The 55,352-nt window shown below is 69.0% G+C and carries 51 protein-coding genes (1 of these 51 only partly in view); 21 read left to right on the forward strand and 30 right to left on the reverse strand.

Translation table 11 applies throughout. The features are described 5' to 3' along the window. Positions 1-120: 120 nt before the first annotated feature. On the forward strand, positions 121-861 hold the full coding sequence (locus ACN6PJ_RS02360; protein WP_427994288.1) for an IclR family transcriptional regulator: 741 nt from the start codon (positions 121-123) through the stop codon (positions 859-861). A 27-nt stretch (positions 862-888) separates the two neighbouring features. Here ACN6PJ_RS02360 and rocF read toward each other — a convergent pair whose 3' ends face one another. Next, complete coding sequence (gene rocF / locus ACN6PJ_RS02365) at positions 889-1,827, reverse strand: arginase (protein WP_427994289.1); 939 nt, start codon at positions 1,825-1,827, stop codon at positions 889-891. A 27-nt stretch (positions 1,828-1,854) separates the two neighbouring features. After that, positions 1,855-3,078 carry an ornithine--oxo-acid transaminase gene (gene rocD, locus ACN6PJ_RS02370; protein ID WP_427994290.1) on the reverse strand — a complete coding sequence of 408 codons (1,224 nt, stop codon included), beginning with the start codon at positions 3,076-3,078 and terminating at the stop codon, positions 1,855-1,857. A gap of 160 nt (positions 3,079-3,238) precedes the next feature. Here rocD and ACN6PJ_RS02375 point away from each other — a divergent pair, with 160 nt between their 5' ends. Both ACN6PJ_RS02375 and ACN6PJ_RS02380 read left to right on the forward strand, forming a co-directional pair. Beyond that, entirely contained in the window at positions 3,239-4,060 is an 822-nt protein-coding gene (locus ACN6PJ_RS02375; protein WP_427994291.1) for a MetQ/NlpA family ABC transporter substrate-binding protein, read from the forward strand. A 149-nt stretch (positions 4,061-4,209) separates the two neighbouring features. After that, a complete protein-coding gene (locus tag ACN6PJ_RS02380) occupies positions 4,210-5,613 on the forward strand; it encodes a diguanylate cyclase (RefSeq protein WP_427994292.1) in 1,404 nt (467 codons plus the stop codon). A gap of 18 nt (positions 5,614-5,631) precedes the next feature. On the opposite strand, the gene ACN6PJ_RS02385 is transcribed toward ACN6PJ_RS02380, so the two are convergent. Further along, positions 5,632-6,828, reverse strand: coding sequence for an MFS transporter (locus ACN6PJ_RS02385; protein ID WP_427994293.1), 1,197 nt, complete (start codon positions 6,826-6,828; stop codon positions 5,632-5,634). Between the two features lie 91 nt (positions 6,829-6,919). Between ACN6PJ_RS02385 and ACN6PJ_RS02390 the strand changes: the two genes are divergently transcribed. Next, a complete protein-coding gene (locus ACN6PJ_RS02390; protein WP_427994294.1) occupies positions 6,920-7,375 on the forward strand; it encodes an Lrp/AsnC family transcriptional regulator in 456 nt (151 codons plus the stop codon). Between the two features lie 17 nt (positions 7,376-7,392). On the opposite strand, the gene ACN6PJ_RS02395 is transcribed toward ACN6PJ_RS02390, so the two are convergent. The 4 genes from ACN6PJ_RS02395 to ACN6PJ_RS02410 all read right to left on the reverse strand — a co-directional run bounded on the left by ACN6PJ_RS02395 (position 7,393) and on the right by ACN6PJ_RS02410 (position 13,439). Next, positions 7,393-8,562 carry a metallophosphoesterase gene (locus tag ACN6PJ_RS02395; RefSeq protein WP_427994295.1) on the reverse strand — a complete coding sequence of 390 codons (1,170 nt, stop codon included), beginning with the start codon at positions 8,560-8,562 and terminating at the stop codon, positions 7,393-7,395. A 90-nt stretch (positions 8,563-8,652) separates the two neighbouring features. Beyond that, positions 8,653-9,879, reverse strand: coding sequence for an alpha-hydroxy acid oxidase (locus ACN6PJ_RS02400; RefSeq protein WP_427994296.1), 1,227 nt, complete (start codon positions 9,877-9,879; stop codon positions 8,653-8,655). A gap of 110 nt (positions 9,880-9,989) precedes the next feature. Then, positions 9,990-10,853 carry an archaetidylserine decarboxylase gene (gene asd, locus ACN6PJ_RS02405; protein ID WP_427994297.1) on the reverse strand — a complete coding sequence of 288 codons (864 nt, stop codon included), beginning with the start codon at positions 10,851-10,853 and terminating at the stop codon, positions 9,990-9,992. Between the two features lie 231 nt (positions 10,854-11,084). Continuing rightward, on the reverse strand, positions 11,085-13,439 hold the full coding sequence (locus ACN6PJ_RS02410) for a cytochrome P450/oxidoreductase (RefSeq protein WP_427994298.1): 2,355 nt from the start codon (positions 13,437-13,439) through the stop codon (positions 11,085-11,087). A 57-nt stretch (positions 13,440-13,496) separates the two neighbouring features. Between ACN6PJ_RS02410 and ACN6PJ_RS02415 the strand changes: the two genes are divergently transcribed. Continuing rightward, a complete protein-coding gene (locus ACN6PJ_RS02415; protein WP_427994299.1) occupies positions 13,497-14,333 on the forward strand; it encodes an IclR family transcriptional regulator in 837 nt (278 codons plus the stop codon). Between the two features lie 18 nt (positions 14,334-14,351). Here ACN6PJ_RS02415 and ACN6PJ_RS02420 read toward each other — a convergent pair whose 3' ends face one another. The 6 genes from ACN6PJ_RS02420 to ACN6PJ_RS02445 all read right to left on the reverse strand — a co-directional run bounded on the left by ACN6PJ_RS02420 (position 14,352) and on the right by ACN6PJ_RS02445 (position 20,325). Continuing rightward, positions 14,352-15,983 (reverse strand): ATP-binding cassette domain-containing protein, encoded by a 1,632-nt coding sequence (locus tag ACN6PJ_RS02420; protein WP_427994300.1) that lies wholly within the window; start codon positions 15,981-15,983, stop codon positions 14,352-14,354. 169 nt (positions 15,984-16,152) lie between these two features. Beyond that, positions 16,153-17,145: a serine hydrolase gene (locus ACN6PJ_RS02425; RefSeq protein ID WP_427994301.1), complete on the reverse strand. Its 993-nt coding sequence runs from the start codon at positions 17,143-17,145 to the stop codon at positions 16,153-16,155. 69 nt (positions 17,146-17,214) lie between these two features. Beyond that, complete coding sequence (locus ACN6PJ_RS02430) at positions 17,215-18,099, reverse strand: HpcH/HpaI aldolase/citrate lyase family protein (protein WP_427994302.1); 885 nt, start codon at positions 18,097-18,099, stop codon at positions 17,215-17,217. Between the two features lie 10 nt (positions 18,100-18,109). After that, positions 18,110-18,835, reverse strand: a complete 726-nt coding sequence (locus tag ACN6PJ_RS02435; protein WP_427994303.1) for a response regulator transcription factor — start codon at positions 18,833-18,835, stop codon at positions 18,110-18,112. Positions 18,836-19,169: 334 nt separating this feature from the next. After that, positions 19,170-19,649: a hypothetical protein gene (locus tag ACN6PJ_RS02440; protein WP_427994304.1), complete on the reverse strand. Its 480-nt coding sequence runs from the start codon at positions 19,647-19,649 to the stop codon at positions 19,170-19,172. 67 nt (positions 19,650-19,716) lie between these two features. After that, on the reverse strand, positions 19,717-20,325 hold the full coding sequence (locus ACN6PJ_RS02445) for a GNAT family N-acetyltransferase (protein WP_427994305.1): 609 nt from the start codon (positions 20,323-20,325) through the stop codon (positions 19,717-19,719). A 109-nt stretch (positions 20,326-20,434) separates the two neighbouring features. Between ACN6PJ_RS02445 and ACN6PJ_RS02450 the strand changes: the two genes are divergently transcribed. Next, positions 20,435-21,676, forward strand: a complete 1,242-nt coding sequence (locus ACN6PJ_RS02450; protein WP_427994306.1) for an NAD(P)/FAD-dependent oxidoreductase — start codon at positions 20,435-20,437, stop codon at positions 21,674-21,676. On the opposite strand, the gene ACN6PJ_RS02455 is transcribed toward ACN6PJ_RS02450, so the two are convergent. Further along, complete coding sequence (locus tag ACN6PJ_RS02455; protein ID WP_427994307.1) at positions 21,667-22,806, reverse strand: 3-deoxy-7-phosphoheptulonate synthase; 1,140 nt, start codon at positions 22,804-22,806, stop codon at positions 21,667-21,669. The two genes, ACN6PJ_RS02450 and ACN6PJ_RS02455, sit on opposite strands and share 10 nt — an antisense overlap. 237 nt (positions 22,807-23,043) lie before the next feature. Between ACN6PJ_RS02455 and ACN6PJ_RS02460 the strand changes: the two genes are divergently transcribed. Together ACN6PJ_RS02460 and ACN6PJ_RS02465 are read left to right on the forward strand one after the other, a co-directional pair. Beyond that, complete coding sequence (locus tag ACN6PJ_RS02460; protein ID WP_427994308.1) at positions 23,044-24,270, forward strand: EAL domain-containing response regulator; 1,227 nt, start codon at positions 23,044-23,046, stop codon at positions 24,268-24,270. A gap of 196 nt (positions 24,271-24,466) precedes the next feature. Next, on the forward strand, positions 24,467-25,777 hold the full coding sequence (locus tag ACN6PJ_RS02465; RefSeq protein ID WP_427994309.1) for a ferredoxin reductase family protein: 1,311 nt from the start codon (positions 24,467-24,469) through the stop codon (positions 25,775-25,777). 24 nt (positions 25,778-25,801) lie between these two features. Here the strand turns inward: ACN6PJ_RS02465 and ACN6PJ_RS02470 are convergent, their stop codons facing one another. Together ACN6PJ_RS02470 and ACN6PJ_RS02475 are read right to left on the reverse strand one after the other, a co-directional pair. Then, positions 25,802-27,457: a mucoidy inhibitor MuiA family protein gene (locus ACN6PJ_RS02470; RefSeq protein WP_427994310.1), complete on the reverse strand. Its 1,656-nt coding sequence runs from the start codon at positions 27,455-27,457 to the stop codon at positions 25,802-25,804. Positions 27,458-27,611: 154 nt separating this feature from the next. Next, positions 27,612-28,508, reverse strand: coding sequence for a LysR family transcriptional regulator (locus ACN6PJ_RS02475; protein WP_427994311.1), 897 nt, complete (start codon positions 28,506-28,508; stop codon positions 27,612-27,614). A 157-nt stretch (positions 28,509-28,665) separates the two neighbouring features. Here ACN6PJ_RS02475 and ACN6PJ_RS02480 point away from each other — a divergent pair, with 157 nt between their 5' ends. Next, entirely contained in the window at positions 28,666-29,976 is a 1,311-nt protein-coding gene (locus ACN6PJ_RS02480; RefSeq protein ID WP_427994312.1) for an MFS transporter, read from the forward strand. Here ACN6PJ_RS02480 and ACN6PJ_RS02485 read toward each other — a convergent pair. Beyond that, positions 29,971-30,294, reverse strand: coding sequence for a flagellar transcriptional regulator FlhD (locus ACN6PJ_RS02485; RefSeq protein WP_427994313.1), 324 nt, complete (start codon positions 30,292-30,294; stop codon positions 29,971-29,973). The two genes, ACN6PJ_RS02480 and ACN6PJ_RS02485, sit on opposite strands and share 6 nt — an antisense overlap. Before the next feature lie 191 nt (positions 30,295-30,485). Between ACN6PJ_RS02485 and ACN6PJ_RS02490 the strand changes: the two genes are divergently transcribed. Continuing rightward, the gene (locus ACN6PJ_RS02490) at positions 30,486-31,169 is read left to right on the forward strand and encodes a DUF2325 domain-containing protein (protein ID WP_427994314.1); all 684 of its coding nucleotides are present in this window, start codon (positions 30,486-30,488) and stop codon (positions 31,167-31,169) included. Positions 31,170-31,238: 69 nt separating this feature from the next. Beyond that, a complete protein-coding gene (locus ACN6PJ_RS02495) occupies positions 31,239-34,229 on the forward strand; it encodes a PAS domain-containing protein (RefSeq protein ID WP_427994315.1) in 2,991 nt (996 codons plus the stop codon). Positions 34,230-34,262: 33 nt separating this feature from the next. Here ACN6PJ_RS02495 and ACN6PJ_RS02500 read toward each other — a convergent pair whose 3' ends face one another. Together ACN6PJ_RS02500 and ACN6PJ_RS02505 are read right to left on the reverse strand one after the other, a co-directional pair. Continuing rightward, positions 34,263-35,669, reverse strand: a complete 1,407-nt coding sequence (locus ACN6PJ_RS02500; protein WP_427994460.1) for an RNA polymerase factor sigma-54 — start codon at positions 35,667-35,669, stop codon at positions 34,263-34,265. Positions 35,670-35,849: 180 nt separating this feature from the next. Next, positions 35,850-36,773, reverse strand: coding sequence for a sigma-54 interaction domain-containing protein (locus ACN6PJ_RS02505; RefSeq protein WP_427994461.1), 924 nt, complete (start codon positions 36,771-36,773; stop codon positions 35,850-35,852). A gap of 262 nt (positions 36,774-37,035) precedes the next feature. On the opposite strand from ACN6PJ_RS02505, the gene ACN6PJ_RS02510 reads away from it, so the two are divergent. Beyond that, the gene (locus tag ACN6PJ_RS02510) at positions 37,036-38,439 is read left to right on the forward strand and encodes a sigma-54-dependent transcriptional regulator (protein ID WP_427994316.1); all 1,404 of its coding nucleotides are present in this window, start codon (positions 37,036-37,038) and stop codon (positions 38,437-38,439) included. Here the strand turns inward: ACN6PJ_RS02510 and ACN6PJ_RS02515 are convergent. Then, the gene (locus ACN6PJ_RS02515; protein WP_427994317.1) at positions 38,427-38,810 is read right to left on the reverse strand and encodes a hypothetical protein; all 384 of its coding nucleotides are present in this window, start codon (positions 38,808-38,810) and stop codon (positions 38,427-38,429) included. The two genes, ACN6PJ_RS02510 and ACN6PJ_RS02515, sit on opposite strands and share 13 nt — an antisense overlap. 146 nt (positions 38,811-38,956) lie before the next feature. On the opposite strand from ACN6PJ_RS02515, the gene ACN6PJ_RS02520 reads away from it, so the two are divergent. Beyond that, positions 38,957-39,205 carry a hypothetical protein gene (locus tag ACN6PJ_RS02520; protein ID WP_427994318.1) on the forward strand — a complete coding sequence of 83 codons (249 nt, stop codon included), beginning with the start codon at positions 38,957-38,959 and terminating at the stop codon, positions 39,203-39,205. A gap of 19 nt (positions 39,206-39,224) precedes the next feature. Here the strand turns inward: ACN6PJ_RS02520 and ACN6PJ_RS02525 are convergent, their stop codons facing one another. Next, positions 39,225-39,506 (reverse strand): DUF378 domain-containing protein, encoded by a 282-nt coding sequence (locus ACN6PJ_RS02525; RefSeq protein ID WP_427994319.1) that lies wholly within the window; start codon positions 39,504-39,506, stop codon positions 39,225-39,227. 108 nt (positions 39,507-39,614) lie between these two features. Between ACN6PJ_RS02525 and ACN6PJ_RS02530 the strand changes: the two genes are divergently transcribed. Together ACN6PJ_RS02530 and ACN6PJ_RS02535 are read left to right on the forward strand one after the other, a co-directional pair. Beyond that, positions 39,615-40,205, forward strand: coding sequence for a phage holin family protein (locus tag ACN6PJ_RS02530; protein WP_427994320.1), 591 nt, complete (start codon positions 39,615-39,617; stop codon positions 40,203-40,205). Positions 40,206-40,241: 36 nt separating this feature from the next. Further along, a complete protein-coding gene (locus tag ACN6PJ_RS02535; protein ID WP_427994321.1) occupies positions 40,242-40,862 on the forward strand; it encodes a DUF4142 domain-containing protein in 621 nt (206 codons plus the stop codon). 24 nt (positions 40,863-40,886) lie between these two features. On the opposite strand, the gene ACN6PJ_RS02540 is transcribed toward ACN6PJ_RS02535, so the two are convergent. The 5 genes from ACN6PJ_RS02540 to ACN6PJ_RS02560 form a co-directional block, all read right to left on the reverse strand. After that, the gene (locus ACN6PJ_RS02540; RefSeq protein ID WP_427994322.1) at positions 40,887-41,774 is read right to left on the reverse strand and encodes an SDR family oxidoreductase; all 888 of its coding nucleotides are present in this window, start codon (positions 41,772-41,774) and stop codon (positions 40,887-40,889) included. Positions 41,775-41,849: 75 nt separating this feature from the next. Beyond that, positions 41,850-44,357: a DNA ligase D gene (ligD, locus tag ACN6PJ_RS02545; RefSeq protein WP_427994323.1), complete on the reverse strand. Its 2,508-nt coding sequence runs from the start codon at positions 44,355-44,357 to the stop codon at positions 41,850-41,852. A 9-nt stretch (positions 44,358-44,366) separates the two neighbouring features. Beyond that, positions 44,367-45,254 carry a Ku protein gene (locus ACN6PJ_RS02550; RefSeq protein ID WP_427994324.1) on the reverse strand — a complete coding sequence of 296 codons (888 nt, stop codon included), beginning with the start codon at positions 45,252-45,254 and terminating at the stop codon, positions 44,367-44,369. Positions 45,255-45,355: 101 nt separating this feature from the next. After that, complete coding sequence (locus tag ACN6PJ_RS02555) at positions 45,356-45,697, reverse strand: DUF883 family protein (RefSeq protein WP_427994325.1); 342 nt, start codon at positions 45,695-45,697, stop codon at positions 45,356-45,358. Positions 45,698-45,771: 74 nt separating this feature from the next. Then, positions 45,772-46,101, reverse strand: a complete 330-nt coding sequence (locus ACN6PJ_RS02560; RefSeq protein ID WP_427994326.1) for a four-helix bundle copper-binding protein — start codon at positions 46,099-46,101, stop codon at positions 45,772-45,774. Positions 46,102-46,248: 147 nt separating this feature from the next. On the opposite strand from ACN6PJ_RS02560, the gene ACN6PJ_RS02565 reads away from it, so the two are divergent. Next, complete coding sequence (locus ACN6PJ_RS02565) at positions 46,249-46,500, forward strand: hypothetical protein (RefSeq protein ID WP_427994327.1); 252 nt, start codon at positions 46,249-46,251, stop codon at positions 46,498-46,500. Here ACN6PJ_RS02565 and ACN6PJ_RS02570 read toward each other — a convergent pair. After that, on the reverse strand, positions 46,486-47,565 hold the full coding sequence (locus tag ACN6PJ_RS02570; protein WP_427994328.1) for a DNA topoisomerase IB: 1,080 nt from the start codon (positions 47,563-47,565) through the stop codon (positions 46,486-46,488). The two genes, ACN6PJ_RS02565 and ACN6PJ_RS02570, sit on opposite strands and share 15 nt — an antisense overlap. Positions 47,566-47,673: 108 nt before the next feature. Between ACN6PJ_RS02570 and ACN6PJ_RS02575 the strand changes: the two genes are divergently transcribed. From ACN6PJ_RS02575 to ACN6PJ_RS02585, 3 genes are all read left to right on the forward strand, one after another. Continuing rightward, positions 47,674-47,835: a hypothetical protein gene (locus tag ACN6PJ_RS02575; protein WP_427994329.1), complete on the forward strand. Its 162-nt coding sequence runs from the start codon at positions 47,674-47,676 to the stop codon at positions 47,833-47,835. A 49-nt stretch (positions 47,836-47,884) separates the two neighbouring features. Next, positions 47,885-48,037, forward strand: coding sequence for a DUF3309 family protein (locus tag ACN6PJ_RS02580; protein ID WP_043548603.1), 153 nt, complete (start codon positions 47,885-47,887; stop codon positions 48,035-48,037). 134 nt (positions 48,038-48,171) lie between these two features. Continuing rightward, a complete protein-coding gene (locus ACN6PJ_RS02585; protein WP_427994462.1) occupies positions 48,172-49,110 on the forward strand; it encodes a 2-hydroxyacid dehydrogenase in 939 nt (312 codons plus the stop codon). 12 nt (positions 49,111-49,122) lie between these two features. Here the strand turns inward: ACN6PJ_RS02585 and ACN6PJ_RS02590 are convergent, their stop codons facing one another. Both ACN6PJ_RS02590 and ACN6PJ_RS02595 read right to left on the reverse strand, forming a co-directional pair. Continuing rightward, positions 49,123-49,956, reverse strand: a complete 834-nt coding sequence (locus ACN6PJ_RS02590; RefSeq protein WP_427994464.1) for a universal stress protein — start codon at positions 49,954-49,956, stop codon at positions 49,123-49,125. 115 nt (positions 49,957-50,071) lie between these two features. After that, positions 50,072-52,258 carry an FUSC family protein gene (locus ACN6PJ_RS02595; protein ID WP_427994330.1) on the reverse strand — a complete coding sequence of 729 codons (2,187 nt, stop codon included), beginning with the start codon at positions 52,256-52,258 and terminating at the stop codon, positions 50,072-50,074. Positions 52,259-52,475: 217 nt separating this feature from the next. Between ACN6PJ_RS02595 and ACN6PJ_RS02600 the strand changes: the two genes are divergently transcribed. Further along, positions 52,476-53,390 (forward strand): EAL domain-containing protein, encoded by a 915-nt coding sequence (locus tag ACN6PJ_RS02600; RefSeq protein WP_427994331.1) that lies wholly within the window; start codon positions 52,476-52,478, stop codon positions 53,388-53,390. A 170-nt stretch (positions 53,391-53,560) separates the two neighbouring features. Further along, positions 53,561-53,737: a hypothetical protein gene (locus ACN6PJ_RS02605; RefSeq protein WP_427994332.1), complete on the forward strand. Its 177-nt coding sequence runs from the start codon at positions 53,561-53,563 to the stop codon at positions 53,735-53,737. Positions 53,738-53,751: 14 nt separating this feature from the next. On the opposite strand, the gene treY is transcribed toward ACN6PJ_RS02605, so the two are convergent. Beyond that, a protein-coding gene (treY, locus tag ACN6PJ_RS02610; protein WP_427994333.1) for a malto-oligosyltrehalose synthase crosses the window boundary here: on the reverse strand, positions 53,752-55,352 show its 3' portion. 1,069 nt of this gene lie beyond the right edge of the window; 1,601 of the gene's 2,670 nt are visible here — the last part of the coding sequence; its start codon lies off the right edge, out of view; its stop codon occupies positions 53,752-53,754.

Genomic DNA, 55,352 nt, shown 5'->3' on the forward strand with positions numbered 1-55,352 from the left:
CAAGAATTTATGTTTCCATACAGGGAAAGTCAACATAGTGGAATACCCAGGGCATGTTGGCGCGGCAGGGCGAGGCCCGATCGCTGGGCCTGCGCGGGAACCAGGAGACAGGTGGCCGTCATGGAAGTGAAGCTCGTCGCACGCACGCTGGAACTGATCGAACTGTATGCACAGGTGCGGCGCCCATTGCCGCTTACCGAGCTGGCGCAGGGGTTGGGCGCGCCGATGTCGAGCTGCCTGGCGCTGGTGCGCACACTGGTGGCGCGCGGCTATCTGTACGAGGTGCGCCGTCGCGGCGGCTATTACCCGACCGCCAAGCTGCATGCGCTGAGCGCGCAGATCCTCACGGGCGATCCCTGGCTGGAGCAGGTCCGCCCGCAGCTCGTCGCCTTGCGCGACGCGGCCGACGAGACGGTCATGCTGGCCAAGATCCAGGACGGCGACGTACTGTATGTCGACGTGGTGGAGGCCATGCAGCCGGTGCACTACACCGCAAGGCCGGGCACCCGCCGGCCCCTGCATACCAGCTCCGTGGCCAAGGCCATCCTGGCGCGCCTGCCGCCGGCCGAGCGCGAGACCGTGCTGGCGGCGGTGGAATACACGCGCTACACGGAGCGCACGCTGGTCACGCGCCAGGCGCTGCTGGCCGAGGTCGAGCGCGCGGCGGAAAGAGGCTGGGCCGAGAACGTGGGCGAAAGCGTGGCGGACCTGACCGGGCTGGCCGTGGCGCTGGACCTGGGCGGCGAATGGTATGCGCTTTGCATGGCGGGCCCGACCTCGCGCATGGGCGAAAGGCGCGAGGAGCGCCTGCGCCAGCTGAGCGCCGCGGCCGAAGGAATCCGGCAGGGGCGGGAAGGTTAGGGCCCGCTCCCTGAACGGAGCGCTGCCTCAGGCGCCGCGCCGCATCAGGGTGGATTTGCCGAACAGGCTTTCGATGAGGTCCACGGCCAGTTCCGCGGTCTTGTTGCGCACGTCGAACGCGGGGTTAAGCTCCACCACGTCGAGCGACCGCATGAGGCCCGTGTCGGCGATCATCTCCATGCAGAGCTGGGCTTCGCGGTAGGTGGGGCCGCCGGGCACCGTGGTGCCCACGCCAGGCGCGATCTCGGGATCGAGGAAGTCCACGTCGAAGCTCACGTGCAGGTGCGTGTCGGCGTCCAGGCCCGAGAGCGCCGCCTCCATGGTGGCGCGCATGCCCATTTCGTCGAGGTAGCGCATGTCGAAGACTTCAAGGCCCGCTTCGTGGACCAGCCGCTTCTCGCCCTGGTCCACGCTGCGGATACCGATCTGGCGCACCCAGCCCGGCTCGATGTCCGGAGTCTGGCCGGACAGGCCGGTGATCTGTTGCGGCCCGTAGCCGCACAGGCAGGCGACGGGCATGCCATGGATGTTGCCGGTGGGGGTCAAGGCATGGGTGTTGAAGTCGGCGTGGGCGTCCAGCCACAGCACCCGGAGTTTCTTGCCGGCCTCGCGGCAGTGGCGGGCCACGGCGCTGATCGACCCGATGCCCAGGCAGTGGTCGCCGCCCAGCAGGATCGGCAGATGCCCCAGGCGCAGCTCTTCGTAGACGGCGTTGTGCACCACGCGGTTCCAGGCCGCCACCTCTTCAAGATGGCGGTAGCCGTCCACGGGCGGCAGCCAGGGATTGGCGGGGCCGTACAGGTTGCCGCGGTCGGTGACCTGGAAGCCCTGGGCTTCGATGACGGGCCCCAGGTCGGCCACGCGCAAGGCCTCGGGCCCCATGGATGCGCCGCGGGCGCCCGCGCCGATGTCGGTGGGCGCGCCGATGAGGGTGATGAGCTTGGGCTGGGGGGACGTGTTCTGCAAGTTGCGGGCTCCGGACAAGGTGCGTCTTCAAGGGGCGGATAGTACCGCGGCGAGCTGGTCGCAAGCCCAATCGATCTGCTCGCGCGTCACGATCAGGGGCGGGGAGAGGCGCAGGGTGTGGCCGTGGGTATCCTTGACCAGCATGCCGCGCTCCTGCAGGCGTTCGCACCACAGGCGGGCGCCGCCCGCGGCGGGCTCCAGCTCGACGGCCAGCATCAGGCCGCGGCCGCGCACTTCGCGCACGGGGCCGGGCAGCGCGCGCAGGCGATCGAGGAAATACTGCCCCATGGCCGCGGCGTTTTCTATCATGCCTTCTTCCGTAAGCACGCGCAGCGCGGCGCGCGCAATCGCGCAGGCCAGCGGATTGCCTCCGAAGGTGCTGCCGTGCTGGCCCGGCTGGAAAACGCCGAGCACATCGGCGTTGGACAGCACCGCCGACACGGGATAGAAGCCGCCGGAGAGCGCCTTGCCGATCAGGGTGACGTCGGCTTCGATGCCTTCGTGCTCCTCGGCGAGCAGCTTGCCGGTGCGCCCCAGCCCGGTCTGGATTTCGTCCAGGATCAAGGTGATGCCCCGTTCCGTGCAGCGCCGCCGCACCCGGGCGAAGTAGCCGGCGGGCGGCAGCACGACGCCGGCCTCGCCCTGGATGGGTTCGACCAGGAAGGCGACGGTGTTCGGCGTGATGGCGGCATCGAAGGCTTCGTAGTCGCCGAAAGGGACGATCTTGAAGCCCGGGGCGAAGGGGCCGTAATGGCCGTAGGCGTCCGGGTCGGTGGAGAAGCCGACGATGCCCAGGGTGCGGCCGTGGAAGTTGTTGGCGCAGACGATGATTTCCGCCTCGCCTTCAGGCACGCCGCGCACTTCGTAGCCCCATTTGCGCACGGCCTTGATGGCGGTTTCCACGGCTTCCGCGCCGCTATTCATGGGCAGGATCTTGTGCGCGCCTGTCAGGCGGGCCAGGTCTTCGTAGAACGGCGCCATCTGGTCGTGCCGAAACGCGCGCGAAGTCAGCGTGAGCGTCTGCGCCTGTTCGGTCATGGCGGCCAGGATGGCGGGGTGGCAGTGCCCCTGATTGACGGCCGAATACGCGGACAGGCAATCCAGGTATCGGCGGCCATCGACGTCGTAGAGCCAGACGCCGCTGCCGCGGGCGATCACCACGTCCAGCGGATGGTAGTTGTGGGCGCCCAGCTGGTCTTCGACCTGGTCGCGGCGGCTGGCCGCGGACGGGGATGTCAATACGGCGCTCATGAGCGTCTCCCGAGGACGTATTGATGCCATCTTAGCGCCGCTTGCCGGGCGCGGGGATTGCCATTGCGTGACAAAGGCCTTTGCCGGCGGCGGCCCCGCGCTGCTGCACAATAGCGGCTATGCCGGGCGACGCCCCGTTTTCCCTACCAGGATGGTGTTCATGTTCATGCGACGACTGTTTTCGACACTGACCCGCGGCGCCGCCATTGCGGCGCTGGGCCTGGCCTGCGGAACCAGCGCGCTGGCGCAGGACAAGCCCTTGCGGATCGGCGTGATCGCCAGCGTGGCGAACGCGGCCACGGAGCTGGCGATCGCCCAGGCCAGGAAGGAAGGGCTGGACGTGCAACTGGTGGAGTTCAATGACTGGGTGTTGCCGAACATCGCGGTGGCGGACGGCTCGGTGGATGCGAACTTCTTCCAGCACGAACCTTTCCTGCAATTGTTCAACCAGCGCCGCGGCGCCGACCTGGTGCCGATCGCCTATGGCTATTCCACCACGATCGGGCTGTTCTCCAAGAAACTCAGGAAGGGCGATCCCGTGCCCGACGGCGCAACGATCGCGGTGCCCAACGATCCGGTGAACACCGGCCGGGCCCTGTTGCTGCTGGAGTCCATCGGGCTCATCAAGCTGAAGCCCGGCGTGGCCCATCGGGCGGCGCTGGAGGACGTGGTGTCGAATCCGAAGAAGCTGAAGTTCGTGCAGATCGAAGGCTCGCAGTCGGCGCGCACGTTCGACGACGTGACCGCGTCCGTGACCTACACGACCTTCGCCAAGCAGGCCGGCATCAACGAGAAGGACGGCCTGGCGTTCGACAACACGGATCCGGTCAACGTGCGCCGTTACGCGATCCGGTGGGTGGCCACGCCGAAGGGCGCCCAGGACCCCCGTTTGCTGAAATTCATCGCGATCTACCAGCAATCGCCCGAGGTCAAGGCCAAGCTGCGCAGCCTGTACGGCGACCTGATCGACTTCCCCTGGTAGGGCGCCGGCCCGCCGGGCAGGCGTTGACGATTCTTGGCAATCCCCCGCGGACGGAGCCCGTATACTGGCGCCGACTCCCGGCCCGGCATTCCGGCGTTGCCGGTCCCGCTCCGGCCCGCGTGGTTCGACGCCTCTACACCGATTGCAGCATGCGAAGTTCATCGTCCACCCACGCGGTCAGCGTTCCGGCGCCGGTCCCGGAAGACGCCCGCATCCTCGCCGCCGCCAGCGGCATCCTGGAGGCGGAGCCGAACGCGCGGTTCTTCCAGGAGCTGGTCCGCCGCGCGGTCGAGGACATGGGGGTGGACTATGCCTGGGTGCGGCTGGACGGTCCGGCCTGTGGGGCGGAGTTCACCGCCAGCCAGAGCGGCGGCGCCGGCCTGTCCGCGAACGCGGCAGGCGCCGCCGCCGAACTGGGGGCACGGCTGGCGCCGGCGGCCTCGTACGTGTGCCTGGACGGCATTCCCGCAAGTCATCCCTGGTTCAGGCAGGCGGCCGCGCGCGCCTGCGTCGCGCATACGCTCCTCGACGCGGACGGAACCGCTTGCGGCCACATCGCCTTCCTCTTCAGGCGCGGCCTGGCCGACGCCTCAGGCTACTCGGCCGCGCAGGCCATGCTGGCCGCCTTCGCCCGGCATGCCGTGCTGGGGGCGGCAGCGCGCGAACGCGAGCTTGCGCGCCTGCGCGACGTGGTGCGGCAGCATGAAGCCCTGTTCCAGACGGCGCCGGTCCTGATCAACGCGTTCGGGCCCGATGGACGCTGCACGCTCTGGAACGAAGCCTGCGAACAGCGTTTTGGATGGACGGAGGCCGAGGTCAAGGCCTGCCGGAACCCGCTGGAGTTGTTCTATCCCGATCCGCAAACCCGGCAGCAGGTCATCGACACCGTCGGACTGCGGCCGAACCGCGCGTTCCGCGAATGGCATCCGCGCGCGCGTAGCGGGGAACGGTTGGCGGTGCTGTGGTCGAACGTCCGCTTGCCCGACGGCAAGGTGGTCAATATCGGAATGGACATGACGGACAACCGGCGCACGGAAGCGGCCCTGGCGCGCCTGGCGCGGATCGACGACCTGACTGGCTGCTGGAATCGCGCGGAGATCCTCAAACGCGTGGAGGACAGGCTGGCCGCCGCCGCGCGCGGAGAAGGCGGCCCGAATACGGCGCTGATGCTGGACCTGGACTACTTCAAGCAGGTCAACGACCGCTACGGGCACCTGGGAGGCGATACGGCCCTGCGGCATTTCTGCGACCAGTTGAGAGCCTGCCTGCGCGAAGACGACTCGATCGGCCGCCTGGGGGGCGAGGAGTTCCTCGTGCTTCTGGCCGATTCGGACGTGGACGTGGCGCACGCGGTCTGCGCCCGCCTGCGCGCGAGCCTGCGGCAGCATCCCGTGGATATCGACGGGGAAGCGGTGGCGCTGTCGGTAAGCGGCGGCATTGCGCGTTTCGCCGAAGGGGACGCGAGCGCGTCGGACGTGCTGCGCCGCGCCGATTTCGCGCTCTACCAGGCCAAGCGGGCCGGACGCGACTGCGCGGTGGAATACCGGGTCTGAGCGCGGCGCCCGGACCGCTCAGGCGGCCGCTTCGCCGCGGGCGGCGCGCCGTCCGTTCAGGCGCCAGTGCAGGCCGATGGCGGCGGCCGCAAGCGCGGCGGCGGCCGCGAGACCCAGCGTTTCGAAGCCGGCGCGCGCGTAGATGGTGCCCGCGACCGCGGTGCCGACGCTGGCTCCCAGGTACGTCGTGCAGGTATTCAGGCCCAGCACCGCGCCGCGTTCGTCGGGACGGGCGCGGGAAAGCAGCAGCACCAGCAGATTCAGGCTGAGCTGCGAGGCGGCTCCCCACAGGGTGGCGATGGCCAGCACGGCCGCCAGCGAATGCGCGGCCGGCAGCAGGCCCGCGTAGACCAGCGCGATGGCGCCCAGGGCCAACGGCAGGGCGCGGCGCGGACCCGCGCGCTCGATCAGCGGCGCGCCCATCATGCCAGCCAGCAGGAAGCCCGCGCCGTAGGCGAAGGCGATGAAGCCCACTTGTCCGGCGGATAGCGCCAGCAGGGAGCGCACGTGGTCGGCCAGGAATGCGTACACGCCATAGAATGCCGACGAGAAGGCCAGGCAGCCCAGCAGCAGCGCCGGCACGTCGCGATACGAAAGCGGCGCCAGCAGGCGGGACAGGCGCAGCGGGGCGGGATGGGCCGCCCGCCGCTCCGGCAGGCGGCGCAGGCCGAGCACTGCGACCGCGGCGCACAAGGCCAGCGTCGCATAGGTGGCGCGCCAGCCCACGGCGTCCGAGATCAGGGCGGACAGCGGCACGCCGGCCACGAGAGAGACGGACCAGCCCGAGATGACCCGGCCCAGCGTGCGCGCCTCCTGGCCGGGCGGTGCGACCAGCGAGGCCGAGCCGTAGGCGGCCGGCAGGATCACGCCGGCCGCCGCGCCCGCCAGCGCCTGGGCCAGCGTCAGCACGATCCAGTGCGGCGCGGCGGCGGACAGCAGCAGGGCCGCGATCAGGACGGCCATGGCCGCCAGCAGGGCGCGCCGGATGCCGATGCGGTCGATGCGCGCGGCAAGAAAGAAAGCGCTGGCGGCGGTCGCCGCGCCGTAGGCCGAAATGGCCGTGCTGATCGTCAGCGCGGACGTGGAGAACGAGCGGGCGACGTCGCTGAGGATGGGGCTGAGCGCCAGGCCGTTGGAGCCGACGACGCTAACGGCGAACATCAGGGCGGGAACGGAAGAAGCGGGGCGGGTGCTGCGGGTGCTACGGCTATGCATCCCGGAATTTTATTGGAATAAAATAAGGGTTAACGCTTATATTCCCTTATTCCATAAAAGTTCGAATGCCGTTCGGCAGAATGCAATTCCAATGTCAGACCTAGACGACCGCGACCGAAAACTGTTAACGCTGCTGGCGGGCGATGCCACGCCCAGCTATGCGGAATTGGGCAAGATGCTGAGTCTTTCCGCTCCGGCCGTGCACGAACGCGTCAAGCGGCTCAAGCGCGACGGATTGATCAAGGGCATCGCCGCCAGGCTGGACGGTGCCAGGATCGGCCGGCCGCTGCTGGCCTTCATCCATGTGGACACCAACAACTGGAGCATCACCCAGCAGGTGCTGGGACTGGCGGAGCTGAACGAGGTCGAAGAGATCCACACCATCACCGGCAAGAGCGCGATGCTCCTGAAGGTGCGGGTGCGCGACACCCAGGCGCTGGAACAGCTGCTGGCGCGCATCCACCAGATCGAAGGCATCACCAACACCACGAGCGACATCGCGCTGACCAGTTACCTGGAGCGCGGTCCGCTGCCGGACAACGCCTGAACCGGGGCGCGGCCGCCTCAGCGCGCCGGGGCCGCGCGCAGGCGCAGCCGCGTGATCTCCGACGGCGCGCCCAGCCGTTTGGGCGGCCCCCAATAGCCGGTGCCGCGGCTGGTGTACACCCACATTCTGCCCATCCGATGCAGCCCGGCCGTATAGGGCTGCTGGAAGCGCACGAAGAACCCCCAGGGGAAGAACTGCCCGCCATGCGTATGGCCGGAGAGCTGCAGGGTATAGCCCAGCGGTTCGGCTGCGGCCGCGCTGCGGGGCTGGTGAGCCAGAAGGATTTTGGGCAGGGCGTCGGCGGGCGCGCCGGACAGCGCGGCGGCGGGGCTGCTGCGCTGCTGGGGATCGAAGGCGCCCGCGCCGTAGTCGGTCACGCCCGCCACGACGACCGGCAGGCCGGCGGGATGGATGACGGCATGCTCGTTCATCAGCACGCGCAGGCCCATGCGGCGGAACTCGGCCACCCAGGGCGCGGCGCCTGAATAGTATTCGTGGTTGCCGGTGACCAGGTAGGCGCCAAAGGGCGCCCGCAACTGGCCAAGCGGGCTGGCCTGGGCGGCCAGGTGCTCGACGCTGCCGTCGACCACGTCGCCGGTGATAGCGATCATGTCCGGCAACAGGTCGTTGACGGCATCCACGATGGCCTGCACATAGCGCTTCTTGATGGTGGGCCCGACATGGATGTCGCTGATCTGGACGATGGTGAAGCCGTCCAGGTCCGGAGCGAGCCCCTCGATCGGGACGTCCACGTCGACGACGCGCGCGCGCCGCCGCGCGTTGTACAAGCCGATCAGCGTGCCGGCCAGCGCGAGGCCGACGACTGCCCAGGCGCTGGCCTGGCGCAGCAGCGCCCAGGGCAGCGCGCCATCCATGGGCAACGTGGCCAGCCAGCCGGCCAGCAGCAGCGCGTCGCGCAGCACCGTCAGCACGAAGAGGGAAGAGAACAGGCCCATCGCGAACAAGCCGACCCAGGCGATGCGGTCGCCCCAGGGCGGATGCAGGGACGAGCGGGCCAGCATGCCCAGCGGGATCAGGACGCAGGACAGCACCAGGACGAGAGCGGCGGCGGCGGACTCCTTGCCGCCTAGCATGGCGTCGGGAATCAGGCGGGCGCCCACGTAGACGTGGGCCAACGCGCCCAGGGTCAGGAAACGCAGGAAAAACGAGGATTGGCGTAAGGACACAGGCGGCTCGGGAGGCGCGCCCGCGGGTGGGCCCCGGGCGCGCGTGTCAGGAGAAACGCCATTCTATGCCGGGCCAGGCAGGGGGCCGATTCAGTCCGTTTCCAGCGCTTCGCGCGCGAGCAGGTCCGCGTTCATTTCCCGGATGTCGTTGATGCCCAGCATGGCCATGTTGCGGTCGACCTCGGCGCGCAGCAGGCCGATGGCGTGCGAGACGCCGGCCTCGCCGCCGACCGCCGCCGCATAATTGAACGGACGCCCGACGAAGACATAGCGGGCGCCCAGCGCCAGCGCTTTCAGCACGTCGCCGCCGCGCCGGATGCCGCTGTCCATCATCACCGTCATGCCTCCGGCCGCCGACACGACCGCGGGCAGCGCGCGCAAGGGCGAGATGGCGCCGTCCAGCTGGCGCCCGCCATGGTTGGACACGATGACGCCGTCGGCGCCGTGCTGCCGGGCCAGGGCCGCGTCTCGCGGATGCAGGATGCCCTTGATGATGAGCGTGCCGGGCCACTGCCTGCGGATGCGGGCCACGTGTTCCCAGCTGAGATGGTCGCGCGCGGTGAAATCGCGCAGCACCGATGCCGATACGATGGGCGCGCCGCGCGTGGCGAACGAGTTCTCGAAATGCGGCATGCCATGGGCCAGCAGGGTGCGCAGGAACGTGCCCGCCAGCCACCGGGGCCGCGTAATCCCGTCCCAGGCCAGCCTCAGGCTGGGCTTGAGCGGGGTGGAGAATCCCGTGCGCACATTGTTTTCACGGTTGGCCGACACGGGGATGTCCACGGTCAGCACCAGGGTTTCGTAGCCCGCGCGGCGGGCGCGCTCCACCAGCGCGTCGATGCGCTGCGGATCGCCAGGCAGATAGGCCTGGAACCAGGTGCCGGGCGCCTCTCGGATGACCTCTTCGAGCGGAATCAGAGACGTGCCGCTGAGTATGGCGGGAATGCCTTGCGCGCGGGCGGCGCGCGCCAGCACGATGTCTCCGCGATACGCCGAGAGCGCGCTGATCCCCATGGGCGCGATGCCGAAGGGGGATTCGTAGCGGCGTCCGAAGAGTTCGGTGCGCTGGGTGCGGCGCGATACGTCCACCAGCACGCGCGGCGCGAATGCATAGCGGGCAAAGGCCTGGCGGTTGCTCCGCAGGGACTGGTTGTCTTCCGCCGCCCCGGCGATGTAGCCGAAGATGGGGCGCGGCAGGCGCCGGCGGGCGGCCGCCTCGAAATCGTCCAGCGAGAGCAGGCGCGCCAGCGCGCGCGGCAGCGCCGGAGCGGCGGGGGCCGCGCTGGGAACGGCGGCGGAGGGAAGGGGGGAGGTCATGGCGGGCCGGCAAAAGCCCGTAATCTAGCAAGGCCGCTTTCTCGCATAAAGCGAATAAATCACGACATCCAATTTCGCTTTTTGTGAATAAGCACCCAGAGGAACCGCCGTCAGGCCGGCAGCGCCATCAGTTCGCCCATGCGCACCGGGCCCAGCACCGAAGGCGTGTCGGCCCAGCGGATCTTGCCCGGCCCGAACAGCACGATCGCGGTCGAGCCCAGCTTGAACCGGCCCATTTCGGCGCCTTTCGCAAGGTGGATGGGCGCGCGGGCGGCATCGTCGTAGCGCGTTGACCTGACCCGCCGCTTGTGCGGCGTGACCAGGCCCGCCCACACGGTTTCGATGGACGCCACGATCATCGCGCCGACGAGCACCAGCGCCATCGGCCCGTGCTCGGTGTCGAAAATGCACACGACGCGTTCGTTGCGCGCGAACAGGCGCGGCACGTTGCGCGCGGTCAGCGGATTGACGGAGAACAGGCGGCCCGGCACGTGGACCATTTCGCGCAGAGTGCCGGCGACGGGCATATGGACGCGGTGGTAATCCTTGGGCGACAGATAGACCGTCGCGAACTCGCCGCCCTGGAAGGGCGCCGCGCGCTCGGCGTCCCCGCCCAGCAGGTCCGCCAGGCCATAGGAATGGCCCTTGGCCTGGAAGATGCGGCCGTGTTCGATGGCGCCCATCTGGCTGATGGCGCCGTCCGCGGGGCAGACCACCGAGCCGGGCTCGTCATCCAGCGGGCGCGCGCCGTCCTTCAATGCACGGGTAAAGAAATCATTGAAGCACTCGTAGGCCAACGGGTCTTCCTGCAGGGCCTCGCGCATGTCCACGCCGTAGCGGCGCACGAAGCGCGAGATCATCCAGTTCTTGACCGCGGGTTCCCGGCAGTCGGAGGCGTATCCGAAGAGGCGCGACACCAGGTGGTGGGGCGCAAGATACTGGCTGGCGAGAAATAGTTGGTCTTTGATCGGCATCTAGGAGCGCTAGGAAATTGGGCGGGCCCGGCGGCAAAAAAAGCCCCCGCGCGGCGCGGGCTACGCCCGCTTGCTGCCCCCAGGGGCGTTGTTGTCTTGGGGCGGCCCGGCAACAAAAAAAACGCGCCCCGCCTTTGCGGGACGTCGTGATGAATAAAGGGGGATGAATTGTAACGCGTTCAGCCCCACTTCAGGCTTGCGGGCAGCCGGTATCCAGGGCCGCCCTGCGCGCTACAGCTCCAGCACGATGCGGCCGCCCTGCGCGCGGGAACAGCAGGCCATCATGCGATCGCCGGCTTCGCGTTCGGCGCGCGTGAGGACCACGTCGCGGTGATCGACGGCGCCGCCCAGCACGCGCACTTCACAGGACCCGCAAAGCCCTTCTTCGCAATCGCTCTGCACGTCGATGTTGGCGCCGCGCAGCGCGGCAAGCAAGGTCTGGCCGGCCGGCACCTGCACGACGATGCCGGAATCCTTCAGCTCCGCCTCGAACGCGTGCTCCTTGGACGGATCCAGCGTGGCGAGCGTGGAATGGAAATGCTCCACGCGCAGGGAGTCTTCGGGCCAGCCCGCGCAGGCCTGCTGCAACGCGGCCAGCATGCGTTCGGGGCCGCAGGCGTAGACCTGGGCGCCTGCCGTGGGCCGTGCCAGCAAGCCCGCGAAGTCGTTGCGGCCGCCTTCGTCGCTGATGTGCAGGTGCAGGCGCTCGCCGTGCAATTCCGCCAGTTCGTCCAGCAGGGCCATGCACCGGCGCGTGCGGCCGCTGTAGTGCAATTGGTAGTCCATGCCGAGGTCGCGCGCGCGGCGCGCCATGGCGCTGATGGGCGTGATGCCGATGCCGCCCGCGATGAAGACGAGGCTGGCCGCGTTTTCGTCCATCCTGAAGTGGTTGCGCGGCCCGCGCGCGCGCAGGATGCTGCCGGGCCGCAGATGCTCGTGGATCCAGGCCGAGCCGCCGCGGCCGGATGCCTCGCGGAGCACCGCGATTTCCAGCGCGCCCGGCGCCGCGGGGTCTCCGCAAAGCGAGTACTGGCGCGACAGGCCGGTGTCTCCGCATTCGATGTCTATATGGGAGCCGGGCGTCCAGCGCGGCAAGGGCTTGCCGTCGGGCGATTCGAGCCTGATCCGCACGATGCCGTCGGCCGCGGGCGTCACGGAGGCGACGCGCAGCCTGCGGCTGATGGCGTGCGTGGAGGGCTCGCCGATGCGCACGGGCTGGCGTTGGGCGAGCAGCCCGGGGTCGCGGCGTTCGGGATTGGCGGACGGATCCCATTCCACCCACAGGTGCTCGGGGCCGCGGAACGAGGTATTGGGCACGTAGGTGAAACGCTGCTCGGCCAGGCGCAGGTGCGGCAGACGCCGGGTCAGCTCTTCCAGGAAGATCTGCATTTCCATGCGCGCCAGGTTCTTGCCCATGCATTGGTGCGCGCCGTAGCCGAAGGTGAGCTGGTCGCTGGCATTCTCGCGGCGGATATCGAAGAAATCGGCGTCCGCGAAATGGCGTTCGTCATGATTGGCCGATGACGATACGATCAGCAGCCTGGCGCCCGCCGGAATCGCCACGCCGGCGATTTCGGTGTCGCGCGTGGCGAGCCGCCGCCACGCGGCGACCGAGCCGTTATGGCGCAGGCATTCCTCCACGGCGTTGGGCAGCAGGCCCGGGTCTTCGCACAGCTCGCGCCAGGCGTCGGGATGTTGCAGCAGCAGCTTGATGGCGTTGGCCGAGGCGTTGGCCGTGGTCTCGTGCGCGGCAACGATGCCGGCCATCATCATCGAATGCAGATAGGAGTCGGTAACGACCTCGGGATATTCCTTCTGCTTGCGGATGCCGTACTGCATCCACCCGGGGGCGTCGGGTTCCTGGCGCATCTTGTCCAGGATCTTGCCGGCAAGCTGCCAGAAGTTCCCCACGGCGTGCGCCACCGCCACCTGTTCCTCGGGCCTGGGCCGGCCCCAGGTGTTGACCGTATGCGCGATGGAGTACTCGCGCAGGCGGTCCATGTCTTCCTCGGGCACGCCCAGGAAATGCAGGGCCACCGTCAGCGGCACTTCCCACAGCATCTGGTCGACCAGGTCGGCCCGCCCGTCATCGATGAACCGGTCCACGTACTCGCGGGTGAGGCGGCGCACCATGGGCTCGTGATGCTTGAGCGCTTCCGGCGTGAACGGGTCCATCAGCGCGCGCCGGCGCGGCATGTGGGCCGGCTCGTCTTCATTGACGAGCGTGCGGTTCATGGCGTAGCCGTAGCTTTCCAGCACGGCATTGGCCTCGGGGCCGGTGGGGGTGATTTTCTCCAGGGCGATCGAGGGGCTGAACGTGTGGTTGTCGCGGAAGACCGCCTTGATGTCGTCGTAGCGGGTAACGACCCAGTAGCCCAGCTTGGGGCTGTAGAAAACCGGTTCCTGTTCGCGCGCCCAGCGCACGTATTCGGGCGGATCCTGCTGATAGCCGTCGCCGAAGGGATCGAACTCCGCCGCCCGCGGACTGACGGGACAGCCCTGGGCCCGCGCCAGGGCGGCGTGGTCGATGGGGCAGCCGCCGGCGTTGCCAGTGGCCGCTTGCGGGGTCGGGGAGGGGTGGGCCATGTCGATCGCTCCGTATTACACTTGCGTAAATCATATACGCATAGCGTAATTTATCAAATGAGCCCGACCTCCGATCCGTCCTCCATTCCCGATCCGTCCATCGCGTCTTCCCGCCCGCGCGAGCGCCGCCAGCGGGTGCAGGCCGCGGAAACCGGGATGGCGGTGCTGAAGGGGCTGGGCCGGCTGGGCGGCCGCGCCAGCCTGACGCTGCTGGCTTCCCAGGTGGGAGAGAGCCCCGCCAAGGTGCACCGCTATCTGGCCAGCCTGATGGAAGAAGGGCTTGTGTCGCAGGATGCCGCCAGCCAGCAGTATTTCCTGGGGCTGGAAGCCATGCTGCTGGGCCTGGCCGCGCTGCGCCAGGCCGATCCCATCCGGCTGTCCGAGCCCGGATTGATCCGGCTGCGCGAAGCGCTCGAGGTGACCTGCTTCGTCGCCGTCATGGGCAACAAGGGGCCGACCATCGTGCGTTTCGAGGAACCGGGCCTGCCCGTGACGGTGAACGTGCGCATGGGTTCGGTCCTGTCGATGCTCTGGTCGGCGACGGGCCGCGTGTTCCTGGCCTTGCAGGACGACGCGCGGGTGCGCGCCATGGCCGAGGCCGAACTGGCCGGCGCGCCGGACGACCTGCGCGCGCAGCTGCATGCTGCCGATCCCATCGGCCGCCTGCGCCGCGAGGTGCGCGAGCAAGGCTGCGCCGCGGTGCGCGACACCAATCTGAAGGGCATCAGCGCGGTGTCCGCGCCCCTGCTGGACCACAGCGGCCGGCCGTGCGCGGCGCTTACCGCGCTGGGCGCGACCGGCGGATTCGACGCGGCGCCGGACGGGCCGATCGCTCAGGCCGTGCGGCGGGAAGCCGCGGCCGCGAGCGTGCTCCTGGGCTATCGGGCGCCCTGAACCGCGTGCCAGGGGCCGTCAGGCGGCCTTCGCCGCCAGCTTGGTCTTGTAGAGCCAGTCCTTGTAATCGTCCAGGTCGCCATCGAAGGGGCTGACCTTGCCGTCCGCCACGATGATGAACTGGTCGGTCGTGGCGCGCAGCAGATGGCGGTCGTGCGACACCAGCACCAGCGTGCCTTCGAACTGCGCCAGCGCGGTGGTCAGCGCCTCGCGCGTTTCCAGGTCCAGGTGGTTGGTGGGCTCGTCGAGCAGCAGCAGGTTGGGCCGTTGCCAGACGATGAGGGCGAGCGCCAGCCGGGCTTTTTCCCCGCCGGAGAACGGCGCGATGGAGCTGGTGGCCATTGCCCCGTTGAAATTGAAGCTGCCCAGGAAGTTGCGCAGTTCCTGCTCGCGCACGGTGGGCGCCGCCTTGGTCATGTGCCACAGCGGCGATTCGTCGTGGCGCAGCATCTCCACCTGGTGCTGGGCGAAATAGCCGATGGACAGTCCCTTGTTGAATTGGGTGTCTCCCGCGAGCGAGTCCAGTTCGCCGGCGATGGTCTTGATGAACGTGGATTTGCCCGCGCCGTTGATGCCCAGCAGGCCGATGCGCTGGCCGGCCTGCAAGGAAAAATTGATGCCCGAGACGATGATCTTGTCGGACGTGGCCTGCGTGGCTTCGTCGGTGTTCCGGTAGCCGGCGCTGACCCGGTCCATGGTCAGCAGCGGATTGGGCGCGCGCAGCGGCTCCCTGAACTCGAAGGAGAATTCGGCGGCCGCGCGCAGCGGGGCCACTTCCTCCATGCGCGCGAGCGCCTTGATGCGGCTTTGGGCCTGGCGGGCCTTGCTGGCCTGGGCCTTGAAGCGATCGATGAAGGACTGCAGGTGCGCCCGCTGGCGCATCTGTTTTTCCATCATGCCCTGCGCCAGCTCCAGCTGGGCGGCGCGCTGGCGTTCAAAGGACGAATAGTTGCCCGAATAGCGCTTGAGCTTGCGTTCGTCGATATGGACGATGACGTTGGCCACGCCGTCGAGGAAGTCGCGGTCATGGGAGATGACGATGAGCGTGCCCGGGTAGCGCTTGAGCCAGTCCTCCAGCCAGATGATGGCGTCCAGGTCCAGGTGGTTGGTGGGCTCGTCGAGCAGCAGCAGGTCGGACGGGCACATCAGCGCCTGCGCCAGGTTCAGGCGCATCCGCCATCCGCCCGAAAAACTGGTCAGCGGCAAGTGCATCTGCGCCTGCGTGAAACCCAGGCCCGTAAGCAGTTGCTCGGCGCGCGAATGCACGGTGTAGGCGTCGGCATCGGCCAGCGCGGCATAGATGTCGGCCATGCGCAGGCCGTTTTCGACGCTCTCCGGTTCGGCCTCCAGCGCCGCCAGTTCCGCTTCCAGGCGGCGCAGCGTAACGTCGCCATCAATGGCGTATTCGATCGCCGGGCGGTCCAGCGCGGGAGTCTCCTGCGCCACGTGAGCCATGCGCCAGTTGGCGGGGAAGTCCAGGTCGCCCTGGTCCGCGTGCAGCGTGCCGCGCAACAGCCCGAACAGGCTGGATTTGCCGGCGCCATTGGCGCCGATCAGGCCGATCTTGTCGCCGGGATTCAGGAGCAGGTCGGCTTTGTCGAGCAGGGGCTTGACGCCACGGGCGAGTGAAACTTGTTGGAAGCGGATCATGGGTGGTGCAACCGGGGACGCGGCAGGATTTCCGCCAGCCGGGCGCGGTGAAAAATAATCGGGGAAAGGGCGCGCACAGGCGGCGCGGCAGGCGGATGGGGCGGGCGTTCGTTGCCCGTCAGGGGCGTTATTGTACCGGCCGGGCGCGCCAGCCGCGCGATGGCGCCGGTCAGCGCGACGCGAACCGGCTTTCCAGCACCCGCCGCAGGCGCACCGCATCGCCGAAGCGCGAGCCGGCGACACCCTGGGCGTTGAGCAGCACCATGGCCAGGTTGCGCTGGCCGACCCGGACCGCCATGACCAGGCAGTCGCCGGCTTCGCGGGTGGTGCCGGTTTTGGACACGAGGATGTCCCACTGCGGGCGGCCCACCAGGATGTTGGTGTTGCGGAAGGTCTGGCCGGCGGCCTGGTAGCTGGCCTCGCCGGTGTATTGCCGGATCAGCGGCTGCGCGGATATCGCTTCCAGCAGCTTGACGAGGTCCCTGGCTGAAGACCGGTTTTCGTTGGACAGGCCGCTCGGCTCGGCGAAGCTGGAGTCGGCCATGCCCAGCGCGCGCGCCTCGGCGTTCATCGCCGCGACGAAGGCGGCCGTGCCGCCGGCATATGTGCGCCCCAGGGCCTGCGCCGCGCTGTTTTCAGAGGAGACCAGCGCCAGGCGCAGCAAATCGGCGCGGCTCAGCCTGGCGCCGGCCGTCAGACGCGAGGGCAGCTCGCTGGTGGAGCGGGTGTCGCTGGCGTCGATGGTGATGCGTTCGTCCAAGGGCAGGCCGGCCTTGACCAGCGTCAGCGCCGCCATGAGCTTGGTGACGGAGGCGATCGGCCGAACGACATCATCGTTGCGCGCGAACAGCACCTCGGAGGTGTCCATGTCCTGCACCAGGATCGTGCTGGACTTTAGCTTGCCGATTTCCTTGGCCGGGTCGCGCGTGACCAGCGGGGCGTTGGCGGCGGCGTCCGGATCCAGCGGATCGGGCTGCGCGCCCCAGCGCTGGACCGCGATGCGCTTGCCGTAGCCATGCTGGCACATCGGCAGGGAGGGCTGGGAATTGCAGGGGTGGAAATTGGCGGCCTGGGCCTGCGCCGGCGCCGGCGCGCCGGTCGCGGCGACCCATAGCGCCGCCGCGCAGAATGACATCGACACTTGCCGCAAGATCAGCGCCACGATCGCTCCCCGATGCGCCGGGCGGGCCCCGAGAGGGCGTTACCGGCAATATGCATTTGAAAGCTGATATTACTGCGACTCGCGCCGCCCGGACGCGATGGCCTCGGCCAGCGCCAGCACGCGTTCCGCCTCGCGCGCATGCAGGTTCTCGACCAGCGCGCCATCGACGACGGCCACGCCCAGGCCGGCGGCCTGCGCGGCGTGCCAGGCGTCCAGGCGCCTGCGCGCGGCGGCAAGTTCCTCTTCCGTGGGCGCGAAAGCGGCGTTGGCCGCCGGGATCTGTTTGGGGTGGATGAGCGTCTTGCCATCGAAGCCCTGGTCGCGTCCTTGCCTGCAGGCCGCTTCCAGGCCCGCGTCGTCGTGCAGGTCCAGGTGCACGCCGTCCAGCGCCGCCAGGCCGTGGGCCCGGGCAGCCATCACCGCCATCGAGCGCGCCAGCAGGGTTTCTTCGCGCGATGGCGTGTGGCGCGCATGCAGGTCCTTCACCAGGTCCGACGTGCCGACGACGATGGCCGCCAGCCGGCGATGGCCGGAGGCGATGGCGTCCAGGCGCAGGAAACCCAGGGGCGTTTCGGCCATGGCCCACAAGGGCAGGCCGGCGGGGGCGCCCGCCGCGTCCAGCGCCCGCGCAAGCGCGTCGAGCTCGGCGGCCGACTGCACCTTGGGCAGCAGCACCGCGTCGGCGCCGGCCCGGGCAATGGCCCTGACGTCGTCCAGGCCCCAGGCCGTGTCCAGCGCATTGACGCGCACCACGCATTCGCGCCTGCCGTAGCCGCCGGCGCGCAGGGACGCCGCCACCTGTTCGCGGGCCTGCGCCTTGGCATCCGGCGCGACGGCGTCTTCCAGGTCGAGGATCAGGACGTCGGCGTCCAGGCTGCGCGCCTTGTCCAGCGCGCGCGCGTTGGCGCCTGGCATGTAGAGGACGGAGCGGCGGGGGCGTATCGTGGAATTCATGGGACGGGCCTCAATGCTTGATCTTGGTGTTGCCGACGATCTGCACGGGAACGGTGCATACGTAGCCGACGCCGTACACGGTGCGGATGCCCATGTCGCCGCCGGCCTGCGCGCGCAGCTTGCGGCGCAGGCGGTGCACGTGCGCGTCCAGGCGGTGCGTGTCGTACGCTTCGGCGCTGGCGCCCAGCGCCTCGATCAGGCGGCCGCGCGACAGCGGCAAGGGCGCCGCCTGGATCAGGGCGCCTACCAGGCGGCTTTCGGTATCGGTGATGTCCACGCAGACTTGCTCGGGCGACAGCAGCACGCGGCGCGACGGGTCGAAGCGCCAGCCCAGGACGCGGGCTTCATCGACGCCGCCGGGCGGCACGACCCGCAGGCGGCGCGATAGCGACACGAGCGTGGCGCCCAGCTCGGCCAGGTTGACGGGCTTGGTCAGGTAGTGGTCGGCGCCCAGGCTCAGGCCCGATACCTTGTCTTCGCTCAGCAGCCGGCCCGTGAGCATGATGATGCCCATGGAAGGAAAGGAGGTGCGCAGATGGGAGACGCGGGTCAGCGCGTCGCCGTCTGGCAGCATGGCATCCAGCACGAGAATGCCCGGCGTGACGGTCAGCAGCAGGCGATCCAGTTCCGCGAGGGAACCCGCGGTGAGAATAGCGCTGTCCAGGCCGAGGTCGCGGATGTATTCGGCGATGGTGTCGCGCCAATCCTTGTGGTCGTCGACGACAATGATCGTCACGGCGAGGCCGGCGCCAGCGGTTCCGCGCGACGCGCTCCAAGGGCAAACACGCTATCCGCTCCTTTCAGTCCAGGCTTCTTATTGGGGGCCGCTCGCGACAGCCGATGGGGTGCGGCAGCCGCTGTGCCGCCCGCGTTTGCGGGAGGATATCACCAACGCCGTTGCGGCGCCGCGTCATGGATCAAGGATCCCATCCGGCGGCAGAGGAAAATGCGGCTGGTCAAAAAATGAGCAGCCCGTGCGGCATCGCCCGAACGGCCATCAGCCGTGTGCGCGAGGCGGGTTTATCCACAGAAATTGTGGATAAGCGCTCACGCTGTGGATACCCGGCTTTTTACGTAGGCAGATGTTCCACCGGAACGCCGGGAGGCACCTTGCGCAGGCGGTCGCGCTCGATGCGCACCGCAGAGAACCGCGGCTTGCGGGCCGCGGCGTTCTGCAGCAGGACGGAGAGCACCGCGCCCTTGTCCTGGATCCACTGGGTTTTGCCCCGCAGCAATTTCATGGCGTTCTCGGCGGTGCCCAGGCGGTACGAGGTCGAATCGATCTGGACGGAATGCTTGCCGTCGAACCGCGACGCCTCTTGTTCGGTGAGGGCGGCGGCATCCAGGTTGCTGCTTTCATGGTCGACGCGGTAGACGAACTTCAGGCCGCTGTGCGGATCCTGCACGACGATGAGCTTGTCCGAACCGGACACGTCGGACATCATGCCGATCACCGGCGACTCGACGAGCTGGTTGCCTCGCTGCTCTTCCGTGTAGACGAATATGGTGTGGCGCGACGGTGCGGCCGGGGCGGGAGGTGTGCGGTCCATACCTGAAAAAAAGTAGTGCGGGTAGCGGGCGCAAGGGCCCGGACAGACGGGTAAAAAGAACGTAGGGCTAGGCGGATCGGCGCAGGCGCGCAAGCAGGCGGGCTTTGACCGAAGGCCAGTCTTCGTCGAGGATCGCGAAGTAGACCATGTCGCGGGCGCGCCCCGACTGCGCGATCAGGTGTTTGCGAAACACGCCTTCCTCGATGCCGCCGATGCGGAGAATGGCCTGCCGGGACTGCGCATTGCCCAACTCCGTTTTGAACACCACCCGCATGATACCAATTGTTTCAAAAGCGTGCTGCAAGAGCAGGAGTTTGGCTTCGGTGTTGGCGCCCGAACGCTGGCGGCCGGGAGTGAGCCAGGTGCCGCCGATCTCCAGCCTTCTATGCGCGAGCGCGATGTCCATATAGCGCGTGGCGCCGATCACCTGGCCGCTGTCCTTGCCGACGATGACGAAAGGCAGGCAGTTGCCGTGGGGGGGGGGGGGCGGGCCGGCCAGCGCGCGCTCCACGTAGCGTCGCATGTCGTCGGGCGTTTCGACGGGTTCGGGCTGCAGGCGCCAGAGCTCGGGATGCAGGCCGACCCGCGCAAGGTCTTCTGCGTGCCGGGCGGCCAGCGGTTCCAGGCGGACGATCCCGCCATCGAGCGTAACGGGTTGCAGGCGGGACAAGGTCATGGCGCGTTCCTGGGTATCGCGGGCGCTCGGACCTGGCTCCGCGCAGGAAAGCATTCTACGCCCGGGCGCATGCTTGCCGAACCGGGGCGGCGGGCGCAGAATGCCGCGCATGAAAACAGACGTTGTGGTTCTTGGCGCGGGCATCGTCGGCGTCAGCGTGGCGCTTCACCTCCTTGGGCGGGGCCGCGCCGTCGTGCTGCTGGACCGGCGCGGACCGGGCGAGGAAACCAGTTACGGCAACGCCGGGTTGATCGAGCGGGCCAGCGTGATTCCCTATGGCTTTCCGCGCGACTGGCGCAGCCTGTGGCGCTATGCCAGGAACAACACGCCCGACGTCAGCTACCACCCCCGGTTCCTGCCGCGCATCGCGCCATGGCTTCTGCGGTACTGGTGGCATTCCGCGCCTGCGCGGCTGGCGCGGGCCGCCGACGCGATGCTGCCGCTGATCGAGCGCAGCGTGGCCGAACACGATGCGCTCAAGGACGACGCGGGGATCGCCCATCTGTTCCGCCGCAACGGCTGGATCGACGGCGTGCGCACCGAAGCCGGCCTGGCCCGGGCCATCGCCGAAGCGCAGGCCCTTGCGCCGTATGGCTTGAACTACCGCGTGCTGGACCGGCAGGCGCTGGCGGCCGCCGAGCCCTCGCTATCTCCGCGCATGGTGGGCGGCGTGCATTGGCTGGACCCGGTCAATGTCTCGGATCCCGGCGCGGTGACGAAAGGCTATGCGCAATGGTTCGAGCGGCGCGGCGGCGTGCTGGCGCGCGGCGACGCCCGCAGCCTGAAGCAGGAAGGCAAGGGCTGGAAAGTGCAGGGCGACACCGGGACGATCGAGGCCCGCGATGCGGTCGTGGCGCTCGGCCCCTGGTCGCCGGACGTGCTGCGGCCATTGGGCTATCGCCTACCGATGGCGGTCAAGCGCGGCTATCACCAGCATTTCGCGCTCCAGGACGGCGCGCGGCTGTCGCATCCGGTGGCGGACATCGACAGCGGATTCGTCGTGACGCCCATGACGCTGGGCGTGCGCCTGACGACCGGTGCGGAATTCGCATCGCGCGACGCACCGCCTTCGCCGATCCAGATCCAGCGCACCCGCGCGTTGGCGGCGCAGCTGCTGCCCCTGGGCGTGGCGGTCGAGCGAGAGCCATGGATGGGGTGCCGGCCGTGCATGCCGGACATGCGGCCCGTGATCGGACCGGCGCCGCGCCATCCCGGCCTGTGGCTGGCGTTCGGCCATGCGCACCACGGCTTCACCCTGGGCCCGGTGACGGGCAGGCTGCTGTCCTGCCTGATCACGGGCGAGGCGCCGGACATGGATCCGGCGCCTTACCGCGCCGACCGCTACGCCTGAGCGGCGGACGCCGTCTTCTGGCGGCGCTCGCGCACGGCCCGGGCCAGCGTGTCCAGCACGGGCGCAGTCTGCGACCAGCCCAGGCAGGCGTCGGTGATGGATACACCGTGGCGCAGCGGCTGGCCGGCAGTCAGGTCCTGGCGGCCTTCCTCGAGATGGCTTTCGATCATGACGCCGGTGATGCGGGTATCGCCCTGGGCGAGCTGGGCCGCGATGTCGTTGGCCACGTCGACCTGCCGCAGGTGCGACTTGTTGGAGTTGGCGTGCGAGCAATCGATCATGACCTGCTCGCGCTGGCCGGCCTTGCGCAGCGCGGCGCAGCAGGCGTCCACGCTGGCGGCGTCGTAGTTCGGCCCTTGCTTGCCGCCGCGCAGGATGACATGGGTATCCTGGTTGCCGCGGGTTTCGAAGATGGCGGCCATGCCCATCTTGGTCATGCCCATGAAGGCATGCTTGGCGCTGGCGGCCACCATCGCGTCGGCCGCGATCTGCACGCCGCCGTCGGTGCCGTTCTTGAAGCCCAGCGGACAGCTCAGGCCGGAGCTGAGCTGGCGGTGGCTGGGGCTTTCCGTGGTGCGCGCGCCGATGGCGCCCCAGGAGATCAGGTCGGCGATGTACTGCGGGCTGAGCAGGTCGAGGAATTCGGTGGCGATGGGCAGGCCCAGGCCGCTGATGTCCAGCAGCAGTTCGCGCGCGCGGCGCAGGCCTTCGTTGATGCGGAAACTGCCGTCCAGCCGCGGGTCGTTGATATAGCCCTTCCAGCCGACGGTGGTGCGGGGCTTTTCGAAGTAGACGCGCATGACGATCAGCAGGTCCTGCTTGTGCTGTTCGGCGGCGGCGCGCAGCTGGCGGGCGTACTCCATGGCCTGGCCATGGTCGTGGATGGAGCAGGGGCCGACCACCAGCACCAGGCGGTCGTCGCGGCCGTGCAGGACGTCGGCGATAGCCGAGCGGCTTTGCTCGACCAGCGTCTGGATCTCGGACGAAACGGGCAGTTCGTCCTGCAGGAGCGCGGGCGAAATCAAGGGCCGCACCGCGCTGATGCGGGTGTCGTCGGTGCGCGTATTGTCCTGGGTGGAGTCGGCCGCGCCGACCTCGCGGTCGTGCAGGGGATCGTCAATGCGGGTCAAGGGAAGCTCCGTGCCGTAGATGCGGGAAAGACGGCCATTATCGCACCGGCGGGGCGGCGCAGCGACCGGCGGTTGCCTCCGTCCGGTTGATGCGCCGGTTCCTACGCCTATCGGCGACGTTATTGCATTAACCCGTTAGCGATAAGGACAGGCGCCGCGTGGATGCCGTAGCATTGTGGCTACTGTGCTCCCGCGGCCGCCTGCAAGGGCCCGCCCTATAAGCTAGGACGGTAGACGATGCCTAAGACCGACGCAGGCGCGACCCGACGGATCCTCTTGGTGGAGGACCATCCCGTCGAACGCGCCTACCTGCAGAATCTGCTTCTGGCGCTAGGATTCCGGCGGGTGGCTGGTTTGGGGAGCAGCACCGAGGCGATCAGCGCGCTGGCAAGGCAGTTCCACGACGTGGTGGTCAGCGATATCGTCATGGGCGAGGGGGACGGCACGCGCCTGCCCAACGAACTGCGGCGATTGGTGGACGCCGGACGGCTGAAGAGCATGCCGCCCATCATCTGGATCAGCAGCCTCAGCGACGAGTTGCTGCAATCGCATGTGCGCCTCGCGCTGCAGGCGGGGTGTCCGTCCGCGCAGGCGCTGTCCAAGCCGGTGTCGCGCACGGCCATGCAGCAGGCGCTCAAGACGGCGCTGCGCAGCGTCGACGAAGACGATGCGGCGTCGCCGCGGCGCAACGCGGTGCGGCGCGACGTCATGGAGGTGGCGCTCGGCCACGCGCTGATCACGGGCGCCGGCATGAGCGTCGTGCTGCAGCCGCAGATGAGCCTGTCCACCGGCCGGGTGCTGGCGGCCGAGGCGCTGTCGCGCTGGGAACATCCCGAGCTGGGCAATATTCCGGCGGCGGATTTCGTGCCCGCCGCGCACCGGCTGGGCCTGGACCGCATGTTGTTCAGCCGGGTCACGGACCGCGTGATCGAGGTGCTGAAGCGCATGCACGCCGAGGACATCGCCGTGCCCATCGCCATCAACGCCTCGGCGTCCACGCTATGCACCCGCGATCTGCCCGGACTGCTGGAACAGCGCGTCGGCCAGGCCGGGCTTCCGGCCCGGCTGGTCAAGGTCGAGCTGACGGAAGACGAGCCTGTGACAGACTGGCTGGCCTTGTCCTCGGTGCTGAATCTGTTGCGGGTGCGAGGCTTCGAATTGGCCATGGACGATTTCGGAGCCGGTATCGCTTCCATGCGGCTGTTCTCGGCCATGCCGTTCACCGAACTCAAGATAGACCGCGACTTCATCGTGCACATGCACCGCGAGCCCGCCTCGCGCGCGGTGGTCGCCGCCGCGATCGAAATGGGGCGGGTGCTGGGCCGCCGCGTGGTGGCCGAGGGCGTGGAGCACGAACGCGACGTGCAGCTGCTGCGCGAACTGGGCTGCGACGTGGCGCAGGGCTACGGCATCTCCCTGCCGCTCGAGCCCGACGCATTCATCGAATTCTGCCGCAGCCACTGACCCGCGAGCGGCCTGACATCGGGTATCCTGGCGCTTGCCGGACGATCCCGGGCCACCTTGATATTTCCGGGAGGCTTGAGCCGGATCAAGCCGGCGGCCGCGAGCAGGCCAAGGCCGGGCGCGGCGGAACTACCATTGATCCATGTAGGCCTCGCCGTGTGGCGAGGCCGCCGGTTCGAGACGGAGTGATGAATCGATGCGACGCATCCTGGCGGCCGTTCTGCTGATTTCCCTGCTGGCCTGGGCTGGCGCCTACTGGGCACAACCTCCGGCCCAACTCAACATCTGGACCGCGCGCGACCAACTCATCCTCCTCACGGGCCTGAGCGCGTATGCGCTGATGACGCTGATCATGCTGCTGGCGGTGCGCCCGATGTGGCTGGAAGCGCGGCTGGACGGGCTGGACCAGATGTACCGGCTGCACAAATGGAGCGGCATCCTGGCCACCGCGCTCGCGGCGGCGCATTACCTCATCAAGATAGGCAAGCCGGTGCTGCTGGCCATGTTCGACCCCGTGGCCAAGACGCCGCGCGCGGCTGCCTTGCTCGACGCGTTCCGGGGCTCGGCCAAGGATATCGGCGAATGGGCGGTGTGGATCCTGGTAGCCCTGGTGCTGCTGACGCTCTGGCGGCGCTTCCCGTATCACATCTGGCGGCAGGTCCATCGTATTTCCGCGGTCATCTTCCTGGTGGTGGCCTTCCACGGCGTCGTGCTGACGCCCGCGGGGTGGTGGGCGCAGCCGGCGGGCTGGCTGGTCGCCGCCTGTACGGCAATAGGCGGGGTGTGCGCCCTGATGGCGCTGACCGGCAACATCGGGCGCGGGCGGCGCTACAAGGGCCAGGTGCTGGCCATCAACCATCTGTCGAACGACATCCTGTCGCTGACGTGCCGGGTGGAAGGCAACTGGCATCACCGCGCGGGGCAGTTCGCCTTCCTGACCGCCGACCGCCGCGAAGGCGCGCATCCGTTCACCGTCTCCGGCGCGGACGACGGCACGGGGCGGGTGGAATTCTCCATCAAGGCGCTCGGCGACTACACGCGGCGTTTGCAGAAAAGCCTGGTGGTGGGCCAACCGGTGACGATCGAGGGGCCCTACGGCTGTTTCGACTTCCAGCGCGGCGACGGCAGGCCGCAGATCTGGGTGGCGGCCGGCATCGGCGTCACGCCGTTCATTTCATGGATGGAGTCGCTGCAGGCCCAGCCCGACAGCGCGCCGGTGGCCACGCTCTACTACTGTGCCCGCAACGCCGACGATGCGCCGTTCGCGGAGCGCCTCGAAGCGCTGTGCGCGCGCGTTCCCAACATAACCCTGCGCGTGCGCTACAGCGATACCCAGCGGCCGCTGACGGCCGCCGACCTGGTGGCGGAGCACAAGCCCGGATCGCCTTGGCCCAGCGTGTGGTTCTGCGGGCCGATGGGATTCGCCGATGCGCTCAAGGATGGGCTGCACCGCCGAGGCATGCCGGTGAGGGAACTCTTCCACCAGGAAGCCTTCCAGATGCGCTAGGGCCTGTGCGCGGCCCCCGGCGCTTCAAAGCCCGGACACCTCGATGTCGCCCGGATACTCCACCGAGAATTTCAGCACGGTTTCGCGCGACTTGCCGGGCTCCATTTCCCAGTCCCAGGCGAGCTTGCCGTCGTCTTCGCGCTTGATCTCGCGGTCGGCCGGCGACAGCAGCTTGACCACGATTTTCTCGTTGCGCGACACGGGCAGCCGATCCTTGAAGGACACCTGTTCCTTGGTGGCCTTGTTGTTCTTCACGGTGATCTTGTACTCATAGGTCACGCGCTTGCCGCTGCCCGAAAAACCCGTGCTCTCCGTGTGGCGGTTCACCAGCCGGCGCTTGATCGAAATTCCTTCGTCGGCGCCCATCGCCAGTTCGACCTTCTCGCCGGGCATCACCGCCTTCAGGCTGCCGGAGGCGACGAAGGCGTCGTCCAGGAAGGTGTTCAGCGGGCCGGCCAGGAAGGGGAAATCCGTGTTGTTGCTGGCCTGCGCGGTCAGGTAGACCGCTTCGCGCAGCGCCGGGGTGGACTGGTACTGGAGCGTGGCCGGCAGCTTGGCGGCGGCGATGGCCACGCGCTGCGAGGCATTGTCCGACAGCAGCGTGGCGGGGTTCTTGATCTGGAAGGAAGCGCTGGTGGCCTCGCTCTGCACCTGGGCGGTCGACACCTCGACGGCCTCGGGCTGGGGCTCGGCCGCATCGAGCGCCGCGCCCGCGAACGCCGGGCTGTTCCGCGCCCGGCGTTCGGCCGCGACTTCTGCCTGCATCTTGGCGGTGGGCGCGGCCGCGGGGCGGGGAGCGGGCGGCGGGGGAGGCGCCGCCACGTCGATGATCCAGGGCCGCAGCGCGGGCGCGCCGCCTCCCAGCGCGGGCCGGGCGGTGGAAAGGGTGAGCTTGACGTTGTTCCAGTCTTCGCCCGTGTTCTGGCGGATGACGCCGAAGTAGCCCAGGTCCACGCTGCGGTCGGCCAGGCGCAGGCGCGCGTCGTAGGCCGGCGTCCAGCGGGCGCCGGCCACCGCGTAGGACAGGCTCAGGTCCAGCCTGCCCGCGCGGGCCAGGTTCACGCGCAGCGTGACGGTCTTGGTGCGGCGGCCCAACGCGGTCTGCAACTGGCCCAGCTCGTTCTGGAGCGCCGCGATGTCGCGCTCCAGAGCCGCCTTCCGTTCGGCGACCTGGCGCAGGCCCGCGAGCGCCTTGGACAGCGTGTCGGCGCTCAGCGACTGGATGGCCTTGAGCTCGTCCAGCGTCAGGCGGGCCCCGTCCTTGGAAGGTTCGGTGGCGCCGCGCTGCATCATCAGCACCAGTTCGCGCTGGTTGTCCAGCACGGCGGCCTCGTCGTCCAGCGCTGCCTGCTGCGCTTCCCGCTCGCGCAACTGCTCTTCCAGCTGCTTGACGCGTTCGTTCGGGGTGTCGGCCTGGTAGGCGTCGCGGACCTTCACGTCCAGCAGCGTCGCCTGGCCCGTGCTCCTGGCGGAGACCTGCAGGGAGTTTTCCTGCAGCGATGCGGGCAGCTTTTCCAGCACCAGCTCGTGCTCGCCCGCAGCCAGTTCGCTGCTGGCCGCCCGCGTCACGACGGCGCGGTCCTGGTAGACGGTCACGGCGCCGATGGAGGAGGCCAGGCCGGCGGCCGCGCCCAAGCCGGGAATCGTCGCAATGGCCAAGGCCAGGAGGGTACGTCGCACAGGGTCACCTTTCAGCAGGTTGGAGTCTTGGATCGCGGCCGGCCCGAGGGCCGGATCGCCGAGCGCGCCAATTTACCTTGCCGCCCGGGCGCGGGGTTTACAGAAGGTATCAAACGCGACAGGGCGATACCAACTGCCCGGGCGCGGCGCGGAGTCAGGATTCCGGGTGCGCCAGTTCGCGCAGCATGTCCACCGCGTTGCCCGCTGCGATGGAGCGGTCATGGCGGCGATAGGCCATATCCAGCAGCGCATGCGGGGCGTCGCCCTTGATCGGGCGGTACTCGATGCCTTGCGCGCCCATGTGCCGCATGGCGGCCGGCACCACCGAGATGCCGACCCCGGCGGCGACCAGGCTCACGATCGAGGCCATCTGCGGCGCCTCCTGGATGACCCGCGGCAGGAAACCGGCCCGCTGGCAGGCCGATTGGATGGCGTCGTACAGGCCCGCGCCGATGGGACGCGGATACAGCACGAAGTCCTCGTCCGCCAGCGCCGCCATCGGTATGCCGCGCTTGCGGCTCAGGGGATGGCCCGGGGGCAGGGCGACCAGCATGGGTTCGTCCAGCACGCGTTCGGATTCGAACTCCGGGTCTGGCCCGTAGGGCGGACGCACGAAGGCCACGTCCACCTCGCCCGCCCTCAGGCCGCGCAAAAGGGAAATGGTGTTGCTTTCGGTGAGCGTGACGCGCACGTCCGGGTATCGATCGCGGTAGGCGCGAATGGCCCGCGGCAGATAGGGATGGAACACGGCCGAGGCCGTGAAGCCCACGGTGATCGCGCCGCGTTCGCCGCGTCCCAGGCGGCGGGCCGTGTCCACGGCGCGGTCGGCGCTTGCCAGGATGGCGCGCGCGTCTTCAAGGAATTGCGCGCCCGCTTCCGTCAGCGCAATGCCGCGAGGCAGCCGAAGAAAGAGCGGCGTGCCGATTTCGCGCTCCAGCTGCTGGATCTGCTGGCTCAGGGGGGGCTGGCCGATGCCGAGCCGCGCCGCCGCGCGCGTGAAATGCAGCTCTTCCGCGACAGCGGTGAAGTAACGCAAGTGGCGCAGTTCCATGGCGGGGCGGATCTATCGATATTAAATATGGACGATACCAGTCGCATATATTGGACATATGGCCAGGAAAAGTCTACCTTGAATGGGCGGGCAACGCCGCCGCGACGCTTTCTTCGGCGTGGGCAGGCCGGTTGTCCGGTGCCTTTCGAGATTTCAGATGTCTACCCCTCCAGTCAGTTCCCAGCCTGAAAGCGCTGCGCCAGCCGCGCCCTCGGCGTCGTCCATCCCCGAATCCCCCGATTATCTTGCCCGCGGCACGCCAGGACTGCACCGCGCCCAATGGGCCCTGTTCGCGGCCGGCTTTTCCACCTTTTCGCTGCTGTACTGCGTGCAGCCGCTGATGCCGCTCTTCACCGGCGCGTTCGGCGTATCGCCCGCGCAAAGCAGCCTGGTCCTGTCGTTGTGCACGGGTCTGCTCGCGGTGGCGATCTTCTTGGTGGGCCTTTTTTCGCAGTCCCTGCCTCGCAAGCGCGTCATGGCGCTGTCGCTGTTTGCCTCGGCCGTGCTGGGCACCGTCGCCGCCGTCGCGCCGGACTGGCACAGCCTGCTGGCGCTGCGCGCGCTGCAGGGCGTGGCCATGGGCGGCGTGCCCGCCGTGGCCATGGCGTATCTGGCGGAAGAAGTCGAGCCCGACACCCTGGGATTCGCCATGGGCCTGTACATCAGCGGCAGCGCCTTTGGCGGGCTGTCCGGGCGGGTCATCACCGGGCTGGTGGCGGACCACTTCGGGTGGCGCGCCGCCCTGGGCACGCTGGGCGTGCTGGGCATGGTGGCCGCGGTGCTGTTCGTTTGGCTGCTGCCCGCTTCGCGCCGGTTCACGCCGCAAAGGGGCAGGGGTTGGGAGGGCGTGTGGGGCGACGTGCGCGCCGGCGCGCGCGCCCACCTCAGGAACGGCCCGCTCTGCGGCCTGTTCGCGCTGGGAGGCCTGCTGATGGGCGCGTTCGTCACGGTCTACAACTATGTCGGCTTCCGTTTGCTGCTGCCTCCGTTCTCGTTGAGCCAGACGTTCATCGGATTCATCTTCGTCGTGTATCTGGTCGGGATCTTCGCCTCGACCTATTTCGGCAGGCTGGCGGACCGCCACGGCCGCGGCGCAATGCTCTGCGCGGCGAGCGGCCTGGCGCTCGCGGGCCTGCTGCTGACGCTGTCGGACGCGCTCCCGGTCCTGATCGCGGGCATCGTGGTGTTCACCTTCGGCTTCTTCGCGGCGCACGCGGTGGCCAGCGGCTGGGTGGGGCAGATGGCGCGCGGCTACAAGGCGCTGGCCGCTTCACTGTACCTGCTGGTGTACTACGTGGGATCGAGCGTGCTGGGCGCGCTGGGCGGGCATTTCTGGACCGCGGGCTCCTGGGCCGGCGTGGCCGGAATGACCGGTGGATTGCTGGCGTTGGCGTTGGCGATCAGCGCCGGCCTGTACTGGAAGACCGGCCGGGCCCCGACCGCCGGCGCCGTGGGGCGGGCCTCATGAGCCGAGCCGGGTCAGGCCGGCCGAAGCACCATTGCCGGCCGGCGCGGCGGCGCTCCCGGCCAGCGTGGCGTCCAGCCCCTGGCTCAGCGCGGACAGCAGTTGATGGGGGGGCAGGTCCAGCCGCGCAAGCAATACGCTCGATTGGGCCAGTTTGACCAATTCCGGGCGGCCTTGCTCGGCCAGCCACCGGCAGGCTTGTTCCGACGCGGGCGTGCCGGCCATGCCGGCATGGCCTTCGCGCGCCATGCGCTGCAGAAGCAGCAGGTACATCAGATTGGTTTCGTGTATGTCGCGGAGCAGTTCGGTGGGCGTTGGCATTGGGTATCCCTGACTTGCGGGCCGGCGTGCCGATTGTCGATCATATTTAAGCGACCGGATTGGGTCAGTAGTGGATTTCCCGGTGCCATGCGAGGCGTAGGGGCATGGCATGAAAGAGAGTAAGTCTCATTTATGATTTGTGCTGCCCAGGCGCGCGCCGCGCCGCTTCCATTTCCGATCCGAGGGCCGCGATGCATCCTTCTTCTTCCGACAGCCATGACCTCAGGCGCGAGCATGCCGCGCTGCTTGCCGCCTATGGCCAGGCGCAATCGCATTGCAGCCGCCTGCTCGCCGCGCAAGGCGCGCGGATCCTGTACCTGGAGGAAGAGGCCATGCGGCTGCGCGCCGCGGTCATCGCGCGCGATACGGCCCTGGCCTGGGCGCGCGAAGACCGCCGGGCGCTGGAAGTCTCGATCCCGGGCCTGCCCAAGCGCGCGGCGCTCGCCCGCAGCGTCACGCAGCTGATGGAGCGGGTGCAGGCGCTGATGCGGGAGCGGCTGGCCTGGCAGGGACGCAGCGCCGGCGAACGCAGAGCGGGCGCGCCGGCGCCGTCGCCGGCAGGGCGGCCGGCCGCCATCGCCCTGAGCCGGAAATCGGTGCTGTGCGTGGGGAAAGACGCCATGGCCCTGGCATTGACGCGCAAGGTGGTCGAAATGGCCGGCGGTCGCTACCTGGGCCACAGCGGCGGCGGCGCGGACGGCGAGGCGCTGGAGGCCAGCCTGGTGGAGGCGGACCTGGTGATCTGCCAGACGGGGTGCGTCAGCCACGGCGCCTACTGGCGCGTGAAGGATCACTGCGCCCGCACCGGCAAGCAATGCGTGCTGGTCGACAAGCCGGAAGCCCTGAACGCATTGCGGCTGGAACGGGAAACGTAGCGTCGCGTTACCTAGCGTTTCGGCAGCTCGCGGCCCCCCGCAATACAGTCTTCGTGTTGAGGGGCTGAGATGCTGACAAAGCGAGATCGCGTCGCGCTTCCCTGGACGGACACGCTTGCCCGTCTTGAGGACGAGCGCATCATGTTGGAGCGCATTGCCGCCGGCGTCCCGCTGGGGGAGGTGCTGGAGCATGTGCTGCATGCCATCGAGGCGCAGTCCAGCGTGGAGCTGCGCACCTCGATCGCGCTCGTGGATGACGCGGGCGTCTGCCTGCGGCACGCCGCCGCGCCCAGCCTGCCGGCCTCCTACAACGCGGCGGTGGACCGGGCGCCCATCGGGCCCTCCATGGCGTCCTGGGGAACCGCGGCCTATACCGGCTGCCCGGTCTACGTGGAAGACATCGCTTCCAATCCCAGTTGGGAGCGATGGCGCGAGCTGGCCCTGGCCAATGGCCTGAAAGCCTGCTGGTCGACGCCGATCAAGGCCCCGGACGGCCGGCTGCTGGGCGTGTTCTCCAACTACTACGGCACCGTCCGTTCGCCCTCGGCGCATGACATCGACGCGATCGCGCTCGTGACCCGCAGCGCGGCCCTCGCCATCGAACGCCACCTGACGGAATCGGCGCTGCGGCGCAGCGGCGAGCGATGGCGCGGCATGTTCGAGGGCATGCAGGAAGCCTTCTTCCTCAGCGAGGCCTTGCGCGATCCGGACGGCCGCATCGCCGATTTCCGCTTCCTGGAGGTAAACCCGGCGTTCGAGCGGCAGACCGGCATGAAGGAAGGAGATACGCTGGGCCACACCCTGCGCGAGATGATCCCGAATGTCCCCGGGCAGCTCATGGATGCGTTCGCCAAGGTGGTGGAGACCAGCGAGCCGGCCCAGTTCGAGTTCGCCACGCCCACGCCCAAGGAGGCCTGGTACGAGGCCCGCGTGCGCAAGGACGGGCCCGACCGCATCATGGCGCTGTTTCTCGACGTGACGGCGCGCAAGATGGCGGAAACCGAGTTGTGGGAAGGCCAGCGCCGCAAGAATTTCCTGTTGGCGCTGAGCGACCGCATGCGCGAAATGCACCTGCAGGCCGCGATCGAACAGATGGCATGCGAAGAATTGGGCCGGCTTCTGGCGTTGGGTCTGGTCGCCGTGCTCGACACGGCGGGCGAGGACGGGCGGCCCGTGCTCGCCACGTGCTGGCACGCAGGCGCGCATCCGGAAAGCCGGCAGCCCCTGGAACTGGACCGCCTGGGCGACGAGTACGCGGATGCGCTCGCCAGCGGCCGCAGCGCATACCTGCCGCCCTTGCTGGCCGAGGCCGAGGGCGATGTCCGTCCATGGGCGATCGTGGTGCCGATGCGCCGGTGGGGACGGCAGGGCGGGGCCATGCTGGTGCGGCCGCTGGCGGGCAGCCGGCTCCGGCATGGGGATGTCGCCTTCATCGAAGAGGTGGCCGAGCGCATGTGCGCCGCCGTCGAGCGTTCCCAGTACGCGCGCGTCCTGGAGCAGCGCGTGGAAGGCGCGATCGCGGAGCGCGACCGCATCTGGCGCCTGTCTCCCGAGCTGCTGGCCGTGGTGGACCGGGAAGGCCGTTTCGTGAGCGTCAATCCGGCGGTCCGGCCCATCCTGGGCTGGAGCCCGGAGCAATTCCTGTCGATGGGCCTGGCGGAACTGATACACCCGGACGACCGGGAGGCCACGCTGGCTGCGTGGTCGCGCGCCACGGACGGCGGCCCCCTGCAGGCCGCGCGGCACGTCGAGAACCGGCTGCTCAAGCGCGATGGCGGGTATTGCTGGATCACGTGGAGCATGTCTTCGTCGCAGGACAAGCTCTACATGACCGGCCGGGACGATACCGACCTGAAGGCGCAGGCCGAAGCCTTGCGCGAAACCGAGAACGCCTTGCGCCAATCCCAGAAGATGGAGGCGGTGGGACGCCTGACCGGCGGCATCGCGCACGACTTCAACAACATGCTCCAGGGCATCACCGGCGCCCTGTACCTGATCGAACGCAAGCTCGCGTCGGGCACGCCCGACCAGGCCTTGCGCTTCGTGTCGGTCGCGATGGATTCGGCGAACCGGGCGGCGCACCTGACCCAGCGCCTGCTGACCTTCTCGCGGCGCCAGCCGATCGACCCGAAACCCTTCAGCGTGGCTTCGGCGCTGCAATCCATGGCCGACCTGTTCCGCCGCTATACGGGCGAACGCGTGCGGCTCGCATTCGATCTCGAGTCCGGCCTGTGGACCGTGCGCTGCGACAAGAACCAGTTCGAGAACGCCATGCTGAACCTGGTGATCAATGCTCGCGACGCCATGCCGGAGGGAGGGGTGCTGACCGTCGCGGCGCGGAACGCGCATGGCGGCGAGCCGCAGCTGCGGCAGCTGTCGGATGCGCCGCCGGGGCCATTCGTGGAGGTGTCGGTCTCGGACGAGGGCTGCGGCATGGCGCCCGATGTGCTGGCCCACGCTTTCGATCCTTTCTATACGACGAAGCCGCAGGGAGAGGGCACAGGCCTGGGGCTGTCCATGATCTACGGGTTCGCCCGGCAGGCTGGAGGCGTGGCGACGCTGGAGAGCACCGAGGGGGTGGGCACGACGGTAAGGCTCTTCCTGCCCCGTCACGAAGGCGCGCCGGAACGCGCGCCGAGGCGGGAGCCTCCCGCGGAACCGGCGCCCGCGCCCATGCGCCAGGCGGTGGTCGTCGTGGTGGAAGACGACGCGAATGTGCGGGACATGGTCCACGAATGCCTGGCGGAACGGGGGCTGCAGGTGCTGACCGCGTCGGATGGCGAGGCGGGCCTGGAACTCGTGCGGTCCACGCGGGACATCGACCTGCTGGTGACGGACGTGGGCCTGCCCGGCCTGAACGGCCGCCAGCTGGCGGACGCCGCCAGGACGGCCTATCCGGGATTGAAGGTGCTGCTCATGACGGGCTACGCGGGAAACGCCGCGCGCGACCGGGACTTTCTGGAGCACGGCATCGAATTGATCGTCAAGCCGTTCTCGCTGGACGCGCTGGGCGAACGCGTCCAGCGCATGCTGGACGGCGCGGCCGAAGCGCCCGATTGAGGGGAACGACCGCGTGTCCGGGCGTTCCCCGATCTAGTGCTGGCGCCGCAGCTCCGCGGGCGGCACGCGCAACTGCCCGCGATACTTGGACACCGTGCGGCGCGCCAGGAGAATGCCGCTGGCCGCGAGCTGCTGCGTCAGCGCCACGTCCGACAGCGGCATGGCGGGATCTTCGGCGTCGACCATCTCCTTGATCAGCGCGCGCACCGCCGCCGCGGAACACGAGCCGCCCGATTCGGTGGCGAGTTCGCGGGAAAAGAAATGGCGGAATTCGAAAACGCCGCGCGGCGTCACCATGTACTTGCCCACGGTCGCGCGGGACACGGTGGATTCATGCATTTCGAGATCGTCCGCCACCTCGCGCAGCATCAGCGGCCGCAAGGCAACGTCGCCGTACTCGAAAAAGGTCTGCTGACGCTTGACGATGGCTTCCGCCACGCGCTGTATGGTGGTGTAGCGCTGCTCGACATTGCGCACCAGCCAGCGGGCTTCCTGCAATTCCTGGGCCATCGGGCTGCGGTCGTCGAGCCGGGCTCGGCGGAACAGGTCCGCGTAGGTGCGGTGCAGCCGGGCCTGGGGCATGGCGTGGCGATTGGGCAGCACCCGCCAGCGCGCGTGCCACTTGTCCACGAATACGTCGGGAATCACGTAGGCCGGCGCATCGGCGCTGTAGCGCCCGCCCGGTTTCGGATCGAGGCTGCGGATCAGGGCGCAGGCCTCGCGCAGCTCGTCGTCCGTGCAATCGAGCAGGCGCCGCAATCCGGCGCAATCGTTCTTGGCGAGCCGTTGCAGATGGTCGCGCGCGATGCGCAGCGCCAGCGTCCGGATGCGGGGCTGCGCGTCGGTCGCGGCCGCGAGCTGCAGCGTCAGGCACTCCGCCAGGTCCCGGGCGGCCAGCCCGGGCGCGTCCAGTTGCTGCACCAGGCGCAGGGCCGTCATCCATTCGGATTCTTCCGGCGTCGGGTCGAACTCGGCGCGCTCCGAATCGCACAGGCCGGAAATCGGCGTGCGCAGATAGCCGTCGTCATCCAGCGCATCGATGATGAATTCCGCCAGCAGGCGGTCCCGCGGCTTCAGGTGATAGTTGCCCAGTTCCTGCGACAGGCGCTGGCGCATCGATAGCGAGGCGCACGCCCACTGCCCCTGGTCCATCCCGCCGTCGCCGGAAGCGCGCGTGGGATAGTCGCCGGAATAGGCAGGGGCGTCGGGAGGAGGGGATTCGGCGTCCGCGGCGGGAGCAGGCGGTTCGGGCGGGGCGTCGTCCTGGCGCGCGGGCGCCTGGGGGCTGCCGGCAGGCGCGGCGGGCGGATCGGCGTCCTGCTCGTCGGCATCCTCCAGGAACGGGTTGGTGGCGAGCGCGTGCTCCACCGCCGTGGTGAATTCCAGCGCGGACATCTGCAGCAATTTGACGGACTGCTGCAGGCGGGGCGCCAGCGTCATCTGCTGGCGCAGGCGCAATTCTTGCGTAGGGTAGCCCAATCGAATCTCCGGAAGATGCCGCCGGCTGGCGGCGCACTCCCGGGAAGACATGCAAGAACCGTGCCAGGATATCTCCTGCGGGCGGGTCCGCGGCATGCGCGGCACGTCGCCCCTGTCTTACAAGAACACGGTAAGAATTGCTCAGGCGCGCGCCGGGGCCTCGGCGTCGCTGTCGTAGGAATCCAGCCGGTTGTAGAGCGTCTTCAGGCTCACGCCCAGGGCATCGGCGGCCATCCGCTTGTCGCCGCCATAATGGGCCAGCGTGGCCAGGATGAACTCGCGTTGCGCCCGACCCAGCGAGGTGCCGATGGGCAGGGTGAGCGTACCCTCGCGCGTCACCGTCCGCTGCCCGCCAGGGCCCCGCGTCAGCGTGCCAGGCTCGAGTTCGGCGTCGGCCAGGATGTAGGCGCGCTGCACCGCATTGCGCAGTTCGCGGACATTGCCCGGCCAGTCGTGCCCGGCGATGGATTCCAGCATGCGCGGCGCGAAAGTCTTGCGCGTGCCGTGCTCGCGGTTCAGGGTGTCCAGGAACTGGTGCGCCAGCACCAGCGCGTCGTTCTCGCGTTCCCGCAACGGCGGCACGCGCAACGGGATGACGAGAAGACGGTGCAGGAAATCCTGCCGCAGGCGTCCTTCCGCGACCGACGCCGCCGGATCGCGATTGCTCGCGCAGATGACGCGGACGTTGGCGCGCAGCAGGTCGGAACCGCCCACGCGCTGGTAGGTGCCGGTTTCCAGGACCCGCAGGAAATGGACCTGCATGTCCGGCGGCATCTCGGTTACCTCGTCCAGGAACAGCGTGCCGCCGCTGGCGTATTCGAAGTAGCCCGCGTTCTGCGAGACCGCGCCGGTGAAACTGCCTTTTTCATGGCCGAACAGTTCCGCGTGCGCGAGCGTGCCGCTGATGGCGCCGCAATTCACGGCCACGAAAGGCTGGTCGCGGCGCTCGCTTGATTCGTGGATCGCGCGCGCGAGGACTTCCTTGCCGGTCCCGCTTTCGCCCACGATGAAGACGCTGGCGTCCGTCGTCGCCGCCAGCCGCCACTGGGCGCCCAGTCTTTGCATCGCGGGAGACATGCCTGATACGTCCATGAGGACGGAGGAGGGCGCGGATGCGGCGTCGCGTCCGGTGTTGATGGTGCGATTTGCCATGTCGATTCCTTGGCCCGGTTCAGGGCCGCCGCTTTACATGCATCGTAGAAGGCGCCCGCGGCCTCGTATGCGACGAGTTGCAAGCATTCGAAAACATTATTGGAAAATATCGAATATTTACCTATCCCTGCGCGCGAGCCGCTATGCTGAACCGTGGTTCAACAAGGAGCGGGGAATGCCTCATCTGCTGATCGTCGACGATGATGCCGCGATACGGGAGACGCTGGCCGAGGTGGGCCGCGACTGCGGCTTTTCCGTGGCCTTGGCGGCCAGCGTCAAGGACGCGCTGATCCAGCTCGAGCGCCAGGCGCCGGATCTGGTCCTGACCGATGTCCGGCTGCCGGAAGGCAGCGGCATGGATATTTTCAAGAACGCTGCCGCCGCCAGCGCGGAGGTCGTGATAATGACGGGCCACGGCACCATGGACAACGCTGTGCAGGCGTTGCGGCTGGGCGCTACGGACTATCTCGTCAAGCCCATCTGCATGGAGCGCCTGAACGATATTCTCGCGCGCATCGCGGCCAGGGCGGGCACCGAATCGCCCGGCGCTCCGTTCGAGGAACCGGGGCGTTTCGGCAGGATGTATGGGGCGTCGGAGCGCATGCTCGAGCTCTACCGCCAGCTCAAGCGCGTCGCGCCCACCAACGTCACCGCGCTCGTGATCGGCGAAAGCGGCACGGGCAAGGAGCTGGCTGCCCACGCCATCCATGAGCTCAGCCCGCGCAGGCAGCGGCCGTTCATTGCGGTGAACTGCGGCGCCATTTCGCCGAACCTGATCGAAAGCGAGATGTTCGGCCACGAACGCGGCAGCTTCACCGGCGCGGACCGGCAGCACAAGGGCTATTTCGAGCGCGCCGACGGCGGCACCCTGTTCCTGGACGAAGTGACCGAGATGCCGCTGGATCTTCAGGTAAAACTGCTGCGCGTGCTGGAGACCGGCCAGTTCATGCGCGTGGGCACCAACCGCGAAATCGCCTGCGATATCCGCATCATCGCGGCGACCAACCGCAACCCCGAACAGGCCGTGCGCGATGGCAAGCTGCGTGAGGACCTGTATTACCGCCTGAGCGTCTTTCCGGTGGAATTGCCGCCGCTGCGCGAGCGGGGCGAAGACATCCTGTTCCTGGCGCGGGGCTTTCTTGAGGTTCAGAACCAGGAGTCCGGCAAGCGCAAGGATTTTTCCGATCGCGCGCTCACCGTGCTCAAGCAGTACGACTGGCCGGGCAACGTCCGGGAGTTGAAGAACTTCGTGCGGCGCGCCTTCATCATGGCCGATGGCGACACGCTCGAGGCGGACAGGCTGGTGCCCCAGGTATCGCCGTCCAGTCCCGGCGGAGACGGGCAGGTGAGCGTGCCCGTGGGCGAGACGCTCGCCGAGGCCGACCGGCGGCTCATACTCGCCACGCTGGAACGCTGCAACGGCGTGAAGAAACAGACCGCCGCCATGCTGGGCATCAGCCCCAAGACGCTGTACAACCGCCTGGAAGAGTATGCCGCCGCGGGCTACGAGCTGCCGGGCGAATCCGGCTCCCGGACGGACCCTCCGCCCGGGAACCAGGGAGGCGCTCACTTGCCGTAGCGGGTCTTCAGGTCCGCCAGGCATGCGTCTTTGGCGTTGCCGGACATGGCGTCGCATTTTTCCTTGCCGACCTTGTAGTCCGCTTCATTGCGCGTCTTGGCCGCGTCGTGCGTGGCCTCGGCTTTTTCCTTGCCGGCCTTGGCGTCGGCCTTGGCCTTGTCGCGCGTCGCCTCGGCCTGCTGCTGGCAGACGTCCTTCTGGTTGCCCTTCAGCGCATCGCAGCGCTTCTTGTCCAGTTTGTACTGGTCGTTGATCTGCTCATTGCTGCGCACGGCGGTCGCGCCGCCGGACGCGGTCTGCGCAGGGACCTGGAGGGCGAGTGCCGAGAGGCTCAGGGCCACGGCGGGGAGCACGGGTTTGGACACATTCATGGTTGACTCCTTTTCAGGGAAGTCCGGCTTGTTGCGGACCTGGAAGCCCCAAGCAAGCGGCATTCCCGGCGGCCGGACGGGCACGCGGCTTGCGCCCTCGTGGCTGCCGGCGCCCCGCGCCCTTCGTTCAACAGCCGGGAGACACCATGAGCACCGACACCAAGCACGACACCGGACGGCAACAGCCGGAGCAGCCTGCTTCGCGATCGCGGGCCAATACGCCGCAGCCCGACACCGAGACCGCGCGCCGCAGCGGCCAGTTCGGAGCGGACAAGCCGGGCTTCGGCAAGCCGCCGCGGCGCCCCGAACGCGCCGCGGACAGAAAGCCCAACGACAAGGGGCCCGAATACGAGGAGGGGGGCCAGTATCCCGGCAAGCGCCCGGACGGCAAGTAGCACAGGGGGAAACCGCCCGCTAGTCCGCGCCCTCGCCGAGGCGAAACAGCAGCACGACGCAACGCAGGGCGGCCAGGCCTATCAATCCGTAGGCCGCCCGCAGCGCGAATCCGGAAGGCAGCACCGCCGAGAACACGTCCAGGTCCACGGCGGCGATCAGTCCGCTGTTCAGGCCGGAGACGACGATGGCGATCAGGGCCGCCCAGTCCAGGACGGACAAACCGCGCGCCTCGTCGGGGTTGGGGGACGCGGCCTCGTCCGCCGATGCGGAAAAATCTTCGTTTTCGCCAGGCATGTCCATGCTGGTGTCCTCGCAATGACCACCGCCGGCCTCAGCAAGCCGCGTGCCGGGAGCGGGAATGGCAGTTGCTGCGATGGCCGTTATGTCATTCCCGCACCGGAGAACCTCATGTCCTTGATCGTCGCAGCCCGATTCGACACCTTCGATGAAGCCGCGGAGGCGGCGCGCAGGCTTTTTGCGGAAGGATTTACCGAAGACGACATCCATACCTTCTACATCAACACAGCCGGCGAGCACGCGCGCTTCCCCATAGGCGGGGACCGGGTGGCCGACCCCGACGCCAAGGGCGGCCACTTCGGCGCCGTGGCCGGCGCGTCGGCGCTGGGCCTGGTGTTCGCGCTGCTGGGCGGACTGATCGCCGCGCGCCTGGCGGCTTCCATTCTGCTGGTGATCGCCGCCGCCGGGGTGGGCGCCTATCTGGGCGCGCTCGCAGGCGCTCTATGGGTGATCGGACGGGGCCGCCGCAAGCGGCCGGGCGCGCCGCCCGCGCCGGATGTGCATCCGGACCTGCGCCAGGCGGGCGTGATGCTGGCCCTGCACGTATCCCCCGAGCGCGACGCGCTGGCCAGGACGGTTCTGGGCGCGGCCGGCGGCCAGGATATCGAGCGCGCGAACGGCCGTTGGCTGAACGGGAAATGGGAAGATTTCGATCCGCTGGAGCCGCCGCGGCGGGCCGGCGCGCCGTCGATGGCGGGCTGACCGCCCCGGAGCCGGCGGCGGACCAAGGAGACCAGCATGGGCAAGACCACGTGGATGCGCGGCCTGGCGGCGGCTTTCCTGCTCGCCGTGCCGGGCGTATTGTGCCCCGCTTACGCGCAGGGGCTGGACGAGGCGGACGCGCGCTTTCTTCAGGCCGCGGCCGGAAACGGCCTCTTCGAGATGGAAGCGGCGCGCCTGGCGCAGAAACAGGCGGACAGCAGCGACATCAAGACCTTCGCGGCGAAAATGCTGGAGCAGCATCGCGCCATGAATGGGGACCTGAAAACGCTGGCCCTGCAAAAGCAGGTGACGCTGCCCGAGCAGCCGGCGGAGCCGGATCGCGGCACGCTGGATCAATTGCGTGGCCGGAAGGGGCCGGATTTCGACGTCGTGTACGTCCAGAAGGCCGCGGTGGACGCCCATGTCATGGCCAATCGCCTGTACGAGACGGCGGCCAGGCAGTCCGCCGACCCCCAGGTCCGCGATTTTGCGCAGCGGGCGCTGCCGATGCTGGCGGAGCATCTGGCCATGAGCCGCGCGCTGCAGCGTCCTCGGCCAGCGGGCGGCGACAGAATCCTGCCGCCGGTAAAGGGCGAGGCGCCGGCGGTCTCGCCCGCTTCGCGCGAGGCGCCGGCTTCGATCGCGCCCGCCAAGTAGCGGCCCGGTGCGCGGGTCCCGGCTTCAGTCGCCCGCGCTGCCCGTGATCGGCAGGACGATGCCGGTGATATAGCTGGAGCAGGCGGGCGAGGCCAGGAATACGTAGGCCGGCGAAATTTCTTCCGGCTGCGCGGGGCGGCCCAGGTCTGTGTGCTTGCCGAATTCCTGGATGGCCTCCGCGCTCTGGTCGGCCGGGTTCAGCGGCGTCCAGACCGGGCCGGGCGCCACCGCGTTCACGCGCACGCCCTGGCCGGCCAGGTTGGCGGCCAGGGAGCGCGTGAAGGCATGGATCGCGCCCTTGGTGGATGAGTAGTCCAGCAGCCGGGCACTGCCGCGCAGGCCCGTGACCGACCCGGTATTGATAATGCAGGAACCCGCCTTCAGGTGAGGCAGGGCCGAGCGCGCCATGTAGAAGTAGCCCGTGATGTTGGTGCGCAGGGTCTTGTCCCACTTCTCGTCGCTGATCTCGGGCAGCGAGTCCGTGTGCTGCTGGTAGGCGGCATTGTTCACCAGGATATCCAGCTTCCCGAAGGCCTGCACGGTCCGCTCCACGGCCTGCGCGCAGAAGGCCGGATCCTGCACGTCGCCGGGGATCAGCACGCAGCGGCGGCCTTCCTGCTCCACGGCGCGGCGAGTGGTTTCGGCGTCTTCGTGCTCGCTCAGGTAGACGACGGCCACGTCCGCGCCTTCGCGCGCGAACAGGACGCAGACCGCCCGGCCGATGCCGGAATCGCCCCCCGTGACGACGGCGGCCATGCCGTCGAGCTTGCCGCTGCCGCGGTAGGCGGGCGCCTGGTACTGCGGCTTGAGGGCCATGTCGGCTTCCTCGCCCGGCTTGGGCAGGTGCTGGGCCGGCATGGGCGGGGTGGGGTGCGGGCGGGCGCCCGTGGCGTCATGCGTGGGTCTGCTCATGCGAATCTCCCTGTAGCGGCGCGGCGGGCGCCTCGCCATCCACGAGCAAACGGCGTTCCCGGCGGCGCGCGCGGCCTACAGCCCGAGCTTCTTCAGCATGCGCGGGCCCACCGTCTTGCGCGCGGCCTCGTAACCGCGCCACGGATCGGCCGAGTCCCGCGCAAGCGACACAGCGTTGCGGATGTTGCAGGCGGCGCCGCGCAAATCCCGGCCCGATTCCAGCGCCTCCCATCCCACGGGCATGGAGACCGGTGCGCCGGCCCGCGCGCGGGCCGAATATGCGGCGATGGCCGTGGCGCCGTTGCCGTTGCGCAGATAGTCCACGAAAATGCGCCCCTGGCGGCGCACCTTGGACATATTGGAGGTAAAGCGTTCCGGAATGACGCGCGCCAGTTCGTTCGCCAGCGCATGCGCCAGGCCCTTGACCGTGTCCCAGGGCTGCGTCGGACGGATCGGCGCGACCAGATGCAGGCCCTTGCCTCCGGTGGTCTTGAGAAAGGGCGCCAGCCCGATCTCCTCCATCAGCCCGCGCGCCAGCTGCGCGCCTTCGGCGACGGTCTTCCATGGCACGTCCGGGCCGGGGTCGAGGTCGATGGTGATGCGGTCGGGTTCGCCGGGGTTCGGTTCCCGCGCGCCCCAGGTATGGAATTCGATGACGCCACGCTGCGCCAGCGCAATGACGCCTTCGACCGACCGGATCAGCAGATGCTCGCCATCGCGTTCCAGTCCGTCGGGCAATCGGCCGGTGATGTGCTTCTGGAAAAAGCAGGTGGAGTCGGTGCCGTCCGGGCAACGCAGCAGCGCGATGCGCCGGCCTTGCAGGTGCGGCATGATCAAGTCGCCGGCGGCCTCGTAGTAGCGCGCCAGTTCGAGCTTGGTGGTGTCCGGGTCATGGATGATCACGCGTCCAGGATGCGTGATGCGCGTCCCGCCCACCTTGTCGCCTGCGGCGGCGGCCTCGACCGGCGCGGCGGCCGTTTCGCCGCTGACTTCGCTGGCGGGCTTGTCCTCGCGCAGGCCGACGAACGATGCCTGCCTCAGCAGCTTGTCCTGCGTGAGGCCCGCGTAGTGGATTTCGGCGACCAGCTCCGGCTTGACCCAGCGCACCTCGCCCGCGCCGCGGCCATAGCGGCCGGGGCCCGGCAGCGGGCCATCGAAGGGACTGGCCTCGGCCTTCAGCGCGCTAAGCTTCTTGTGCAGCGATGCGAGGGTGGCCGCGCTGAAGCCTGTGCCCACCCGGCCCGCGTACGCCAGCTTCCCGCCTTTGCGCAGCCCCACCAGCAGGGCGCCGAAATGCTTGCGGGAGCCGCCCGGGGCCGTGTAGCCCCCGATCACGTATTCCTGCCTCGGCCGGCATTTGAGTTTCAGCCAGGCGGTGCCGCGGCCGGCGACGTAGGGCGAGTCCAGCCGCTTGCAGATCAGGCCTTCCAGGCTCAGCCGGCAGGCTTCCGACCAGGCCGCGCGTCCTTCCGTGCCGTCGGCGACTTCCAGGCGCTGCGTCATCATCAGGGGGCCCCCTTCCGGCAGCGCGGCCAGCACCGTCTCCAGGCGCGACTGCCGCTCGGACAAGGGCAGGGCGCGCAGATCGGCGCCATCCCAGTACGGCAGGTCGAATGCCATGAAGGACAGGTCCCGGGTCCGGCCGTCCAGCGCATTCTGCAATAGCTGGAAATCGGAGATTCCGCGCTCGTCCAGGCACACCACTTCGCCATCCATCCAGCCATCGGGCAGGTCCAGCGCGCTCAGCGCGTCCGCCAGGGGGGCCATGCGGTCCGTCCAGTCCTTGCCGCTGCGGCTGACGAGGCGCGCCCGCCCCTGGCGGAAACGGCACAGGATGCGATAGCCATCGTACTTGACCTCATAAGACCAGCCGGGGCCTTGCGGCGGCGCGTCGACCAGCGTGGCCAGCTGCGGCTCCAGGGTCGCAGGCGGCGGCGCGCGGCGGCCCCCGGTCTTGGCGGTCCCGGCGGTCCCGGCGGTCCCGGCGGTCTTGGCAGGCTTGGCAGGCTTGGCGGCCTTGGCGGTCTTGGCGGTCTTTACGGAGCTGGCCGCCTTGCCGGCCGAGGCGTGTCTGCCCGCTTCGGCGTCGTCGCCTTCCACCGCGGCATCGTCGTCCAGTTTGCGCAACAGCCATTGGTTGTCCTCCTTGCCCAGCCGCAGCAAGGCCCAGGCGCCCTTGAGCGTGCCGCCGCGCAGCGTGAAGCGCAGATGGCCCCGCGCAAGCCCGCGCCTGGGGTCGCCGTCCGGCGTCCAGGTTCCGCTATCCCAGATGTCCACGTGCCCGGCGCCATAATGGCCCTTGGGAATATCGCCTTCGAACTTGCCGTATTCGACCGGATGGTCTTCCACCTTGATCGCCAGGCGCTTCACGTCGGGGTCGCGGCTAGGCCCCTTGGGCACCGCCCAACTCACCAGCACCCCATCGAGCTCCAGCCGGAAGTCGTAGTGCAGGGCGCGGGCCTCGTGGCGCTGGACCACGAAGGACAACGGGCCGCCGGCGCGCGCTTGGGCCGCCTTGCCCGGCGGCTCCCGGGTGCCGGTGAAATCGCGCTTCTTGCGGTATTGGGCTAGCGGTTCGCTCATCGGGTCTCCTTACGCCGCCTTGCGCCGGCCCGCGGCGGAGGATTTGCGCGCCGCGGTCTTCTTGGCGGGCGCGCGCTTCCTGGCGGGAGCGGCCTTCGCGGGCCGCGAGCCCCGCTGTTCTATGCTCTGCTTGAGCAGGGACATCAGATCGATCACCTTGGCCGATTCGCGCGGCCGCTTTTCGTCGGGCTCCGTCAGGACGTGAGTCTTGCCGGCTTTGATCTTCTTGTCGATGGCTGCGAGCAGATCCTCGCGGTAGTCGTCGCGATAGGCCTCGGGGTCCCAGGGCGTGGTCATGTCGTCCACCAGCCGCATCGCCATCTCGCGCTCGCGCGCGGCGGGCGCGGCCTCCTTGCCGCCGGGCAGGTCCAGCTCATCCGCGGAAAGTATTTCGTCGGCGTAGCGCAGGGTGATGAGCATCAGCGCCTCGCCCTGCGGCAGCAGCGCGCACAGGTACTGGCGGGTATGCAGGACGACGCGCGCGAGGCCCAGCCTGCCGGCGCGCCGCAGCACCTCGCGCAACAGCACGTAGCCCTTTTCGCCGCGGCGGTCCGGGGCGAGGTAATAAGGGGTGTCGTAGTAATAGATGGGGACTTCCGCGGCGTCGACGAAGCCCTGGATCTCGACCGTCTGGGTAGCGGCGACATTGGCGCGCTTGAAGTCCTCGTCGTTCATGTAGACGTATTCGCCTTTTTCGTATTCGTAGCCCTTGACGATGTCTTCCGAGGCGATGACCTTGCCGGTGCGCTTATTGATGCGCTGGTAGCCGACCGGCGCATTGTCGCGGCGGTCTATCCAGTCGAAATCCAGCCTGTGCGGCCGCGTGGCGGCATGGACGACGATGGGCACGTGCACCAGACCGAACGAGATCGCGCCTTTCCATATGGTTCGCGCCATGGCCGGCTCCTGTTGTCGGGGACGCAATGACCAGCAAGGCGCGTGCCTGCCGGCCGGCCGCGAGGGCGGGGCCGCCGGATCCGGCCCCGTTGCCCCTTCCTTTATTGGCGGCCCACCACCACGCCGAACAGGAAGGCCGCGCCGGCCACGAGCCCTATCGCCTGCCATGGCCGCGCGTGGATGTATTCCTCCGTGCAGTCGATGGTTTCGCGCATCAGATCGCCCGCGTTGTCGGAGGCGTCGCGCAGGCTGCGCCGCGTGGCGCGCAGTTGCTCCGACAGCCTGGACCTGAGCGCCTCCAGGTCCGTGGCGTCCTTGTCGTTGAGCGTGGCCTCGAGTTCGTCGATCCAGGATTCGGGATGCCGCCCGCGGCGGCGCACACCGCTGTTGTCCGGCCCGTTCTCGGGGAAGTCGGAGGGCAGGGGGGTGTTCGTATTGGCCATCGATAGCTCCTGACGGTCGGGCTGGGGTTGCGCCTGCGCTGGCCGGCCCGGGCGGCCGCGCGGCAAGTCGGGCATCACGGTTCGAGCATGTCGCGGCACGCCAGCGTGCAACTCAGGCATGCCCCCGCGCAGATCTGGCAATGCTGCGCGCCATGCGGCGAGCATTCGCGCGCGCAGGAATCGCAGACCAGGGCGCACAAAGTACACAGCGCGGTGGAAAATTCGCCGTTGCGCGCCAGCATTGCCGCGCACAGCCGGCAGACCGCCGCGCAGTCGGTGCACAGGCCGATGCAACGCCTCATGCGGGCGGGCTCGTCCTCCAGGCATGCCGCGGCGCACACGTCGCAAGCGACCGCGCATTCATAGCAGGCTTGCACACATTGCTCGAAATTTGGGTCTCGCATTGCATCTCCTTGTGAGTCGCCGTGCCGCCCTGCAACCCGCGCGTCAGGGGCCGCGGGCACATCCGCTTGCAAATTGGCCGCGTGAGACGTTTTCTCGCGTGGCGGGGCGCCGTAGGATGAGGAATCCATCCCCGACAGGAGGCGCTCATGAAACCCGCATCCGCACCCAGGCCGGCCAAGGCCGCCCGTGCCCGCAAGCAGCCGGAAGACAACGCTAAGATACTGCCGCCGCGCGGCCCCGTCGACGTTCCGCGCATGCCGGTTAAACCAGACCCCTCGACGCCCGATGAGGCCGCGCGCGATACGCGGGCCGTGGTCGACAATCGCACGGAGTCGAACTGGGCGGACGGCTCCGCCCCGCAGCCGCGCGCCAAGAATGCGCGTTCATCGATTCTCTGAGCGGCGCGTAGCGCGATCCGCCGGCGTTTTCGCGGGCGCGGCGCCGGACGCCGTTTGCAGGAAGGCGAGCAGGCGGCGCTCGTCCGCATGGAGTCCCCGGGGGCTGGCCGGCGCGGCAGACCGTGAAGGCAGGCGCCCGGCCAGGTAGGCATCCAGGATGGCCGGATGCACGTAACAGGCACGGCAGACGGCCGGCGTGTTCGCCAGGCGCTGCGACACTTGCCTGATGACGTCCGCCACCGTTTTGCGGGCCTCGTTCCCGTCCTGCGCGGGACGCTCCTGCAAGGCGCGGTAGGCCAGCACCGACCCCGCCCACGTGCGATAGTGCTTGGCCGTGAAATCCGCCGCCCCGGCGTCCCGCAAATAGGCATTGACCGCGCCGGAGTCCACGGGGCGGCTGGCGCCTTCTTCGTCCTGGTACTGGAACAGTTGCTGGCCGGGGATGTCCAGGCAGCGCTTGATGATGCGGGCTACCCGCCGGTCGGCCAGGGTCACGTCATGAGGCACGCCGCTCTTGCCCTGGAAGCGGAAGCGGATCCGGCTGCCGGCCACGCTGGCGTGGCGGCGCTTGAGCGTGGTGAGTCCATATGACTTGTTGGCGCGCGCATATTCGCGCGCGCCGATGCGGATCAAGGTGGCCTCCAGCAGGCGCACCAGCGCGGCGATCACCTTGTTCTGCGACAGGCCCGGGCTCTCCAGGTCGCGTTCCATCCGCCGCCGGATGCGGGGCAGGGCCCGGGCGAAGGCTTCCAGGCTCTGGTACTTGTCCGCGTCGCGCACGGCGGTCCAGTCCGGATGGTAGCGGTACTGCTTGCGGCCGCGCGCATCGCGCCCCGTGGCTTGCAGGTGTCCGCGAGGAGAAGGGCAGATCCAGACCTGTTCATAGGCCGGCGGTATCGCCAGCGCGTCGATGCGCGCGATTTCGCGCGCGTCGCGGATGCGCTTTCCTCTTGTGTCCAGGTAGGCGAACGCGTGGCCGTTGAGCCGCCTGCGGCGATATCCCGCCTGGGTGTCGTCCACGTAGACCAGATCCGGATCGGGCGGGGCGGAATGCGGACGTGTCATCGGGGCTCCAGGCTCGGGCGGCGTTGCCGCGACCAGCATGCGGCGTGCCCGGATCCAGACGGGAACGGCACTTGCTCCCGCTGCCAGGGATTCCCACAGGAGGCTGCCATGCAACCCGCCATACACATGCACGTTCCACCCAAGCCGGATCCTATCCCGCCGGGCTCTCCGCCGGGTGATCTGCCCGTCGATCCCGATACCGACGAACCGGACGTCGATCTGCCCCCGCTGTCGCCGCCGGACAAGGAAATCGCCCCGCCGGGGAAGTGATGCCCGTCCGCCATCCCAGAACGCGAATCGATAAAGACAAGGAGTCGCCATGTCGACCATTCTGCTGATCATCCTCATTCTGCTGCTGGTGGGCGCCGTGCCCGCCTGGCCATACAGCCGCGGCTGGGGCTATTACCCGAGCGGCATCCTGGGCATCCTGTTGATCGTGCTGATCGTCATGCTGCTGACAGGGCGTCTGTAGCGGCCCCATGCGGCTCCGGCGCCGCGCCCGCGCGGGGCCGGGGGCCACGGAATGCCGGCGGGTGGCGCACGCGCAGGGGGAAGCGTAATATGCCCCGGTTTTTGCGCAGCTCCGCCATCCGCGGCATTCCCGACATGACCATTCCCCTGCTTATCCTGATAGAAAGCGTGCAGGATTACCTGCCTGCCTTCGAGGCGCGCGGCTTTCGCGCCATCTATGCCCCCACCGCCGAAGCGCGGACCCGGGCGATCCGCGAGCATGCCGCCGACATCCGCATCGTGCTGACGCGCGGCGCCACCGGCTTTCGCGCGGACGAGATGGCGGCGCTGCCGAAACTGGAAATGGTGTGCTCGCTGGGCGTGGGCTACGAGAACATCGATATCGTCGCGGCTCGCGCGCGCGGCATCGTGGTGACCAACGGCCCGGGCGCCAACGCGGTGGCGGTGGCCGATCATGCAATGGCGCTGCTGCTGGGCGCCGCGCGCCGGCTGCCGCAGGCGGACGCCTGGGTGCGGCAGGGCCATTGGAGCGGCTTCATGGGGCCGCAGATCACCGGCAAGCGCCTGGGCATCCTGGGGCTGGGCACCATCGGCCTGGAAATCGCCAGGCGGGGCGCCAACGGCTTCGGCATGCAGGTCGGCTATTACAACCGGCGCGCGCGGCCGGAAACCGGCTACGCCTATTTCGACAATCCGCGGGCGCTCGCCGCGGCGTCGGATTTCCTGGTCGTGGCCACGCCCGGCGGCGCGGACACGCGGCACCTGGTGGACGCCCAGGTGCTGGAAGCGCTGGGCCCCGGCGGTTACCTGGTCAATATCGCCCGCGGCAGCGTGGTCGATACGCAGGCGCTGATCGGGGCGCTGGAGGCGGGCCGCCTGGCGGGCGCCGGGCTGGACGTGGTGGAAGGGGAGCCCGAGATCCCCGACGCCCTGAAGCGGCTGGACAACGTGGTGCTGACTCCGCACAGCGCCGGCCGCTCCCCGGAAGCGGTGGACGCCACCGTGGCGCTGTTCCTGGACAACGCGGCCGCGCATTTCGCCGGCAAGCCCGTCCTGACGCCGGTTCCGGGCTAGGCGGCGCTTCCGCTAGTGGGAGAACATGACCGGCAGGGTCATGCTCTTCAGGATGGAGGCGGTTGCGCCGCCCAGCGCCCATTGGCGGAACTTGCTGTGGCCGTAGGCGCCCATGACCAGCAGGTCCGCGCTGTAGTCGGCGGCGGCATTCAGGATGGTGCTGCCCACGCCCACCCCCTTGACGTCGCGGCGCACGTGCTCGGGCGCCGGCATGCCCTGGGCCACGCAGTAGCTGGCCAGGTCATCGAAGGGGATATCGCCCTTGCCGTTGGATTCGCCTTCGTCCATGGTCAGCACGATCATGTGCGAAGCCAGGCGCAGGATGGGCGCGGCGTCCGCCAGCGCGCGGGCGGCCTCGCGGCTGCCGTCCCAGCAGCACAGCACGCGGTCGCCGATCACGGGAAACTCGCCGCTGGAAGGCAGCGCCAGGACGGGCCGGCCGGCCGTCAGCAGCGTCTGCTCGACGAATTCGATTTCATGGGCGGCTTCCACATCCTGCCGGTTTTCCTGACTGACGATGATGAGGTCGCTGGTGCGCCCCAACAGCGCGACGGTGGCGCTGGGCGAGGCTTCCCCCGCGCGCACCACGGCGGGCACGTCGGACGCGGCCGCCGATGCCAGGAAACCGTTCTGCACCGCGTCCCGGCTTTGCGTCTGGATCTCTTTCATGACGGCGGTGGCCCGCGACATGAGCACGGACTCACCGTAGTAGTACTGCGGCGGGGCGGCGTTGGCGTAGATGCCGACCAGTTCGGCCTTGTGGCGCCTGGCCAGGGCGAGCGCCGCGTCGATGCGGCGCTTGCAGTCGAATCCATGGTCCAGATGGACGGAAATGCGGCGGTACATATAGGCCTCCTTGGGTTGGGCGTCCGATACCCACATGGTTGCGCGTTCCCGGAGAACGGCCTTTGACGCGGGTCAAGAGGCCGGCAGTTTCCCGGACATGGCGCAACCCCCCGCCCTAGTGCGAGGCCGGCGCGCGTTCGACCCGTTCGCGCAGCTGCCGTATCAGGCGCGCCTGCTGGGCGATGCGGTCCAGCGGGCCGGCCAGGTCAGGGGCGGCCATCGCAACGTCCCCGGGCAGGGTCAGCGGCCGCGAGCCGGCGCCGGAGGCCAGCCCCTGCGGATGCAGCGCGCCGGCCAGGGCGTGGCCGTAGTCGCGCAGCGCGGCCGCCGCGGGCGTGCCGGCGGGCAGCGGCGGCTGGATCTCCAGCACGGTGCCGGCCGCCGTGATGCGCCGCATCGCGTTCAGCAGGTTCACGGCCGTATCGACGTTGCGGTCCCGGTGCACCGGGTTCTGCTGCAAGCGCTGCAACGATGCCTGCGCGTTGTCGGCCGACAGGCAGGCTTCGCGGCGCAGCCCCACGACGTCCGGCGCGCCGCCGTCCCCGGCCTTGCGTTCGACGAGGGCCTGCGCGTAGGCGGCGTGGCGTTCCAGCGCGCGGGCCAGCGCGCCGGCCAGCTGGCGCGGCTCTTTTTCGGGCCAGACCAGGAAACCCACCAGCAGCGCCAGGATGCCGCCCAGCACGCTGTTGAACGCCCGCAGCGCGGCCAGCGTGGGCTCATAGATCTCCGGTTGCTGGATATGGGTGACCAGCACGAACTGGGACGTCAGGAAGAAGGTGAACAACGCATAGTGGATGGTGCGAGCGGCGAACGTGCCTAGGGCGATGGGAAGCACCGCCAGCGCGACGGACAGCGGCGTGCCGAGCGCGAGACCGAGCAGCGATGCCCCGATGGCGCCGGCGACGCTGCCCAGGACGCGCTCGAAGGTGCGCTGCCAGGTGGTGGCGAAGTAGGGTTGCAGGATGAAAACCAGCGTCAGGGACATCCAGTAGCCGTGATTGACGGCAAAGGTCTTGGACAAGGCGACGGCGATGGTCGCGCCCACGCCTACGCGCAGGGCGTGGCGGAACGCGTCGGACTCGAAGCGCAGATTCTGGCGCAGCGTGCGCCAGGCGTCGCGGACGGGGTGTTCCGCCAACCGTTCGCGCGACGGCGCGGCGGGCGGGCTGCCGTGATCGAAGAGCGATTGGGCGACGGCCTGCGCGGTCTGCTGCAGGCGGTCCAGCACCGGGGCCATGCTGGCCAGGTCCGGCGCGTGGGCCAGCGCGCTGCCGCGCAGTTCGCGCAAGCCCGCGCCGTAGTGCGCCAGCCGCTCGCGCAGGCACTCGGCCTGCCTGGGGTCGTTGACGTCCGAGGTGCTGGCGATGGCATTGCAGAGCGCCGCATAGCGATGCAGCGCCTGCGAAAGGTGCGCTCCCGCGCCGCGGCCCAGCCAGCGCGGCGCGTGCGATTCCAGGAGGTCCGCGGCCGCGACCAGCGCAATGAAACTGTCCTCCGCGCTGTCCAGCAGATAAAGCAGCTGGTGCGAGCGGGCGCGCCGGGAAGGCCGCGCGTCCTGCACTTCGCGAATGCGCGCCCGCGCGGCTTCGAGCGCCGCCCGCTGGGCGCTGCGATGGGGCCGGGTAACCGCGCTCCAGGCCTGCGGCCCCGCGTCGGGCGCCAGGCCGGAATACAGGTGAGCCAGCGCCGCGGCGAAGTCCGCCAGGCCGCGATAGCAATGCGCAACCGCAAGCGTGGCGTCCTTCCAGGGGCGGCGCCGCCACACCAGGGCCGTCATCAGGACCGCCCAGACCGCGCCCGCCAGGAAGAACAGGGAATAGGACAGGCTCTCGGCGAGGGTGGGCGCGGGAAGCTCCGCCGCCACCACGAAACCTGCGGACAGCAGGGTGCCGACGATGGCCGCCGCCGGGCCCAGCACCCGCAACAGGCCGCCGAAGGTGCAGCACAAAAAGGTCAGCGGCAATAGCAACAAAAGATGACTGGCGCTGGCGCTGGCCAGGAAGCAGAACAGCGCGCCGATCAGCCCGAGCGCAAGCATGGCGCCCGCGCGCTGTCGCAACGGCCCGCCAGGATCGCCGAAGCAGGCCCAGAAGGCGGCGATGGCGGTCCAGCCCAGGCGCGGCTCATTGGCCAGCACCGCCAGGATGACCGGCGCCGCGCTGATGGCGGCGGCTTGCAGGGCGTCCAGCCACAGGACATTGCGCACGGAAGCGCGCCAGCGGGAAAACGGATTCTTCACGCGAGACAGGAAGGCAGGGGATGAGGAAGCAAACCCTACCACGCCGGCAAGGCGTTTCGTCACGGCCTGTCCACGCTATGGAACGCCGCTGCCGCAGGAGGGCGGGCATACGGGTAGTTACATATCTGTGACTTTGCCGCGTCAAACACGCAAATTTGCCTGGAACAAATGTGAGAAATCGCATAAAAATCCTTGTAGCTGGGAATGCTCACGTCCAATGTGCCTCTTTCTGCGCCCGGACAGCGCAGGCTTTGCCCAGGGGCGCCCAAGGAGCGTCGACATGACGTCGAATCACGAGGCTTCCAGAAGCTCAATGGCGAGCGACGACGAGATCGCAGCCATGGTTACAGGCAAGGATGGCCTGCGCATGCTGTTGCAGCCGCAGGTGGACCTATTGACGGGCCGGATCGTATCGGCCGAAGCGCTGGCCCGTTGGCAACATTCCAGGCTGGGCATCATCATGCCCGGCGAGTTCATCCCCGCGGTCAACCGCCTGGGCCTGGACAAGATCCTCTTCGAACGCGTCAGCCTGCGGGTGATCGACATGCTGCTCACCTTGCGGCGCGCCGGCATCGCCGTGCCGGTCGCGATCAACGCGCCCGCTTCCACGCTGTCGGACGAACGCTCGGTGGATTTCCTGCTGGGGCGCATCCATGCGGCGGAACTGCCGGCCTCGCTGGTGCGGGTGGAACTGACCGAAGACCAGCCCATCCGGGAACTGGATGTGCTGCGCGCCTCGCTTCTCAAACTGGAGAACGCCGGATGCGAGGTGAGCCTGGATGATTTCGGCACCGGGCATGCCTCCCTGAAGCTGCTGTCGGCCATCCCGCTGTCCGAAGTGAAGATCGACCAGTATTTCGTCACCCGCATGCGGCGCAGCGCCGTGGCCTTCGAGGTGCTGCGCACGGCCGCCGAACTCGCGAACCGGCTCGGGCGCCGCGTGGTGGCGGAAGGGGTGGAGAACATGGCCGACATTCCGGCGTTGCGCGCGGCCGGCTGCCGCTACGGGCAGGGGTTCGCGCTGGGCCGCCCCATGCCACTGGACGAATTGATGATGCGCCTGCGCACGCAGCGCGAGCGGGGCGATGCCCTGGCCGCGTCCGCGCCCTATGCTTCGCCCTGGCTGGACGAGTACGAGGACGTCAAGCAGGACGCCGGTCCCCCGCGCCGCGCGCGCCACGTCACCACGCAATAGCGCATCCGCCTGCGCAGGATTTACCGGCCGGGTCCTGCCTTTACCGATCTCTCCGCATGGCTCCGGGGCCGGCCGCTGCTTGCGCGCGCCGGGCCGGGCGGAGCGCGTTTGGGCACGCGGGTTGCTATCGCTAGTCCGGCGGAATGTGTCCGCTTATCAGGAGACTAGCAATGTCCACGCAGAACCAGCCCGACCAGCAAAAGCAGCCCCAGAAACAGCAGGCCCAGGAATCCCCCGGCGAGCGCCGGCAACCCGGCCAGCAACCCGGTCAGCAAAGCCAGCAGGTCGAAAAAGACCGTCAGCAACAGGGCCACGCGCCGGGGCAGCAAGGCAAGATGCCGCGCTGACGATCCTGCATCGATCAGGCGTCGACGGACAGGCACAGCGCGACCGGCATATCGCGCAGTATCTCGGCCAGCAGCAGGCTGCCATCGGGCAGCGGGCGCAGCCGTCGGCCGTCCGTCGCGTCCCGCCAGGCGCCGCCGGCCATCTCGTCGGGCAGGCTCAGTGCCGTGTCTGCCCAAAAGCCGCGCGCGTCGGCGGGGCTGCCGCAGGCATAGCCGGCCAACGCCAGCGCGCACAAGCGCGGCGCGACGATCAAGGCGCGCTGGTCCTGGCGCCGTCGCAGCCAGGCGAGCGCATGCGCCGCTCGCGCGCCGCGCGCCGCCAAGGGGATGCATGCGCCTTGCGCAAACAGCGCCGGCAACTGCGAGCGGGCGGCAAGCAGCCGCTGTATCAGCGCCTGTTTGACCGAGCCGGCGCGCCAGGCCGGCGCCGACAGGTCGATGGCCGGGGCGCTTCTCGCGCTGGCCAGAAGCGCCTCGCGGCGCGCATAGTCGACCGGACGCCGGTTATCGGGATCGACCAGGCTGAAATCCCACAATTCCGTGCCCTGGTATAGGTCCGGAACGCCGGGCAGCGTATTACGCAGCAGCGTCTGCGTAAGACTATTGATCATGCCCGCCGGCGCCAATCCGCATGCGAAGGCGGCGATCTCTCCCAGCAATCCGCGGCCCGCCGGGTCGTCAAGCAGGTAGGCGATCTGGCTGCCCGCGGCGTCTTCATAGGCGGAGTCCGGATCCGTCCAGCTGGTATGCAGCTTGGCTTCGCGCAGGGCCTTCAACTGCCATTGCGACACGCGCTCCAGCCATTGCGCCACCGCGCCGTCGGGCTGCGCCGCCCGGCTCGCGTCCCAATCCGCCGGCCAGGCGCCGACGAGCGTCTGGACGAGCATATAACGGTCGGCCAGGGTGGGCGCGCCGTCCGCCGGCAATGCCTGGATCCAGCGCAGCGCCTCATCGCGCCATTGCTCCGGCATTTCGCTCAGGGCGGCCAGGCGCGCCCTCGCGTCTTCGCCGCGCTTGTGGTCATGCGTGGCCGTGGCGAGCATGGCGCGCGGATGCGAGCGGGCGCGCGCCTCAACCAACGCGTGGAAGGCGGACGGGGACAGGGCGAAGCGATCGGGCGACGCGCCTACTTCGTTACGCGAAAGCAGCGGTCCGTAGCGGTAGAAAAGCGTGTCTTCCAGCGCCTTGGCGGCCAAGGGCGGCGTCAATTGCTGGAAGCGGCGCAGCGCCTCGAAGCGTTCCGCTCGGGCCCGCGGCTCCAGGCCGGGAAGTTCCTCGCCGTCCAGCCACCGGTCCAGCTCCGCGAGCAGGGCCGCGTCCGCGCCGCCGGGGCGAGCGTCCAGCAGAGCCGCGGCGCGTTGCAAGGCCTTGCGGCACGCCTCGCGGTCGGCCTGGCCGCGGCCGCCGTCCTCGGCATAGCTCCGATAAACGGGAAAAGCCCTGAGCACGGCGGACAGCACGCGGTCGATGGCGTTCGCGGTCCAGTCCCTGGTGCGCGCGTCCTGCCGCGCAATGCGTTCCAGGCTGCGCGCCAGCGCCAGCCGCTCGGCAGGAAAGTGCCGCTCAAGCATGCGCTGGCGAGCCGCTTCCAGCTGCACCCTCGGGGTGCGCGTGT

Origin of the sequence: Achromobacter sp., assembly GCF_050285585.1 — a bacterium.
Classification (GTDB): domain Bacteria; phylum Pseudomonadota; class Gammaproteobacteria; order Burkholderiales; family Burkholderiaceae_B; genus Achromobacter.

Bases quoted from the DNA above. Each gene is read 5' to 3' on its own strand.
- ACN6PJ_RS02530 (WP_427994320.1), top strand. From the start codon at position 39,615: ATGTCCTTGATCGTCGCAGCCCGATTCGACACCTTCGATGAAGCCGCG.
- ACN6PJ_RS02360 (WP_427994288.1), top strand. From the start codon at position 121: ATGGAAGTGAAGCTCGTCGCACGCACGCTGGAACTGATCGAACTGTAT.
- ACN6PJ_RS02505 (WP_427994461.1), bottom strand. From the start codon at position 36,773: ATGCAAAGACTGGGCGCCCAGTGGCGGCTGGCGGCGACGACGGACGCC.
- ACN6PJ_RS02440 (WP_427994304.1), bottom strand. From the start codon at position 19,649: ATGGACCGCACACCTCCCGCCCCGGCCGCACCGTCGCGCCACACCATA.
- ACN6PJ_RS02475 (WP_427994311.1), bottom strand. From the start codon at position 28,508: ATGGAACTGCGCCACTTGCGTTACTTCACCGCTGTCGCGGAAGAGCTG.
- ACN6PJ_RS02390 (WP_427994294.1), top strand. From the start codon at position 6,920: ATGTCAGACCTAGACGACCGCGACCGAAAACTGTTAACGCTGCTGGCG.
- ACN6PJ_RS02535 (WP_427994321.1), top strand. From the start codon at position 40,242: ATGGGCAAGACCACGTGGATGCGCGGCCTGGCGGCGGCTTTCCTGCTC.
- ACN6PJ_RS02605 (WP_427994332.1), top strand. From the start codon at position 53,561: ATGTCCACGCAGAACCAGCCCGACCAGCAAAAGCAGCCCCAGAAACAG.
- ACN6PJ_RS02585 (WP_427994462.1), top strand. From the start codon at position 48,172: ATGACCATTCCCCTGCTTATCCTGATAGAAAGCGTGCAGGATTACCTG.
- ACN6PJ_RS02560 (WP_427994326.1), bottom strand. From the start codon at position 46,101: ATGCGAGACCCAAATTTCGAGCAATGTGTGCAAGCCTGCTATGAATGC.
- ACN6PJ_RS02550 (WP_427994324.1), bottom strand. From the start codon at position 45,254: ATGGCGCGAACCATATGGAAAGGCGCGATCTCGTTCGGTCTGGTGCAC.
- ACN6PJ_RS02600 (WP_427994331.1), top strand. From the start codon at position 52,476: ATGACGTCGAATCACGAGGCTTCCAGAAGCTCAATGGCGAGCGACGAC.
- ACN6PJ_RS02520 (WP_427994318.1), top strand. From the start codon at position 38,957: ATGAGCACCGACACCAAGCACGACACCGGACGGCAACAGCCGGAGCAG.
- rocD (WP_427994290.1), bottom strand. From the start codon at position 3,078: ATGAGCGCCGTATTGACATCCCCGTCCGCGGCCAGCCGCCGCGACCAG.
- ACN6PJ_RS02450 (WP_427994306.1), top strand. From the start codon at position 20,435: ATGAAAACAGACGTTGTGGTTCTTGGCGCGGGCATCGTCGGCGTCAGC.
- asd (WP_427994297.1), bottom strand. From the start codon at position 10,853: ATGCCGATCAAAGACCAACTATTTCTCGCCAGCCAGTATCTTGCGCCC.
- ACN6PJ_RS02500 (WP_427994460.1), bottom strand. From the start codon at position 35,669: ATGACGCTGGCGCCCCGCCTGCAGCAGTCCGTCAAATTGCTGCAGATG.
- ACN6PJ_RS02515 (WP_427994317.1), bottom strand. From the start codon at position 38,810: ATGAATGTGTCCAAACCCGTGCTCCCCGCCGTGGCCCTGAGCCTCTCG.
- ACN6PJ_RS02460 (WP_427994308.1), top strand. From the start codon at position 23,044: ATGCCTAAGACCGACGCAGGCGCGACCCGACGGATCCTCTTGGTGGAG.
- ACN6PJ_RS02580 (WP_043548603.1), top strand. From the start codon at position 47,885: ATGTCGACCATTCTGCTGATCATCCTCATTCTGCTGCTGGTGGGCGCC.
- ligD (WP_427994323.1), bottom strand. From the start codon at position 44,357: ATGAGCGAACCGCTAGCCCAATACCGCAAGAAGCGCGATTTCACCGGC.
- ACN6PJ_RS02415 (WP_427994299.1), top strand. From the start codon at position 13,497: ATGAGCCCGACCTCCGATCCGTCCTCCATTCCCGATCCGTCCATCGCG.
- ACN6PJ_RS02490 (WP_427994314.1), top strand. From the start codon at position 30,486: ATGCATCCTTCTTCTTCCGACAGCCATGACCTCAGGCGCGAGCATGCC.
- ACN6PJ_RS02430 (WP_427994302.1), bottom strand. From the start codon at position 18,099: ATGAATTCCACGATACGCCCCCGCCGCTCCGTCCTCTACATGCCAGGC.
- ACN6PJ_RS02420 (WP_427994300.1), bottom strand. From the start codon at position 15,983: ATGATCCGCTTCCAACAAGTTTCACTCGCCCGTGGCGTCAAGCCCCTG.
- ACN6PJ_RS02510 (WP_427994316.1), top strand. From the start codon at position 37,036: ATGCCTCATCTGCTGATCGTCGACGATGATGCCGCGATACGGGAGACG.
- ACN6PJ_RS02495 (WP_427994315.1), top strand. From the start codon at position 31,239: ATGCTGACAAAGCGAGATCGCGTCGCGCTTCCCTGGACGGACACGCTT.
- ACN6PJ_RS02575 (WP_427994329.1), top strand. From the start codon at position 47,674: ATGCAACCCGCCATACACATGCACGTTCCACCCAAGCCGGATCCTATC.
- ACN6PJ_RS02380 (WP_427994292.1), top strand. From the start codon at position 4,210: ATGCGAAGTTCATCGTCCACCCACGCGGTCAGCGTTCCGGCGCCGGTC.
- ACN6PJ_RS02445 (WP_427994305.1), bottom strand. From the start codon at position 20,325: ATGACCTTGTCCCGCCTGCAACCCGTTACGCTCGATGGCGGGATCGTC.
- ACN6PJ_RS02570 (WP_427994328.1), bottom strand. From the start codon at position 47,565: ATGACACGTCCGCATTCCGCCCCGCCCGATCCGGATCTGGTCTACGTG.
- ACN6PJ_RS02375 (WP_427994291.1), top strand. From the start codon at position 3,239: ATGTTCATGCGACGACTGTTTTCGACACTGACCCGCGGCGCCGCCATT.
- ACN6PJ_RS02400 (WP_427994296.1), bottom strand. From the start codon at position 9,879: ATGACCTCCCCCCTTCCCTCCGCCGCCGTTCCCAGCGCGGCCCCCGCC.
- ACN6PJ_RS02410 (WP_427994298.1), bottom strand. From the start codon at position 13,439: ATGGCCCACCCCTCCCCGACCCCGCAAGCGGCCACTGGCAACGCCGGC.
- ACN6PJ_RS02555 (WP_427994325.1), bottom strand. From the start codon at position 45,697: ATGGCCAATACGAACACCCCCCTGCCCTCCGACTTCCCCGAGAACGGG.
- ACN6PJ_RS02385 (WP_427994293.1), bottom strand. From the start codon at position 6,828: ATGCATAGCCGTAGCACCCGCAGCACCCGCCCCGCTTCTTCCGTTCCC.
- ACN6PJ_RS02485 (WP_427994313.1), bottom strand. From the start codon at position 30,294: ATGCCAACGCCCACCGAACTGCTCCGCGACATACACGAAACCAATCTG.
- ACN6PJ_RS02465 (WP_427994309.1), top strand. From the start codon at position 24,467: ATGCGACGCATCCTGGCGGCCGTTCTGCTGATTTCCCTGCTGGCCTGG.
- ACN6PJ_RS02540 (WP_427994322.1), bottom strand. From the start codon at position 41,774: ATGAGCAGACCCACGCATGACGCCACGGGCGCCCGCCCGCACCCCACC.
- ACN6PJ_RS02590 (WP_427994464.1), bottom strand. From the start codon at position 49,956: ATGTACCGCCGCATTTCCGTCCATCTGGACCATGGATTCGACTGCAAG.
- ACN6PJ_RS02480 (WP_427994312.1), top strand. From the start codon at position 28,666: ATGTCTACCCCTCCAGTCAGTTCCCAGCCTGAAAGCGCTGCGCCAGCC.
- ACN6PJ_RS02525 (WP_427994319.1), bottom strand. From the start codon at position 39,506: ATGGACATGCCTGGCGAAAACGAAGATTTTTCCGCATCGGCGGACGAG.
- ACN6PJ_RS02565 (WP_427994327.1), top strand. From the start codon at position 46,249: ATGAAACCCGCATCCGCACCCAGGCCGGCCAAGGCCGCCCGTGCCCGC.